The organism is Pseudomonas brassicacearum (assembly GCF_003732175.1).
GTDB classification, from domain to species: Bacteria; Pseudomonadota; Gammaproteobacteria; order Pseudomonadales; family Pseudomonadaceae; genus Aquipseudomonas; species Aquipseudomonas brassicacearum_G.
The window spans coordinates 1-47,763 of sequence record NZ_MOBI01000046.1 but is presented as its reverse complement, the minus strand read 5'-3'; the positions used below and the strand labels follow the sequence as shown (position 1 = coordinate 47,763).

Annotated in this window: 37 protein-coding genes and 1 pseudogene; 25 read left to right on the top strand and 13 right to left on the bottom strand. The window is 59.3% G+C overall.

All coding sequences use genetic code 11. The annotated features are described in order from the left end of the window. From BK658_RS29550 to BK658_RS29540, 3 genes are all read left to right on the top strand, one after another. Positions 1-804 (top strand): polysaccharide biosynthesis protein (locus tag BK658_RS29550; RefSeq protein ID WP_185019927.1); only part of this gene is annotated, 804 nt, incomplete at its 5' end. A gap of 114 nt (positions 805-918) precedes the next feature. After that, positions 919-1,254, top strand: a complete 336-nt coding sequence (locus tag BK658_RS29545) for a ComEA family DNA-binding protein (protein ID WP_123585389.1) — start codon at positions 919-921, stop codon at positions 1,252-1,254. A 217-nt stretch (positions 1,255-1,471) separates the two neighbouring features. Further along, positions 1,472-2,101: a DUF5666 domain-containing protein gene (locus BK658_RS29540; RefSeq protein ID WP_185019926.1), complete on the top strand. Its 630-nt coding sequence runs from the start codon at positions 1,472-1,474 to the stop codon at positions 2,099-2,101. A 63-nt stretch (positions 2,102-2,164) separates the two neighbouring features. On the opposite strand, the gene BK658_RS29535 is transcribed toward BK658_RS29540, so the two are convergent. The 8 genes from BK658_RS29535 to gcl all read right to left on the bottom strand — a co-directional run bounded on the left by BK658_RS29535 (position 2,165) and on the right by gcl (position 11,731). Beyond that, positions 2,165-3,163: a sulfate ABC transporter substrate-binding protein gene (locus BK658_RS29535; protein ID WP_123585388.1), complete on the bottom strand. Its 999-nt coding sequence runs from the start codon at positions 3,161-3,163 to the stop codon at positions 2,165-2,167. 89 nt (positions 3,164-3,252) lie between these two features. Then, positions 3,253-4,077, bottom strand: a complete 825-nt coding sequence (locus BK658_RS29530; protein WP_123585387.1) for an ion transporter — start codon at positions 4,075-4,077, stop codon at positions 3,253-3,255. A gap of 21 nt (positions 4,078-4,098) precedes the next feature. After that, positions 4,099-5,019, bottom strand: a complete 921-nt coding sequence (locus BK658_RS29525; protein ID WP_123585386.1) for an urea transporter — start codon at positions 5,017-5,019, stop codon at positions 4,099-4,101. A 144-nt stretch (positions 5,020-5,163) separates the two neighbouring features. After that, positions 5,164-6,579, bottom strand: a complete 1,416-nt coding sequence (pyk, locus tag BK658_RS29520; RefSeq protein WP_123585385.1) for a pyruvate kinase — start codon at positions 6,577-6,579, stop codon at positions 5,164-5,166. Beyond that, positions 6,569-7,849 carry a glycerate kinase type-2 family protein gene (locus BK658_RS29515; protein WP_123585384.1) on the bottom strand — a complete coding sequence of 427 codons (1,281 nt, stop codon included), beginning with the start codon at positions 7,847-7,849 and terminating at the stop codon, positions 6,569-6,571. Before BK658_RS29515 ends, pyk begins: the two co-directional genes overlap by 11 nt. A gap of 148 nt (positions 7,850-7,997) precedes the next feature. After that, positions 7,998-8,888 (bottom strand): 2-hydroxy-3-oxopropionate reductase, encoded by an 891-nt coding sequence (locus tag BK658_RS29510; protein WP_123585383.1) that lies wholly within the window; start codon positions 8,886-8,888, stop codon positions 7,998-8,000. Between the two features lie 157 nt (positions 8,889-9,045). Continuing rightward, complete coding sequence (hyi, locus tag BK658_RS29505) at positions 9,046-9,828, bottom strand: hydroxypyruvate isomerase (protein WP_123585382.1); 783 nt, start codon at positions 9,826-9,828, stop codon at positions 9,046-9,048. A 127-nt stretch (positions 9,829-9,955) separates the two neighbouring features. Beyond that, positions 9,956-11,731 carry a glyoxylate carboligase gene (gcl, locus tag BK658_RS29500; protein ID WP_123585381.1) on the bottom strand — a complete coding sequence of 592 codons (1,776 nt, stop codon included), beginning with the start codon at positions 11,729-11,731 and terminating at the stop codon, positions 9,956-9,958. Positions 11,732-11,999: 268 nt separating this feature from the next. Between gcl and BK658_RS29495 the strand changes: the two genes are divergently transcribed. Further along, complete coding sequence (locus BK658_RS29495; protein WP_123585380.1) at positions 12,000-12,440, top strand: GlcG/HbpS family heme-binding protein; 441 nt, start codon at positions 12,000-12,002, stop codon at positions 12,438-12,440. Positions 12,441-12,552: 112 nt separating this feature from the next. On the opposite strand, the gene BK658_RS29490 is transcribed toward BK658_RS29495, so the two are convergent. Beyond that, the gene (locus BK658_RS29490) at positions 12,553-13,161 is read right to left on the bottom strand and encodes a TetR/AcrR family transcriptional regulator (protein ID WP_103319032.1); all 609 of its coding nucleotides are present in this window, start codon (positions 13,159-13,161) and stop codon (positions 12,553-12,555) included. A gap of 261 nt (positions 13,162-13,422) precedes the next feature. Here BK658_RS29490 and BK658_RS29485 point away from each other — a divergent pair, with 261 nt between their 5' ends. The 5 genes from BK658_RS29485 (at position 13,423) to BK658_RS29465 (ending at position 23,221) form a co-directional block, all read left to right on the top strand. Beyond that, positions 13,423-14,550, top strand: a complete 1,128-nt coding sequence (locus BK658_RS29485) for an efflux RND transporter periplasmic adaptor subunit (protein ID WP_123585379.1) — start codon at positions 13,423-13,425, stop codon at positions 14,548-14,550. Positions 14,551-14,563: 13 nt separating this feature from the next. Continuing rightward, positions 14,564-17,629 (top strand): efflux RND transporter permease subunit, encoded by a 3,066-nt coding sequence (locus BK658_RS29480; protein WP_123585378.1) that lies wholly within the window; start codon positions 14,564-14,566, stop codon positions 17,627-17,629. Positions 17,630-17,634: 5 nt separating this feature from the next. Next, entirely contained in the window at positions 17,635-20,760 is a 3,126-nt protein-coding gene (locus tag BK658_RS29475) for an efflux RND transporter permease subunit (protein WP_123585377.1), read from the top strand. After that, entirely contained in the window at positions 20,761-22,236 is a 1,476-nt protein-coding gene (locus BK658_RS29470; RefSeq protein ID WP_123585376.1) for an efflux transporter outer membrane subunit, read from the top strand. It abuts the gene before it with no gap. A gap of 70 nt (positions 22,237-22,306) precedes the next feature. Further along, positions 22,307-23,221: a DUF808 domain-containing protein gene (locus BK658_RS29465; protein WP_123585375.1), complete on the top strand. Its 915-nt coding sequence runs from the start codon at positions 22,307-22,309 to the stop codon at positions 23,219-23,221. 152 nt (positions 23,222-23,373) lie between these two features. Here the strand turns inward: BK658_RS29465 and BK658_RS29460 are convergent, their stop codons facing one another. Both BK658_RS29460 and BK658_RS29455 read right to left on the bottom strand, forming a co-directional pair. Next, a complete protein-coding gene (locus BK658_RS29460) occupies positions 23,374-24,165 on the bottom strand; it encodes an MlaA family lipoprotein (RefSeq protein WP_123585374.1) in 792 nt (263 codons plus the stop codon). Further along, a complete protein-coding gene (locus BK658_RS29455) occupies positions 24,158-25,456 on the bottom strand; it encodes a serine/threonine protein kinase (RefSeq protein WP_123585373.1) in 1,299 nt (432 codons plus the stop codon). Before BK658_RS29455 ends, BK658_RS29460 begins: the two co-directional genes overlap by 8 nt. Before the next feature lie 223 nt (positions 25,457-25,679). Between BK658_RS29455 and BK658_RS29450 the strand changes: the two genes are divergently transcribed. Continuing rightward, positions 25,680-26,048 carry a hypothetical protein gene (locus BK658_RS29450; protein ID WP_123585372.1) on the top strand — a complete coding sequence of 123 codons (369 nt, stop codon included), beginning with the start codon at positions 25,680-25,682 and terminating at the stop codon, positions 26,046-26,048. A 110-nt stretch (positions 26,049-26,158) separates the two neighbouring features. Here BK658_RS29450 and BK658_RS29445 read toward each other — a convergent pair whose 3' ends face one another. Continuing rightward, positions 26,159-27,754: a glycoside hydrolase family 17 protein gene (locus BK658_RS29445; protein ID WP_123585371.1), complete on the bottom strand. Its 1,596-nt coding sequence runs from the start codon at positions 27,752-27,754 to the stop codon at positions 26,159-26,161. Positions 27,755-28,042: 288 nt separating this feature from the next. Between BK658_RS29445 and BK658_RS29435 the strand changes: the two genes are divergently transcribed. The 3 genes from BK658_RS29435 (at position 28,043) to BK658_RS29425 (ending at position 31,169) form a co-directional block, all read left to right on the top strand. Further along, positions 28,043-28,894: a glycine betaine ABC transporter substrate-binding protein gene (locus BK658_RS29435; RefSeq protein ID WP_123585370.1), complete on the top strand. Its 852-nt coding sequence runs from the start codon at positions 28,043-28,045 to the stop codon at positions 28,892-28,894. Between the two features lie 308 nt (positions 28,895-29,202). Then, on the top strand, positions 29,203-29,514 hold the full coding sequence (locus BK658_RS29430; protein ID WP_123585369.1) for a DUF485 domain-containing protein: 312 nt from the start codon (positions 29,203-29,205) through the stop codon (positions 29,512-29,514). Next, positions 29,511-31,169: a cation acetate symporter gene (locus tag BK658_RS29425; protein WP_123585368.1), complete on the top strand. Its 1,659-nt coding sequence runs from the start codon at positions 29,511-29,513 to the stop codon at positions 31,167-31,169. The genes BK658_RS29430 and BK658_RS29425 overlap by 4 nt, the downstream gene beginning before the upstream one ends. A 319-nt stretch (positions 31,170-31,488) precedes the next feature. Here BK658_RS29425 and gltA read toward each other — a convergent pair whose 3' ends face one another. After that, the gene (gene gltA / locus BK658_RS29420) at positions 31,489-32,778 is read right to left on the bottom strand and encodes a citrate synthase (RefSeq protein WP_019692325.1); all 1,290 of its coding nucleotides are present in this window, start codon (positions 32,776-32,778) and stop codon (positions 31,489-31,491) included. 363 nt (positions 32,779-33,141) lie between these two features. Here gltA and sdhC point away from each other — a divergent pair, with 363 nt between their 5' ends. The 12 genes and pseudogenes from sdhC (at position 33,142) to BK658_RS29355 (ending at position 47,673) form a co-directional block, all read left to right on the top strand. Then, positions 33,142-33,516 carry a succinate dehydrogenase, cytochrome b556 subunit gene (sdhC, locus tag BK658_RS29415; RefSeq protein ID WP_123585367.1) on the top strand — a complete coding sequence of 125 codons (375 nt, stop codon included), beginning with the start codon at positions 33,142-33,144 and terminating at the stop codon, positions 33,514-33,516. Further along, on the top strand, positions 33,510-33,878 hold the full coding sequence (sdhD, locus tag BK658_RS29410; RefSeq protein ID WP_019692323.1) for a succinate dehydrogenase, hydrophobic membrane anchor protein: 369 nt from the start codon (positions 33,510-33,512) through the stop codon (positions 33,876-33,878). The genes sdhC and sdhD overlap by 7 nt, the downstream gene beginning before the upstream one ends. Positions 33,879-33,881: 3 nt before the next feature. Continuing rightward, positions 33,882-35,657, top strand: a complete 1,776-nt coding sequence (gene sdhA, locus BK658_RS29405; protein ID WP_123585366.1) for a succinate dehydrogenase flavoprotein subunit — start codon at positions 33,882-33,884, stop codon at positions 35,655-35,657. Positions 35,658-35,668: 11 nt separating this feature from the next. Next, positions 35,669-36,373 (top strand): succinate dehydrogenase iron-sulfur subunit, encoded by a 705-nt coding sequence (locus BK658_RS29400; RefSeq protein ID WP_019692321.1) that lies wholly within the window; start codon positions 35,669-35,671, stop codon positions 36,371-36,373. A 262-nt stretch (positions 36,374-36,635) separates the two neighbouring features. Beyond that, the gene (locus BK658_RS29395; RefSeq protein ID WP_123585365.1) at positions 36,636-39,467 is read left to right on the top strand and encodes a 2-oxoglutarate dehydrogenase E1 component; all 2,832 of its coding nucleotides are present in this window, start codon (positions 36,636-36,638) and stop codon (positions 39,465-39,467) included. A 42-nt stretch (positions 39,468-39,509) separates the two neighbouring features. Continuing rightward, a complete protein-coding gene (gene odhB / locus BK658_RS29390; protein WP_123585364.1) occupies positions 39,510-40,727 on the top strand; it encodes a 2-oxoglutarate dehydrogenase complex dihydrolipoyllysine-residue succinyltransferase in 1,218 nt (405 codons plus the stop codon). 111 nt (positions 40,728-40,838) lie between these two features. Beyond that, the gene (gene lpdA / locus BK658_RS29385; RefSeq protein ID WP_054593421.1) at positions 40,839-42,275 is read left to right on the top strand and encodes a dihydrolipoyl dehydrogenase; all 1,437 of its coding nucleotides are present in this window, start codon (positions 40,839-40,841) and stop codon (positions 42,273-42,275) included. 179 nt (positions 42,276-42,454) lie between these two features. After that, complete coding sequence (gene sucC, locus BK658_RS29380; RefSeq protein WP_123585363.1) at positions 42,455-43,621, top strand: ADP-forming succinate--CoA ligase subunit beta; 1,167 nt, start codon at positions 42,455-42,457, stop codon at positions 43,619-43,621. Next, positions 43,621-44,502, top strand: coding sequence for a succinate--CoA ligase subunit alpha (gene sucD / locus BK658_RS29375; RefSeq protein WP_019692317.1), 882 nt, complete (start codon positions 43,621-43,623; stop codon positions 44,500-44,502). Before sucC ends, sucD begins: the two co-directional genes overlap by 1 nt. A 418-nt stretch (positions 44,503-44,920) precedes the next feature. Then, on the top strand, positions 44,921-46,234 hold the full coding sequence (gene brnQ / locus BK658_RS29370) for a branched-chain amino acid transport system II carrier protein (protein WP_123585362.1): 1,314 nt from the start codon (positions 44,921-44,923) through the stop codon (positions 46,232-46,234). A gap of 299 nt (positions 46,235-46,533) precedes the next feature. Beyond that, positions 46,534-47,271, top strand: a complete 738-nt coding sequence (locus tag BK658_RS29360; RefSeq protein WP_103319047.1) for a DUF599 domain-containing protein — start codon at positions 46,534-46,536, stop codon at positions 47,269-47,271. After that, positions 47,271-47,673, top strand: a pseudogene (locus BK658_RS29355) (MAPEG family protein). The gene BK658_RS29360 and the pseudogene BK658_RS29355 overlap by 1 nt, the downstream one beginning before the upstream one ends. Positions 47,674-47,763: the final 90 nt, after the last annotated feature.

The following is a 47,763-nucleotide window of genomic DNA, read 5'->3' as shown; positions in this document are numbered from 1 at the left end:
GAAGGTGTACTGAACAATGTGATCGGTACGCTGAATACCGCGCAGGCCGCCCTTCAGGCCGGTGTAGCAAACTTCGTGTTGATTTCGACTGACAAGGCTGTTCGTCCCACCAATGTCATGGGTAGTACCAAGCGGTTGGCGGAGCTGACGTTGCAGGCCTTGAGCCGCGAGCTGGCGCCGGTGATGTTTGGTGACAAGACCAACGTGTCCCGGGTTAATAAAACCCGGTTTACCATGGTGCGATTCGGCAATGTGCTCGGGTCTTCCGGTTCGGTGATTCCGCTGTTCCATAAGCAGATCAAGTCGGGCGGCCCGCTGACGGTCACACATCCGAAAATCACCCGTTACTTCATGACCATCCCCGAGGCCGCGCAACTGGTCATACAGGCCGGTTCGATGGGGCAGGGCGGTGATGTGTTTGTGCTGGACATGGGCGAGCCGGTGAAGATTGTCGAGCTGGCGGAGAAGATGATTCACTTGTCGGGGTTGAGTGTCCGTTCGGACAAAAATCCTCAGGGCGATATTACCATCGAATTTACCGGGCTACGTCCCGGCGAGAAGCTCTACGAAGAGTTGTTGATCGGTGACAACGTCGCCGCCACTCAGCACCCGATGATCATGACGGCCAATGAAGACTTGCTGCCCTGGGAAGTGCTCAAAGGCAAGCTGACGGAGTTGCTGTCTGCAATTGAGCGGGATGATTATTCGCGGGTCCGCCAACTCCTGCGTGACACCGTCAGCGGTTACGCGCCGGACGGTGAGATCGTCGACTGGATCTACCAGCAACGCCGCCTCGAACCCTGATTGTTACACACCCTGTAACCGATACATTTTTGACAGGCTCACAGCATGACCTAGGTTTGGGAGGCAGCTTCGGAAAAGCTGCTTCTTTCCTATCGATGTCATGGAGCGTCACTTATGCGTACAGGCTATTTCTACTCTCTGGTTTTTGTCCTGCTGACCAGCGCCTCTATTGCTGCTATCGCTGCACCAGCGACAAACACGGAGGCTGTAAGCGCGCCATTGGCAGTGCAGGTCGCACCGTCCGGGGAGGCTGCAAAAGTCGATCTCAATACGGCGGATGCAACGACACTGCAGCGCGAGCTCACCGGAGTAGGTGAGGCCAAGGCCAAGGCGATTGTTGCATATCGTGAGGGTAATGGACCGTTTGCATCGGTGGATGAGTTGTTGGAGGTCAAGGGCATTGGCAAGGCGATTCTGGACAAGAATCGCGACAAGCTTGAGGTGAACTGATTCGTAGCGCTAGCGCCAGAGGCCGGTCATTGACCGGCCTTTTTCGTTGGTGCATCCAATTGTGTCTTGCAGTGGGTGTTAGAGAGCGTTGCGAGACGGTCAAGGGGGCGTTGCCCGCAAAACTTTCATCTTGCACCGTAACGCCTATGATTTGTGTGGGCGGTTAAGCCCTTTGGTATCAGTCATTTTCAACGTCTCATCAGTGGAAACCGGTCCCATGAAAACGATGTTTGGTAGCCTGATACGCAACATTGGCCTGATTTCCCTGGGCAGCGTGCTGATCGCCACTGCTGCTCTGGCCGAGGAGGCACCGGGCATGCGTATCGGCGTGCGCGGTGAAATCACCGGGGTGTCCGAAGAGGTCTTGAAGGTGCATACCAGCACGGGCGAGAACGTGATCATCCAGTTGACCAAGGACACCCAGGTTCGCGCCGTAACCCCGGCCAACATCGAAGACATCAAGCCCGGCAGCTACATTGGCTCAGCGGCAATACCGCAAGCCGATGGCACGCTCAAGGCGCTGGAAGTGCATGTGTTCCCACCTGAAATGGCCGGCACCGGCGACGGCCACCGTCCGTTCGATCTGGTCAAGGGCAGTAGCATGACCAATGGCATCGTCGGCGATCTGGTGGTCAACAATGGCCGAATCCTGACCGTCAATTACAAGGGTGGCCAGCAGACCATCCTGGTGCCGGAAGACGTGCCGATCGTCAACCTGACACCGGCTGACCGCAGCCTGCTCAAAGTCGGGGTCAAGGTCGTGCTTTTCGCCACCCAAAGCGCCGATGGCACCCTGACGGCGCAATCGATTTCGGCCGGCAAGGATGGCGTGGCGCCGCCGATGTGAGTTTTCTGCAGGTATGAAAAAGGCGACCATGAAGGTCGCCTTTTTTCATTGTTGGTTCAGCGCTTACTGCCCGTTGTAAATCTGGTCGAAAACCCCGCCATCGTTGAAGTGGGTTTTCTGCACGGTGCGCCAGTCACCGAAGGTTTTTTCTACCGACAGGAAGTCGACTTTCGGGAAGCGGTCGGTGTACTTGGCAAGTATCGCCGGGTCACGCGGACGCAGGTAGTTGGCGGCGGCGATTTCCTGGCCTTCCGGGGACCACAGGTACTTCAGGTATTCCTCGGCGGCAGCGCGGGTGCCTTTCTTGTCGACGACTTTGTCGACCACGCTGACTGGCGGCTCGGCTTCGGCGGAGACGCTTGGGTAGATGACTTCGAACTGGTCGCGGCCGAACTCGCGGGCGATCATTTCTGCTTCGTTTTCGAAGGTCACCAGCACGTCGCCGATCTGATTGGTCATGAAGGTGGTGGTGGCTGCGCGGCCACCGGTGTCGAGTACCGGGGCTTGTTTGAACAGCTTGCCGACGAAGGCCTTGGCCTTGTTCTCGTCACCACCGTTTTTCAGCACGTAACCCCAGGCCGACAAATAGGTGTAGCGGCCATTACCCGAGGTTTTCGGGTTGGGCACGATGACTTGAACACCATCCTTGAGCAGGTCAGGCCAGTCTTTCAGGGCTTTCGGGTTGCCCTTGCGAACGATGAATACGGTGGCGGAAGTGAACGGCGCACTGTGGTCCGGCAGGCGAGTCACCCAGTTGTCCGGGACCAGTTTGCCGTTGTCGACCAACGCGTTGATGTCGGTGGCCATGTTCATGGTGATGACGTCAGCCGGCAGGCCATCGATCACTGATCGGGCCTGTTTGCTGGAGCCGCCGAAGGACATCTGCAAGGTGATATTTTCGTTGTGCTCGGCTTGCCAGTGTTTCTGGAAGGCAGTGTTGTAGTCCTTGTAGAAATCGCGCATCACGTCGTAGGACACGTTGAGCAGGGTCGGTGCGGCCTGGGCCACGCTCGCGAGGGCCAGGCCAGCGGCCAGAAGTGAGGCGCCAAAGATCTTTTTCACTGCACATTCCTTTTGTTCGAGATGAAGGCAATTTGCCGTCGACTATAGCCGGGGCTACATATCCCTTTAAAGATTAAAAAGTACTTTGCTTATTCTATTTTCTTGAAAAGTGCATTGCCGCAGCGTGAGCAAAATGCCGCGCTGTGTTCATGCTGATTTTTGCTGCACACCGGGCAGTCATGTTGCAGTTGTTCGCCGCGCATGGCGTTGGCCAGTTCGGCGGTAAAAATCCCGGTGGGGACAGCGATGATCGAGTAACCGGTGATCATCACCATGGCCGAGATAACCTGCCCAAGCGCCGTCCTCGGCACGATGTCGCCGTAGCCGACGGTGGTCAGGGTGACGATAGCCCAATAGATCCCTTTAGGAATGCTGGTAAAGCCATGCTCCGGGCCTTCGACCACATACATCAGAGTGCCGAACACCGTTACCAGCGTGCAGACGCTGAGCAGGAATACGATGATTTTCTGTTTGCTGCCGCGCAGGGCGTCGAGCAGGTAATGGGCCTGCTTCAGGTAGGGGAGCAGCTTGAGCACGCGAAAGATCCGCAGCATACGGATGATTCGGATGATCAGCAGGTACTGCGCGTCGCTGTAATACAGCGCAAGGATGCCTGGAACAATCGCCAGCAAATCCACAAGCCCGTAAAAACTGAAGGCGTAACGCAGCGGCTTGGGTGAGCAGTACAAGCGCAACATGTACTCGACCAGAAAGATCAGGGTAAAGCCCCACTCGATGTACGCCAGGGTGTTGGCGAAGTTCTGATGAACGTCATCGATGCTGTCGAGGATCACCACCACCAGGCTGGCAAGGATGATCAGCAGCAGCGTTTTATCGAAGCGCCGCCCGGCCACTGTGTCGGTATGGAAAATCATCACGTACAGGCGCTTACGCCACGTGTCGTTGCTGTCCATTCAAATCGCCTTGGCCATAAATCAGCGCAGCCTAGGTTGATTCTCCGAGGTTTGGCAAGGCGCACTGTCTTTGGTCGCTTGGCGCAGCAGGCGAATACCCGAGCGCAGCAACCAGCAGGCGAGAATGAACGGCGCGGTCAAGGTCGCCAACCCCACGGCAGCGAACGCCGGCGTGAGGAGGATAGCCAGTGCGATGCCCTGCAGCGGCAGCCAGGGTTGACGGGGTTGTTGACTGAGGGCGAGGGCGGCCAGTGCCGGGTTGTAGCCATACAGGCCGAGCAATGCACCTGGCGTCTCGTTCAGCCACAAGGCGCAGAGCAGACCCGTGGCGGAGCCCACCAGTGCCCAGAGCGCGGCGCGGCGGTTGGCAAGCAGCAGCCCGACGGCGATCAACACACCCGCCAGGGGATGGTCGAGGAAGATGGCTTGGCCCAGGCCTTTGAACTCGGCGCCGAGCAGGCTCAGGGCATTGAGTTCTGGTAGTGGTGCAGGTGTCGAGTGAGCCGGGGCAGCAATGCTCAGCAGTATCCAGCCTAGCCCCACGAAAGGTGCGGTGTAGGCGGGCAGAAAATGCTGGTCGCGAGTGCGCCTGAGCCATTGCTGGGTGACGATCGCACTCAGTCCACCGCTGGCGAGGATCAGTGGCGGCAGCATGGCCGACCAACGAAATTGCAGGCTCAACAAGAGGCCGAGCAAGACGCCGTTGTAGCTGAAGAGCCCGGCTTGGCGATCAACCTTGGCGTAGCCGCGACGCTGAGCGGTGAGCAAGCCGGCCACACCGCCCAGGAGGGCACCGCCGAATAACGTCGGAGCGCTAAACAGGATGGCCAACAGGCACAGCAGACCGCACAGCGGATGGCGCTGGAGGAAAATCTGACTGAAGCCGTTGAGCAGGGCAGTAGCCCAGTCTGGGCAGTGGGTGTTGAAGTGGTTTGAGGGCATATCGAGTCTATGTCTGGTAAACCGAGGCGCCCCCATCGCGAGCAGGCTCGCTCCCACAGTTGATTTGTGTCGAGCACACATCTGCCGGCTAATCACAGATCCAGTGTGGGAGCGAGCCTGCTCGCGATGAGGCCGAAACAGGCGCTAAATCAACGTCTCTATACGCAACGAGTTAGTTGATCCCGGCTGACCGAAAGGCACGCCCGCAGTGATCAACAACGTATCACCACGCTTGGCCATACCTTGCGCCTGGGCGATTTCCAGTGCGGTGGAGCACACCTCGTCGACTTGCCGCAATCGATCATTGACCACCGAGTGCACGCCCCACGCCACGCTCAAGCGCCGCGCGGTTGAAAGGTTCGGCGTCAGGTTGAGGATCGGCACCGCTGGCCGCTCCCGCGCCGCACGCAAACTCGAACTGCCGGACTCGCTGTAGTTCACCAGCACCGCCACCGGCAGGATGTTGCTGATCCGGCGGATCGCGCAGCTGATAGCGTCGGAGGTGGTGGCTTCGGCTTTAGGTCGGCTGACGTCCAGTTGCGCCTGATAATCCGGGCCGCTTTCGACCTGGCGGATGATCTTGCTCATCATCTGCACCGCTTCGAGCGGGTAATCGCCAGAAGCAGTTTCCGCCGACAGCATCACCGCATCAGCACCTTCGGCCACGGCGTTGGCGACGTCGGTTACTTCGGCACGGGTCGGCGCCGGGGAGAAACGCATGGACTCGAGCATCTGGGTCGCCACCACCACCGGTTTGCCGAGCTGGCGGCAGGTGCTGATAATGTCTTTCTGGATCTGCGGCACGCTCTCGGCCGGCACTTCCACACCCAGATCGCCACGGGCAACCATGATCGCGTCGCTCAGTTCGGCGATTTCGCGTAGCTGTTCAACGGCCGACGGCTTCTCGATTTTCGCCATCAAAAAGGCTTTGTTGCCGATCAGCGCGCGCGCTTCACGAATGTCTTCAGGACGCTGCACAAATGACAGCGCGACCCAATCGACACCCAGCTCCAGACCGAAACTCAGGTCGCGACGATCCTTGGCGGTCAGCGGGCTGAGGTCGAGCACGGCTTGTGGCACGTTGACGCCTTTGCGGTCCGACAATTCGCCGCCATTGAGCACCGTGGTGTCGATGGCATCGGCGTACTTGGTCACCACCCGCAAACGCAGTTTGCCGTCGTCCAGCAACAGGTCCATGCCGGGTTCCAGCGCGGCGATGATTTCCGGGTGCGGCAGGTTGACCCGGCGCTCGTCACCTGGCGTGGCGTCGAGGTCCAGGCGCAGGGCCTGACCGCGCACCAGTTGCACCTTGCCCTCGGCAAACTTGCCGACCCGCAGTTTCGGGCCTTGCAGGTCCATCAGAATGCCGAGCGGGTAATTGAGTTGGCGCTCGACTTCGCGGATCCACTGGTAGCGCTGGGCGTGGTCGGCGTGATCGCCGTGGCTGAAGTTCAGGCGAAAGATATTCACCCCGGCTTCGACCAGCTCGCGGATGTCATCAATACCATCGGTAGCGGGGCCGAGGGTGGCGAGGATTTTGACCTTTTTATCAGGCGTCATGTTCAGGGCTCTCGAGGATCAGGATGGCGCGGAAGTCGTTGACGTTGGTACGCGTCGGCTCGGTGACGATCAGCCCGTCGAGCGCTGCGAAATAGCCATAGCCATTGTTATTGTCCAGCTCATCACTGGCGCTCATACCCAGGGCGGCAGCGCAGGCGTAGCTGTCCGGGGTCATGATTGCGCCGGCGTTGTCTTCGGAGCCGTCGATGCCATCGGTATCACCGGCCAGCGCGTAGACGCCGGGCAGGCCTTTGAGGCTGTCGGTCAGGCTGAGCAGGAACTCCGCGTTGCGTCCACCACGGCCATTGCCGCAGACGGTGACGGTGGTTTCGCCGCCGGAGAGAATCACGCAGGGCGCTGCCAACGGCTGACCGTGCAGCACCACTTGGCGCGCAATCCCGGCATGGACTTTCGCCACTTCGCGGGATTCGCCTTCCAGATCGCCGAGTATCAACGGGCTGAAACCGGCCTGACGGGCTTTCACCGCTGCCGCTTCCAGGGATTGCTGTGGTCGGGCGATCAGCTGGAAATGGCTGCGAGCAAGGCTCGGGTCGCCAGGTTTTACGGTTTCAGATTCGGGGCTTTGCAACCAGCTGCGTACCGACGCCGGAACCTCGATGGCATAGCGCTTGAGGATCGCCAGGGCTTCGGTCGAGGTGCTCGGATCGGCGACGGTCGGGCCGGAAGCGATCACGGTGGCGAGGTCGCCCGGGACATCGGAAATCGCGTAGGTATAAACCGTCGCTGGCCAGCAGGCTTTACCGAGGCGGCCACCCTTGATCGCCGAGAGGTGCTTGCGCACGCAGTTCATCTCGCCGATGGTCGCGCCGGATTTGAGCAGGGCTTTGTTGATCGCCTGTTTGTCGGCCAGAGTGATGCCGGCTGCGGGCAGGGCAAGCAAAGCCGAACCACCACCCGACAGCAGGAATATCACCCGGTCGTCTTCGCTCAGGTTACTGACCAGTTCCAGCACCCGTTTGGCCACGGCCAGACCGGCCGCGTCAGGCACCGGGTGGGCGGCTTCAACCACTTCGATTTTTTCGCAAGGGGCGCCGTGACCATAGCGGGTGACCACCAGTCCAGACACTTCACCCTGCCAGCAGCGCTCGACCACCTGGGCCATGGCCGCGGCGGCTTTGCCGGCACCGATGACGATCACTCGACCGCTGCGATCTTTCGGTAAATGGGCTTCGAGAACATGTTGCGGATGGGCCGCGTCGATGGCTGTGGCAAACAGCTCGCGCAGGAATTGTTGCGGATCGACCGACATGGCGGGCTCCCGGATTTCTTGTTATTTGGAGGGCTACTCGGTTCCCTGTGGGAGCGAGCCTGCTCGCGATTCAGGCACCACGGTGTTTCAGGTACATCGTGGTGATTCCATCGCGAGCAGGCTCGCTCCCACAGGTTTTGTGCAGGGTTTATTTATCGCGAATCGAGAAGTTCGCCATGTGCTCCAGACCCTTGATCAGCGCCGAGTGGTCCCAGTTGCTGCCACCGATGGCGGCGCAGGTGCTGAACACTTGTTGGGTGCCTGCGGTGTTGGGCAGGTTGATGCCCAATTCGCGAGCACCGGCCAACGCCAGGTTGAGGTCCTTCTGGTGCAGGCTGATGCGGAAGCCTGGATCGAAGGTGCCTTTGATCATGCGCTCGCCGTGTACTTCAAGGATCTTCGAGGAGGCGAAACCGCCCATCAGCGCTTCACGCACCTTGGCGGGATCGGCACCGTTTTTCGAGGCAAACAGCAGGGCTTCGGCCACGGCCTGGATGTTCAGCGCCACGATGATCTGGTTCGCCACTTTCGCGGTTTGACCGTCGCCATTGCCGCCAACCAGGGTGATGTTCTTGCCCATGCTCTGGAACAGCGGCAGCGCGCGTTCGAAAGCATCGCTGTCGCCACCGACCATGATGCTCAGGGTAGCGGCTTTGGCGCCGACTTCACCACCGGACACCGGGGCGTCGAGGTATTGCGCGCCTTTCTCGTTGATCTTCGCAGCGAAGGCTTTGGTCGCGGTCGGCGAGATCGAGCTCATGTCGATGACCACTTTGCCTTTGCCGACACCGGCGGCGACGCCGTCGGCACGGAACAGCACGTCATCGACCTGCGGGGTATCCGGCACCATGATGATGATGAATTCGGCTTCCTGAGCGACTTCTTTCGGGCTCGCCAGCGCGACCGCGCCAGCGGCGACCAGGTCAGCCGGGGCAGGGTCGTGGTGCGCCGACAGGAACAGGCTGTGACCGGCTTTCTGCAGGTTCAACGCCATTGGGTGGCCCATGATGCCGGTGCCGATAAATCCGATTTTAGCCATGAGAAAATCCTCTTGTTTTTATGTTGCTCAAGCAAATTTTGAGGGGGCGCTGCTTTATTGTGGGAGCGAGCCTGCTCGCGATGAGGCCATAACATTCGACATCTCTGTTGCCTGTCCCACCGCTATCGCGAGCAGGCTCGCTCCCACAGGTTTCGCTTCAGATTGCGTTATGGGTTTTCAACCAGCCCAAGCCTGCTTCAGTGGTGGTCAGCGGTTTGTATTCACAACCGACCCAGCCTTGATAGCCGATGCGGTCCAGGTGTTCGAACAGGAAGCGGTAGTTGATTTCACCGGTGCCCGGCTCGTTGCGGCCCGGGTTGTCGGCCAGTTGAATATGGTTGATCTCAGCCAGCTGCGTCGCCATGGTGCGGGCCAGGTCGCCCTCCATGATTTGCATGTGGTAGATGTCGTACTGCAGGAACAGATTGGCGCTGCCCACTTGTTCGCGAATCGACAGTGCCTGAGCAGTGTTGTTCAGGTAGAAGCCCGGGATGTCGCGGGTGTTGATGGCTTCCATCACCAGTTTGATGCCCACCGCTTGCAGCTTGTCGGCGGCATATTTGAGGTTGGCGACAAAGGTCTTTTCCACGGTGGCATCGTCGACGCCTTGTGGGCGGATACCGGCCAGGCAGTTGACTTGGGTGTTGCCCAGAACCTGTGCATAGGCGATCGCCAGATCGACGCCGGCGCGGAACTCTTCCACGCGATCCGGATGGCAGGCGATCCCGCGTTCACCCTTGGCCCAGTCCCCGGCCGGCAGGTTGAACAGCACTTGGGTCAGACCGTTGGCATCCAGTTGAGCCTTGATGTCGGCGGAGCTGAAATCGTAAGGGAACAGGTATTCGACACCACTGAAGCCGGCTTTGGCGGCCGCTTCAAAGCGGGCAAGAAAATCCTGCTCGGTAAACAGCATGGACAGATTGGCTGCGAAACGCGGCATGGTGGTCTCCCGTTAAAGTTCTCGTTCCCACGCTCTGCGTGGGAATGCCTCATTGGACGCTCAGCGTCCGCAGTTGGGACGCGGAGCGTCCCGGGCTGCATTCCCACGCAGAGCGTGGGAACGATCATCAATCCAGCAACGAAATCGCCGTCGGCGCGTCGGTGCCGACCAGCGCCAGGTCTTCGAATTCGTTGACGGCGTTGATCTCGGTGCCCATGGAAATGTTGGTCACGCGTTCCAGGATAATCTCGACGATCACCGGAACCTTGAACTCCTTGATCAGCTCCTCGGCCTTGCGCAGGGCAGGGGCGATACCAGCCGGCTCAAATACGCGCAACGCCTTGCAACCCAAACCTTCGGCAACCGCTACGTGGTCGACCCCGTAACCATTGAGCTCCGGTGCGTTGAGGTTGTCGAAGGACAATTGCACGCAGTAGTCCATGTCGAAACCGCGCTGCGCCTGACGGATCAGACCCAAGTACGAGTTGTTCACCACAACGTGGATGTACGGCAGTTTGAACTGCGCGCCCACCGCCAGTTCTTCGATCATGAACTGGAAGTCATAGTCGCCCGAGAGTGCCACGACCTTGCGGCTCGGGTCAGCCTTGACCACGCCCAGCGCTGCCGGAATGGTCCAGCCCAGAGGGCCGGCCTGACCGCAGTTGATCCAGTGGCGCGGCTTGTAGACGTGCAGGAACTGCGCGCCGGCAATCTGCGACAGACCGATGGTGCTGACGTAGCAGGTGTCTTTGCCAAACACCTGGTTCATCTCTTCGTACACGCGCTGCGGTTTGACCGGCACGTTATCGAAGTGAGTCTTGCGGTGCAGGCTGGCCTTGCGCTGCTGGCAGTCTTGCAACCAGGCGCTGCGATCCTTCAGTTTGCCGGCGGCTTTCCACTCACGGGCTACTTCGATGAACATTTTCAGCGCCAGGCCGGCGTCGGAAACGATGCCCTGATCCGGGGTGAATACGCGGCCGATCTGGGTCGGTTCGATGTCGACGTGAATGAATTTGCGGCCTTCGGTGTACACCTCGACCGAACCGGTGTGACGGTTGGCCCAGCGGTTACCCACGCCCAGCACCACATCGGATTTGAGCATCGTCGCGTTGCCATAGCGGTGCGAAGTCTGCAGGCCAACCATGCCGACCATCAGCGGGTGATCGTCCGGGATCGTGCCCCAGCCCATCAGGGTCGGGATAACCGGAATACCGGTCAGCTCGGCGAATTCCACCAGCAGATCGCTGGCATCGGCGTTGATGATGCCACCGCCGGCTACCAGCAATGGACGTTCAGCCTGATCAAGCATGGCCAGGGCTTTCTCGACCTGCTTGCGGGTTGCCGCTGGCTTGGCCAATGGCAGTGGTTCGTAGGCGTCGATGTCGAATTCGATTTCGGCCATCTGCACGTCGAACGGCAGGTCGATCAACACCGGGCCTGGACGGCCGGAGCGCATTTCATAGAAGGCTTTCTGGAACGCATAAGGCACCTGGCCCGGCTCCAGAACAGTGGTCGCCCATTTGGTCACCGGCTTGACGATGCTGGTGATGTCGACCGCCTGGAAGTCTTCCTTGTGCATACGGGCACGGGGTGCTTGCCCGGTGATGCAAAGAATCGGGATCGAGTCGGCCGAGGCGCTATAGAGCCCGGTGACCATGTCGGTACCGGCAGGGCCGGAAGTGCCGATGCACACGCCGATGTTGCCGGCCTTGGTGCGGGTGTAACCCTCGGCCATGTGCGAGGCGCCTTCAACGTGGCGAGCGAGGACGTGATCGATGCCGCCGACCTTTTGCAGGGCGGAGTACAGCGGGTTGATTGCAGCGCCTGGAATGCCAAAAGCGGTGTCAACCCCTTCACGGCGCATCACCAGAACGGCGGCTTCGATTGCTCTAATTTTGCTCATGGTTTTGTGCCTCTTTACGTTTTGTAATTGTATACAAGTGGCTTTGCGCAGAGTGTATTCACGGCGGACGGCGCAGGTCAATCCATTTTCTCAAGCGGCTGTTTCATTCGTCGGAGGGCCATAAACACTGTGGCGTTTCGTCGCATGAGCAGCATTTCGAGAATTATTGTATACAAATAAATAAATCATTGTGTTCTATTTGTCGCGTCGGGCTTCGGAGCAAACAGAACCCCAAAGGCTTTCCCATAACAAGATAAGGACGGCATCCATGAGCGCTTTAACCTTGAAAGTCGCAGTCAGCCTGACCAATCGGGCCATCGTTGCGGGGCGCAAGATCGCTGCGGCACCGCTAACCATTGCAGTACTCGATGCGGGCGGGCATTTGTTGAGCCTGCAACGCGAAGACGGCGCGAGCCTGCTTCGTCCACAAATCGCCATCGGCAAAGCCTGGGGCGCGATTGCGCTGGGCAAGGGCTCGCGTCTATTGGCGCTGGACGCACAACAGCGCCCGGCGTTTATCGCGGCGTTGAACAGTCTGGGGCAGGGCAGCGTGGTACCCGCGCCGGGCGGGGTGCTGATTCGTGATCAGGACGGGGTTGTGCTGGGGGCTATCGGCATCAGCGGCGATACTTCGGATATTGACGAGCAATGCGCGATCAGCGCCATCGAAGAGCAGGGGTTGCGGGCGGATGCGGGTGTGACTGCTTGATCTTTGGTGAATGAACTACCGCTATCGCGAGCAGGCTCGCTCCCACAAGGGATTTGTGAACACAGGAGATCCCCTGTGGGAGTGAGCCTGCTCGCGATAGAGGCGACTCGGTCTAACGATCTGGCTCGCAGCCCTTGAGCACCAACCGAATGATGGTCTGTGCCGCGGCTTCGTAGTCGCTTTCATCCAGCTTGGCCTTGCCGGTGACGGCGGAGATCTGCCAGTCGAAGTCGGCGTAGGTCTGGGTCGCGGCCCAGATGCTGAACATCAGGTGGTTGGGCTCGATCGGGGCGATCTGGCCGCGATCGATCCAGGTCTGAATGCAGTCGATGTTGTGCTTGGCCTGGGCGTTGAGCTGTTCGACCAGGTCGGCGCTCAGGTGCGGCGCACCGTGCATGATCTCACTGGCAAACACCTTGGACGCGAACGGCAGGTCGCGGGAGATGCGAATCTTCGAGCGAATGTAGCCGCTGAGCACTTCGCTCGGCACGCCGTCCGCGTTGAACGGCGTCGAGGCCTGGAGAATCGGCTCGATGATGCTTTCCAGGACCTCGCGGTAGAGGTTTTCCTTGGATTTGAAGTAGTAATAGACGTTGGGCTTGGGCAGCCCCGCCTTGGCCGCGATGTCACTGGTTTTGGTCGCAGCGAAGCCCTTGTCGGCAAACTCTTCACTGGCGGCACGCAGGATCAGTTCTTTATTGCGCTCGCGGATAGTGCTCATAAACCAGGTGATTCCTTGCCGGTGCTGGCGGTTGCGCATGGTAGCACCGGCCTCGCGCAGCGCTCAAGAATGCCGCCTGCTGCGCCTCATCGTTTGCGCCTGTCTCAGGGCTGAACAAACGGCTGGATGGGCGAGTGAATAGCAGGCGCACTGCTAGAGTTCAAAGGAGCGATCAGGCCTTTTGGCCATTTCTTGTGTAAACGGCCCGGCATTCATTTCGCATCGTTGCATTTGGTGTTCAGCCCGTTTGAGTGAGAAATCGTGGAGAGGAGCAGGCGAGGCAAATTTGCTCTGGTGATCGGGGCAGTGCTGCTGGTGTTGTTGGCCGCCGCGCTGTGGTTTTACCGCGAGAGCGGACAACGCAAAGGCAAGCCGCCAACGCCTGCCGAGCCGGTGGCGGTTGCGGCGGTGACCTTGCAGGATGTGCCGGTGTATATCGACGCCCTGGGGACGGTCACGCCCACCCGCAGTGTGACCGTGATAACGCAGGTCAACGGCATTCTTGCCTCGGTCGAATTCGAGGAAGGCCAGCAGGTGCACAAGGGCCAGGTCATCGCGCGGATCGACGACCGGGCGCTGAAGGCGCAACTGGCGGTGGCCAGAGGCACGCTGGCTCACGATCAAGCGGTGTTGAGTAATGCCCAGCGTGATCTGACGCGTTTTCGCGAACTGATCAAAATCGGTTCCACCAGCCAGCAAACCCTCGACACCCAGGCGTCCCTGGTGCAGCAGCAACAAGGCACGGTCGCCGCCGATCAAGGCAGTGTGCAGAACCTCGAAGTCCAGTTGAGTTACTGCACCATTACCTCGCCGGTCGATGGCGTGGTGGGGTTGCGGCTGGTCGATCCGGGCAACTACGTGACCACTGCCACGACCACGGGCATTGCGCTGATTACCCAGATGCGCCCGGCGACGGTGGTGTTCGCGGTGCCCGAGGATGATTTGGCGGCGATCCATCAGGCGATGGCCAAAGGGCCGGTGACAGTGCTCGCTTACGACCGCAACAAGCACGGTCTGCTGGGTACCGGCAGCCTGATGGCGCTGGATAACCAGGTGGATACCAGCACTGGCACGATCAAGGTCAAGGCGCAGTTCGACGATTCCGGCAATGCGTTGTTTCCCAACCAGTTCGTCAACGCCCGGCTCAAGGCCGACACGCTGAATCAGGTGCCGGTGACACCGACCACGGCGATTCAACACGGCAGCAAAGGTGACTTCGTGTTCGTGGTCAACGGCGACAAGGCCAGCCTGCGCAACATCAAGGCCGGCCCGGCAATGGGCGACGTTACGGCGATTCTCGATAATGGCCTCAAACCCGGCGAACAGGTGATCACCGAGGGCGCGGATAAGCTCGATGATGGCTCTCCCGTGAAGGTCGTTGCCCAATGAACAGCCGCCAGCCATGAACGTCTCGCGGCCCTTTATCGAGCGGCCGGTCGCCACCACGCTGTTGATGGTGGCGGTGCTGCTACTGGGGATGCTGGGTTATCACTTGCTGTCGGTGTCGGCATTGCCCGAGGTCGATTACCCGACCATTCAGGTGTTTACCCAATACACCGGTGCCAGTCCGCAGGTGGTCAGCTCGTCGATCACCGCGCCACTGGAGCGCCAGCTCGGCGAGATGCCGGGGCTCAAATCGATGAGCTCCACCAGCTCCGACGGTGCCTCGGTGATTACCCTGCAATTTGATCTGGCGTTGTCGCTGGATATCGCTGAACAAGAGGTGCAAGCCGCCATCAACGCCGCCGGGACGTTCCTGCCGACGAACCTGCCGTACCCGCCGGTGTACAGCAAGGTCAACCCGGCAGACGCGCCGGTGCTGACCCTGTCACTGACCTCCGACGTGTTGCCCCTGACCAAAATCGAAGACCTTGCCGACACTCGACTGGCACAGAAAATCTCGCAGATCACCGGCGTCGGTCTGGTCACCATCAGCGGCGGTCAACGCCCGGCGGTGCGGGTTCAGGCCAATACCTCGGCGTTGAACAACCTGGGCCTGTCATTGGAGGAACTGCGCACGGCGCTGGGCAATGCCAACGTCAATCAGGCCAAAGGCAATATCGACGGAAAGTTCCAGGCGTATTCGATTGGCGGCAACGATCAGCTGCAGTCGGCCGATGACTATAACGAGCTGGTGATCGCCTATAAAAACGGTGCGCCGATTCGCCTGGCGCAAATCGCCAGTTCCATTCAGGGGCCGGAGAATCCGCGTCAGGCGGCCTGGACCGACAGCACGTCCTCGATTCTGCTGAATATCAAGCGCCAGCCCGGGGCCAACGTGATCGATGTGGTGGACCGGGTCCAGCGACTGTTGCCTACGCTGCGCGCCAGTCTGCCGGGTACGTTGAAGGTCGCAGTGCTGACCGACCGCACCCAGACCATCCGCGCTTCGGTCACCGACGTGCAGTACGAATTGTCGGTCGCGGTGGTGTTGGTGGTGTTGGTGATTTTCCTGTTTCTGCGAAAAATCCCGGCGACGGTAATCCCCGCCGTCACGGTGCCGCTGACCCTGATTGGCACGCTGGCGGTGGCGTACGCATTGGGATTCTCCCTGAACAACCTGACGCTGATGGCGTTGACTATCGCTATCGGTTTTGTGGTCGATGACGCCATCGTGATGATCGAAAACATCACGCGCTATATCGAGGCCGGAGAGCCGCCCTTGCAGGCCGCGCTCAAGGGCTCGGCGCAAATCGGCTTCACCATCATTTCGCTGTCGGTGGCGCTGATTGCGGTGATGATTCCACTGCTGTTCATGGGCGATGTGGTGGGGCGGTTGTTTCGCGAGTTCGCCATGACCGTGGCGGTGACCATCATTATCTCGGCGCTGATCTCGCTGACCCTGATACCGATGATGTGCGCGCGGATGCTCAAGCCCCGGCAACAGGAGCGACGGGTCGACTTTTTCGACCGGGTCAACGGCCACTATTTACGGGGGCTGGATTGGGTGTTGGCGCATCAGTTGCTGACCCTTATCTCGGTGATATGCACCGCGTTGCTGACCTTGCTGCTGATCGTACTCATGCCCAAGGGTTTTTTCCCCGAACAGGATACCGGGCTGATTCAGGGCATTTCCCAGGCGTCTCCGACCATTTCGTTCCAGCAGATGCAGCTCGAGCAGCAGCGACTGGCTTTGAGGATTCTGCGAGATCCGGCGGTCGAGAGTCTGTCGTCCTTTGTCGGCATCGATCAGACCAACCCGACGATCAACCAGGGTAATTTGCTGATCAACCTCAAACCCCATGGAATGCGCGACAGCAGCGCGATGGTGATCCGCAGGCTGTCGGATGCGAACAGCGATGACGCCGGCATTCGTCTGTACCTGCACGCGGTGCAGGATTTGACCCTGGATGCCACGGTGTCGACCACCAGCTATCGCCTCGGCCTGCAAGCCACCGAGCCGGAGGTGCTGGCGCTGTGGACCGGCAAACTGCTGATGGCGCTCAAGCACGACCCGATGTTCACCGACGTGCAAAGCCAGGCGCTGCAGTTCGGCAATCAGATCCAGCTGACCTTCGACCGCGCCACCGCTTCGCGCCTGGGCATTACGCCGCAAGCCATCGACGATGTGCTGTACGACGCCTTCGGCCAGCGTCAGGTGTCGACCCTCTACACCCAGCTCAATCAATATCACGTGGTGCTGGCGACCGATCATCCGCCGCACAATCTGGCCGATCTGCTCACCGGTCTTTACGTGAACATTCCGGCTGGCGGGGTGGCGCCGCTGTCGAGCATGGCCAGCATGCAAGTGGTGCGCACGCCGATCACCATCAACCGACTCGGACAGTTTCCCTACGCTGACGTGTCATTCAATCTCGCGCCCGGGCAGTCGCTCGGCGCAGCGGTGAACCGGCTCAAGGACGTGGAGTCGCAACTTGGTTTGCCGTTGACGGTGCAAGCGTCGCTGGAAGGTGCGGCGGCGACCTTCGAGGCGTCATTGTCCAACCAGGTGTTTCTGGTGATCGCGGCGATTGTCGTGGTGTACCTGATGCTGGGGATTCTCTACGAAAGCTTCGTGCACCCGGTGACGATCCTCTCGACCCTGCTGTCGGCAGCGCTGGGCGCATTGCTGGCGCTGCTGATCACCGGCACGCAGTTCGACATCATTGGCCTGATCGGCATCGTGCTGCTGATCGGCATCGTCATGAAAAACGGCATCATGATGGTCGACTTCGCCCTGGAGCTGGAGCGCAAGGGCGGTTTGAGCCCGCAGGCGGCGATCCGGCAGGCGGCCGAACTGCGTTTCCGTCCAATTCTGATGACCAGCATGGCCTCGCTGTTCGGTGCGGTGCCATTGGCGCTGGGCACCGGGATCGGCTCCGAGCTGCGGCATCCGCTGGGGATTACGATCATCGGCGGGCTGCTGCTCAGCCAATTGCTGACGCTGTTCTCCACACCGGTGATTTTCCTCGCCATGCATAAGCTGGAACGCCGTTTTAGTCGGCGACATCCGGTCGTTGAAGGCTGACGGCGATGAACCTCAGCGCGCCCTTCATCCAGCGTCCGATTGCCACCACCCTGTTGGCGGCAGGGCTGGCGCTGGCCGGTATCCTGGCGTTTCTGTTGCTGCCGGTGGCGCCCTTGCCCGAGGTGGATTTTCCGACCATCAGCGTTCGTGCATCGCTGCCCGGAGCTGACCCAAGCACCGTCGCCAGTTCGGTGGCAACGCCGTTGGAGCGCCAGTTCGGACAGATCGCCGGCGTCACCCAGATGACCTCGTCCAGTACCTTGGGCGCGACCCGGATCAACCTGCAATTCGATTTGAATCGCGACATCAACGGCGCCGCGCGGGACGTGCAGGCGGCGATCAATGCGGCGCGAACCAACCTGCCGAGTGACCTGGCGGGCAACCCGACCTACCGCAAGGTCAACCCCGCCGATTCGCCGATCCTGGTGATCAGCCTGACCTCGGACACTGCCACGCCAGGGCAAATGTACGATGTCGCCTCGACCCTGCTGGAGCAACGCCTGCTGCAAACCAAAGGCGTCGGCGATGTAACCGTCGGCGGCGGCGCCTTGCCGGCGGTGCGCATCGAGCTGAACCCGGACCGGCTCAATCACTACGGCGTCAGCCTGGAGCAGGTGCGGGCGGTGATCGCATCTTCCAACGCCAACCTGCCCAAGGGTTCGGTGGCCGTCGGGGCGCAATCGCAGGGCATTGCGGCGAACGACATGCTTTACAAGAAGGATGATTACGCGCCGCTGGTGGTCAGGCAGCACAATGGTGATGTGGTCCGTATCTCCGACCTTGGCTATGTGCGCGAAGACGTCGAGGACTTGCGCAATTTCGGTCTGTCCAACGGCAAGTCAGCGGTGCTGCTGGTGGTGTTCAAGCAGCCGGGGGCGAACGTCATCAGTGCCGTGGATGCGGTGAAAGCCGAACTGCCGTTCCTGCAAAGTTCGATTCCGGCGAGCATCAAACTCAATATCCTGATGGATCGCACCACCACCATTCGTGCGTCGCTGCATGATGTCGAGTTGTCGCTGATCGCCTCGATTGTGCTGGTGACGCTGGTGACGTTCGGCTTCTTTCGCGATTGGCGCAGCACACTGGTGCCGGCCATTGCGGTGCCGTTGTCGCTGCTGGGCACCTTCGGCGCGATGTATTTTCTCGGTTACAGCCTGAACAACCTGTCATTGATGGCGCTGACTATTTCCACCGGGTTCGTGGTGGACGATGCGATCGTGGTGGTCGAGAACATCATGCGTCACCTGGAAAAAGGCGAAAGCCGTCTGCACGCAGCCCTGGTGGGCGCGCAGGAAGTTGGCTTCACCGTGCTGAGCATCAGCGTATCGCTGGTGGCGGTGTTCATTCCATTACTGTTGATGGGCGGGATTGTCGGGCGGCTGTTTCGCGAGTTTTCGATCACCTTGTCGGTGGCGATCATGATTTCCATGCTGATCTCGCTGACGGTCACGCCGATGCTGTCCAGCCTGTTGCTGCGCACTCAGGAGCAGGCGGCGAAGGACAGCGATCAACCCGACTCGCGATTTCACCGGTTTTACGACCGTACCCTTGGCTGGGTCATCGAGCACTCGATACTGATGGGCCTGCTCACGTTGTTGGTGATCGCGTTCGCCGGGGTGTTGTATGTGCTGGTGCCCAAGGGCTTTTTTCCACAGGAAGACACCGGGCGTTTGTCCGGCAGCATCGTCGCGCCACAAAGCGTTTCCTACGCGTCGATGCAACGCAGTTTCAGGGAAATCAACCAGAAGGTTCTGGGTAACCCGAACGTGCTGATGGTTGGCGGTTTTGTCGGCGGAGGTGGGGGCGGTGGCGGGGCGATCAACACGGCGCAGTTGTTCATAGCCCTCAAGCCGCTGGCCGAGCGCCGAGACAGCGCCGATCAGGTGATTACGCAAGTCCGCCACACCCTCGGCGAGCTACCGGGCACGCGCCTGTATTTGCAGTCGTCCCAGGACATCACCGTCGGTGGTCGCCAGAGTGGTGCGCAGTACCAGTACACGATGACCGCCGATGATCAGAGCGCGCTGGATGAATGGGTGCCCAAGGTGCTGGCGGTATTGCATACATTGCCGCAATTGACCGATATCAATACCGATCAGCAGGACAATAGCCTGCTGGCCAACGTGAAGATCAACCGCGATGTGGCGGCGCGGCTGGGGGTCAGTATTTCGGCGATCGACCAGACACTGTACGACGCCTTTGGCCAGCGCCAGGTCTCGACCATTTATCGCGCGGCCAATCAGTACCACATCGTGATGGAGGTGGCGCCGCCGTACTGGACCGACCCGGCAACGCTCAGCTCGATCTATGTGCCGGTCGGCACGGTTGCAGTGAGCAAGGGTCGCAGTGTCGTACCGAACCTGAGCGCCAGCGCCAACCCGCAGTTGGTGCCGTTGTCGGCGCTGGCCGATTACTCGGTGGATCGCACAGCCATTTCTATCAGTCACCAGGGCACGTTCCCGGCGGTGACGGCTTCGTTCAACCTTGCTCCCGGCGTGTCCATCGGCCAGGCCACCGCATTGGTCGACAATGCCGTGGCACAGTTGCGAATGCCGGCCAGTGTGGCCGGGCAATTCGCCGGGACGGCGCAGGTGTTCCAGTCGTCGGTGGCCAGCGAGCCGTTGCTGATCTGCGCAGCATTGTTGTCGGTATACATCGTGCTGGGCATCCTCTACGAAAACCTGACACACCCGTTGACCATCCTGTCGACCTTGCCGTCGGCCGGCGTGGGCGCGTTGATTGCCTTGTTGTTGACCGGCACCGAGTTGTCGATCATTGCCTTGGTGGGGGTGATTTTGCTGATCGGCATCGTCAAGAAGAACGCGATCATCATGATCGACTTTGCGATCACCGAGCGCCGGGAGCAGGGGCTCAGCGCCAAGGATGCGATTCGCCGGGCGTGCCTGATCCGCTTCCGGCCGATCATGATGACGACGCTGGCCGCGATCCTCGGTGCGTTGCCGCTGGTACTCGGCAGTGGCTATGGCTCGGAGCTGCGTCGGCCGCTGGGCATTTCGATTATTGGCGGGCTGGTGTTCAGCCAGATGCTGACTCTTTACACCACCCCGGTGATCTATCTCTGGCTCGATCGGGCGTCCCGGCGTCTGGGGCGCCGGCGTGAGGAGACGTGAATGGACCGTGAATGCAAATCCCTCGTAGCAGTTGGCGTCATGCTTTGTGTTGCGCTGGGTGGTTGTATGGTCGGGCCTGATTATCAAAAACCGGCCATCGAATTGCCGATGAGCTTCAAGGAGGGCGCGCAATGGCAGCGCGCGGCGGCCAATCCGCAGGGCGCACTGGACAGCCAGTGGTGGCTTTCATACCAGGACCCGATCCTCAATGACCTGATTGCGCGCTCAGCCAAGGCCAACCAATCGATTATCGCCGCCGAAGCGGCCTATCGTCTGGCACAGGCCCAGGTGGCGTCGAGCCGGGCCGGATTGTGGCCGACGGTGGGCGTCGGGTTGTCCGGATCGCGAGGGGTTGGCGCAAGTAGCGGCAGTAGCAGCACTGGCAGCACTGGCACGAGTACTTCATCTGGCAGCAGTTCTGGCGGTGTCGTGCAAACGGTCAGCGCCACGTTGAGCGCCAGCTGGGAGCCGGATCTGTGGGGCCTGGTGCGGCGCGGCATCGAGTCGAGCCAGGCGTCGGCCCAGGCTTCCGACGCGCTGCTGGCAGGCGTGCGCCTGTCCATCAGCGCCAGTGTCGCCAGTAACTACCTGGGCTTGCGCCAGCTGGACCTCGACGTCGGCCTGTTGCAACAGCAGCAGGCGATCAATCAGCAGTTGCTGACGATGATTCAGGTTCAGACCGTGCAAGGCACCGCGACCAACGATCAATTGCTGGTCGCCCAGGATCAGCTGACCAGCGTGGTCGCCGCCTTGCAAACTGCACAGCGCTCGCGTGAGCAGTTCGAGCATGCACTGGCAGTGTTGGTCGGCGTGGCGCCTGCGCAATTCAATCTGCCGCCCACCGCGAACTACCGCTTCGTGCTGCCCCTGCCGCCGCTGAGCCTGCCGTCGAGTCTGTTGCAGCGCCGTCCCGATGTGGTGTCCGCCGAGCGTGCGGCAGCGGCGGCGAATGCGAAGATTGGCGTGGCCAAAGCGGCGTTTTTCCCGACGCTGAATTTGACCGGTCAGGTCGGCTATCGCGGTACGGCGCTGGGTGGCCTGTTCAGCGTGCCGAACCGGGTCTGGACCCTTGGCCCGGCGTTGGCCGAAACCCTTTTCGAGGGCGGTGCCCGGGAAGCCGCGGTGCAGCAGGCGCAGGCCAGTTACGATCAGGATGTCGCGAACTATCGCGGCACGGTGCTCGGTGCGTTGCAAAATGTTGAAGACAACCTCTCGGCGATCAATCACCTGCACACCCAGGCCCAGGCCTTCGAGCAGATCTACCAGCGCAACCGGCAATTGTTTGGCAGCCAGGAGGCGCAAAAGCGCGCGGGCACCGTCAGTCAGCAAGCCGTGCTGACTCAGCAATTGGTCCTGCTGCAAGCCGAGCAGAACCTGCGCGATACCCAAGGTTTGCTGAGTCAGGGGAGCGTCGCGTTGTTCCAGAGCCTGGGCGGAGGCTGGCAAGTGCAATCGGCTGCTCAAACCGGGCATTGAGGTGTCTCGCTTCCCCCGCGTCGAGCGCGTTATGCTCCGCGCACTTTTTTTGTGTAGGGAAGCCTGACCCATGGCAGGAAGCAGTTTGCTGGTGTTGATTGACGATATCGCCGCGGTACTCGACGACGTCGCGTTGATGACCAAGATGGCCGCGAAGAAAACCGCCGGCGTGCTCGGCGATGACTTGGCGCTCAACGCCCAGCAGGTATCCGGTGTCCGTGCCGAACGGGAAATTCCGGTGGTCTGGGCCGTGGCCAAGGGCTCGTTTCGCAACAAGCTGATCCTGGTGCCGTCGGCGCTGGCGATCAGTGCGTTCGTTCCTTGGCTGGTCACACCCTTGTTGATGGTCGGTGGTGCCTACTTGTGTTTCGAAGGCTTCGAAAAGCTTGCTCACTCGTTTTTGCACAGCAAGGCGGAAGATCAGGCGGAGCACGCGCAGTTGGTCGAAGCCGTAGCGGACCCGGCGACAGATCTGGTGGCGTACGAGCAGGACAAGATCAAAGGCGCGGTGCGCACCGACTTCATCCTTTCGGCTGAAATCATCGCCATCACCTTGGGCACCGTCGCCAGTGCAACGCTGATGCAGCAAGTGATTGTGGTTTCAGGCATCGCTATCGTCATGACCATCGGCGTCTATGGCCTGGTAGCGGGCATCGTCAAGCTCGACGACCTTGGCCTGTGGCTGACCCGCAAGCCCGGGAAAATGGCTAAAAGCGTCGGCGACGCGATCCTGCGCGCCGCGCCGTACATGATGAAAAGCCTCTCGATGATCGGCACGGCGGCGATGTTTTTGGTCGGCGGCGGGATCCTTACCCACGGTGTGCCGGTGGTTCATCACTGGATTGAAGGTGTCGGCGCCGGTGCCGGTGGTGCCGGGTTTATCGTGCCGACATTGCTCAACGCAGTGGCGGGTATTGTGGCGGGTGCGGTGGTGTTGGCGGGTGTGATGGCAGTGAGCAAAATCTGGCGCGCAGTCAAAGGCTGAAGCCTGGATTGGTTAATCGTTCCCACGCTCTGCGTGGGAATGCCTCAATTGGACGCTCTGCGTCCGCCTCTGGGTGTGACGCAGAGCGTCACGGGCTGCATTCCCACGCAGAGCGTGGGAACGATCAATGGCCTTTTTTGTTGCCGATGAAGTCACTCGGCGATCTGCAACTTGCGTGCTTCGGTGTACACGTAACGCACTTTCTCGTACTCGAACGGCGAGTTCAGCTGGCCGTAGCGGAAGTTGGTCTGATAGCGCTTGTCGATGCTGCGCAGGACCCAGATTTCCGGGTGGTTTGCGCTGACTTTCGAGACGTTCAGGTAGTTGATGGCCGACTCCGCCGTATAGTCGACCGCAAGGCCTGCGGTATCACGCAGGTTCGAGGGGCCGAGGATTGGCAGTACGAAGTAAGCACCGCCCGGAACCCCGTAGAAGCCCAGCGTCTGGCCGAAGTCTTCGACCTGGCGCGGCAGGCCCATGGCGGTGGCCGGGTCCCACAGGCCGCCGATGCCGAGGGTCGTGTTGAGCAGCAGTCGCCCGGTGATGTCCAGCGAACGCTGGCCCTTGAACTGCAGCAGGCTGTTCACCAGATTGGGCACGTCACCCAGGTTGTTGAAAAAGTTGCTGACGCCAGTGCGCAGGAAGCTTGGGGTGACGTAGCGATAACCGTCGACCACCGGCAGGAACACCCATTGATCGAAGCGGTAGTTGAAGTGGTAGACCCGACGGTTCCACGACTCCAGCGGGTCATAGACACTCAGCGCATTCAGGGTCGAGCGTTCGAACTCACGCTGGTCCAGCCCCGGGTTGAACTTGAGTTTGGTCATGGGCTCGGTGAAGCCGTCCTGATCAACCACAGTCGTGGAGTTGGCCTTGCTGTTGTCGGCATGGGCATAGCCGACTGCGCTAAGCAGTGCAGCGAGCAGAAGGAGGTGTTTAGCCACGGAAGAACTCCAGCATGGCGTCGGCGTTGACGCGGTAGTTGAGGTTGCCGCAATGGCCGCCGTGAGGGTAAACCGTCAAGCGATCGCCGAAGGTTTTACGCAAGAAACCGAGGTCGCCCGGGCCGAGGATCACATCGTCGGCATTGTGCATTACGGCAATTTTCGGGCTGTCGTGCAGGTAGTCCTTGAGTGCGTAGAGGCTGACCTGGTCAATCAGCTGCAAGATGCTGCCGCCGTCGGTTCGGGCGCGCCACATCGGGATCACCTGCTCGGTGAGATAGCAGTCGAAATCACATTGCAGTGCACGCTTGAGGAATGGCGTGAGGCTGGTGCCTTCGGTGATCGGAAACTTGGGCGGGGTGATCAGGCCGCGTCGGTTGATCAGGTCCGAGGTGAAGGTGATGTCGGCGGCGGAAAAGCGGAACGAGGTGCCGATCAGCATGGCCATCTGTTCGTTGGTCAGGTGCTGTTTCGATTGCTGGAAGTCGTAGACCAGCGCGTCGTTGAGGTCGATGTAGCCTTTCTGCTGGAAGTAGCGCGTCAGCTTGTTGAGCATCAGTTCATAGAACGTGGTGCTGTTGTTGATGCCCTTGACCTCGGTTTGTACCAGTTTGTCGAGGTTGGTGACAGAGGTGTAGAGATTGACCGGCGGGTTGAGCAGCAAGACTTTCTTGAAGTTGAAGCTGCGTCGGGTTTCATCCAGCTTGCTGACAAACGCTGCATCCAGCGCGCCGAGGCTGTAGCCGGTGAGGTAGTAATCGGTGATTGGTAGCTTCGGGTTTTGCGCGCGCACCGCTTGCATCACGCGGTACATGTCCTCGGCATCTTCCTTGGACACGCCTGGGGTGGCGAAGCGGGAAGCGGCGCTCATGAAGTCGAAACTGGTCGGCGAGGACAGTTGCACGACGTGATAACCGGCCTTGTAGTAGAGCTTTTTCAGGTATTCGTTAATGCTGCTGTCAAAGCGCGCGCCAGTGCCGGCAATCAGGAAAATCAGTGGTGCGGCGTGATCCTGTGTGGCCATGCGATAGGTGAGTTTTTTCACTGCCCAGAAATTGTCCGGCAGGTCGAACTCGCGTTCCGGGCGCAGCTTCAGGGTGTAATCCGATTGATGGATCGCGTCATCGGACGGCAACTCGGGACGCAACTCCGGCGGCGTCGTGGCGATGGTCGCCTCGAACGGGTTGGTCAAGGGGTAGCCATAGCTGACGGCGTCGATGTCTGCCGCCAGTGCGGACGCACTCAAAATAACGCCGCCTATCAAGGCAGCAAAGCGCAAGGAACGGAGCATGACTAAATCCCTGAGAGGAAGGTGCCTAATGAGGTTCGCAGGCTATGACCACCAGTGTTGCGCCAAAGTGCCATGCGGCGGCACCAAAGAGGCTGAATTCGGATCAATAGCGGCTGAACGATACACTTTGCAGCGATTGGCTGAACAGATTTCTGATGGTCTCGCTTGCTTACGGCTGGCGGGCGATTAAGCTGGGCGCCGTTTTCGTTTATCGGAGTGCTTCATGTCTCGCCGTCTGCCCGTCATTATTTTACTCATCGCCTTGCCGCTGTGGCTGGCCGCCAGTTATGGCCTGCGTTATGTCCTGATGGAGGATGCCCAGTGGGTCGGCCTCTGCGTCGATGAGGCAAGCCGTTGGGAATGCCAGGCGCGCTCGACCCTCGGCTTGATGATTCACTTCAAGGTGATGGGCGGGGCTGCATTGGCGGCAGCGGTGCTGGGCTTTGTGGTGCCGGGCCGGGCGGGCTGGTGGCTGGCGGTACTGGCGCTGGTGTTCGGGTTTCCGGCATTGGCGCTGTACAACACTGGCATTGCGGTATTTGCCGTGGTGATCGCAGGGTTACGGCTGGTGCGGGCACCGCGCGGCGCCTGATAGACCGTCATCGTCGGATCGCCGCCCGGAGCCGGCTCGCTCCCACATGGATTGCACAGAACCTGTGGGAGCGAGCCTGCTCGCGATAGCGCCGATAGGCGCTTGGCAAGTCAGCCTTGGCGAACCCGCAAGCTGCGCCACAGCGCGGCAACCATCAGCAGGCAAACCAGCGCCCAGCCCCAGGCTTGCTGGTTGAACAGGCCTTCGCGGTACAGTTGCGGGGCAATGCTGGCGCCGATGATGAAGGTCAGCAGTGCAATTTCCCGGCGCGGAGCGCTGACCGGGCGAATCAGATAGACCAGCGCTGGCAGCAGCAGGGCGGCGCTGGGGAAGCTGCGATAGCGCGGTTCGAACACCAGCGCCAGCATCATCACTGCGCCAGCGAATCCGGCCGCAGCGAGCAGCCAGCCAGCGCGACGTTCCAGTGCATTGAAGGCGCGTTCACGCCAACCGGTTCTGGCACTGAGGAGCAACGCCGCGTGGGTCAGCACCAAAAAGTTCAGGCCGGTCAGTAACGCGGCCCAGATCCACTCATCGGCAAAGCGGCTGGTGACGCGAGCCAGTTCACCCCAGGTGCCAATGGAGCACGCAGCGACCGCACCGAGCAGTGGCAGCATCAACGCTGCGCGAGTACTGCGTACGCGGCCGCCAAGCATCAGCGTACCGAGGAAGATCAGACCACCGACAGCCAGCCATTGCGGCCAGAACGGCAGGTTGGTGACGGGGCCTGCCAGTACGCCCTTGTCCTGACGGTTTGCATCGAACAGCCCCCAGTAACCGCCGACCGCACCTTCACTGGCGCGTTTCCATGGCTGGTCAAAGGCTTCGATCAGGTTGTAGTGCCAGCCTTGTTGCTCGGCCATCGCCACAAAACCACGAATAAACTTGGCTTCGTTGACGCGGCTCGGTACGGCTGTTTCCCGCTGGCGACCTTCACTTGGCCAGCCGGTTTCGCCAATCATCACGTCCTTGGGCGCGAAGCGACTGCCGAAGATCTGCCGAACCTCGGCGACGTGCTGGAGGGCGGCGTCGATGTTGGACGGATCATCTTCCCAGTACGGCAGCAAATGGATGGTCAGGAAGTCCACTGCCGGGGCGACTTCAGGATGCTTGAGCCAGAACTCCCAGACGTCGGCGTAGGTCACCGGCTGTTTGACATGGCTCTTGACGTGGTTGATCAGCTTGGCCAATTGTGCGCCGGTCACTTCCTTGCGCAGCAGGGTTTCGTTGCCGACGATCACCGCGCTGACCACGTCCGGGTTGGCGTTGGCCTCGGCGATCAGTAGTTCGACTTCCTTGGCCGTGTCCACCGGATTGCCGTTGACCCAGGCGCCGATCATCAACTTCAGGCCATGCTTGCGCGCCAGATCCGGCAGCGCTTCGAGACCGGTCATCGAATAGGTGCGAATGCACTCAAAGCGGGTTGCCAGCAACGCGAGGTCGGCGTCCATGCGTTCAGGGCGCAGTTTGAACGGCTGATCGAATGGCGATTGGTCCTTGTCGAACGGTGTGTACGAGGCGCACTGCAATTTGTGCGTGGCGCTGGCCACGTCTGGTAGCACCACCGGTTGACCGAGCCCGTACCAGTAACCACCAAGGGCAAACAGGCCAAGCAGGCAGGCAAATAGATAAGCGAAGAAGGGGAAGCGCGAGGTGGCGGGCATGGTCAGGCCGTCTGGGAACAAAGCCGCGCATCTTACCTGCATTTGCCCCTTGCTTGGTGACCTGCATGGTTTTGACATGCAAAGTTCGGGCGGGAAGTGCAGGGGCATTATTGCAGGACGCGATTACTGGCGTTCTGATGTCGTTTCTCGATGTCTTGAGGTCGCAGCCAGAGCAGGTCGTCTTGGGCGCGAGGTTGATTATCGAGGCATCAGTACTCCGCTGATGTTCGAACGAGTTTGCGGTGAGGCGTGATGGGGGCGCTGTGCACCATAACAATACGTTGACGTTGCTCGGCATCCGTCGAGCGCAGCACTTTCGGGGAAGTAACGATGAAGATGCGACGACTCTTGGGCGCAGGTGCGGCTTTGGTGCTGGCGATCAGTTCTACTGTGGCCAGCGCCGAAGGCAAGGCAGTGACTATCGGTTATGTTGACGGCTGGTCGGACAGCGTCGCCACGACCAACGTGGCTGCTGAAGTGATCAAGCAGAAACTCGGTTATGACGTGAAGCTGCAAGCCGTGGCCACCGGGATCATGTGGCAGGGTGTGGCCACCGGCAAACTCGATGCAATGCTGTCAGCCTGGCTGCCAGTAACCCATGGCGAATACTGGGCGAAGAACAAGGATCAGGTCGTCGATTACGGCCCGAACTTCAAGGATGCGAAAATCGGTCTGATCGTACCGGAGTACGTCAAGGCCAAGAGCATTGAGGATCTTAAAACCGACGATAGCTTCAAAGGTCGTATCGTCGGCATTGACGCCGGTTCAGGCGTGATGCTCAAGACCGATCAGGCGATCAAGGACTACGGCCTGAGCAACTACACCCTCAAGGCCAGTTCCGGTGCCGGCATGATTGCCGAGCTGACCCGTGCCGAGAAGAAAAATGAATCCATCGCGGTCACCGGCTGGGTGCCGCACTGGATGTTCGCCAAGTGGAAGCTGCGCTTCCTGGAAGACCCGAAAGGCGTTTATGGCGCGGCTGAAACCGTAAACAGCATCGGTAGCAAAGAACTGGCAACCAAAGCGCCGGAAGTTGCGAAGTTCCTGAAGAACTTCCAGTGGGCGTCGAAAGACGAAATCGGCGAAGTCATGCTGGCCATCCAGGATGGTGCCAAACCTGAAGTGGCAGCCAAGGACTGGGTGGCCAAACACCCGGCGCGCGTCGCCGAGTGGACTAAATAAACCCGGATAACGCTTCATCCCTGTGGGAGCGAGCCTGCTCGCGATGGTGGTGTAACAGTTGACAGATAGGTTGACTGATACGGCGCCATCGCGAGCAGGCTCGCTCCCACATTTGTTTCAGGTTGATCCCCCGCTCCACAGGGTTTGTGGCTGATTCAAAGGCCATTTCCAATTCTTTCGTCTGTTTAGGGTCCGAAAATTGGCGAAATGGTCATGTCGTTCTAATACTAAGGTCGTCTGGAACCTGTTCTGCAGCCGCATAGAGTGGATACGTTCCAACTAAAATCTGTGCTGCGAGGATAAAAACAATGAACGACAGCATTTACCTCTCGATTCAAAACAGCCCGCGCTTCAAGGAGCTGGTACGCAAACGAGAGCGGTTCGCCTGGATTCTCTCGGCGATCATGCTCGGGCTTTACTCGGGCTTCATCTTATTGATTGCTTATGGGCCGCATGTACTGGGGGCGAAGATCAGCCCAGAGTCATCGATTACCTGGGGCATACCGATTGGGGTAGGGCTGATTGTGTCGGCCTTTGTCCTGACAGCCATCTACGTACGACGCGCCAATGGCGAGTTCGACGACCTGAACAATGCGATTCTCAAGGAGGCTCAGCAATGATCTGGCGTCTATTGGCAGCTTTAGGCATTGCAGCCTTCGCACCGGCAGTTTGGGCTGCCGAGGCGCTCACCGGCGAAGTGCACAAACAACCGCTCAACGTTTCGGCGATCCTGATGTTCGTGGTGTTCGTCGGCGCAACGCTGTGCATCACTTATTGGGCTTCCAAGCGCAACAAGTCGGCCGCTGACTACTACGCGGCGGGTGGCAGGATCACCGGCTTGCAGAACGGCCTGGCGATTGCCGGTGACTACATGTCGGCGGCGTCCTTCCTGGGGATTTCCGCACTGGTGTTTGCGTCCGGCTACGATGGCCTGATCTACTCGATCGGCTTCCTGGTGGGCTGGCCGATTATTCTGTTTTTGATCGCCGAGCGTCTGCGTAACCTGGGTAAGTACACGTTTGCCGACGTGGCGTCCTACCGCCTTGGGCAAACCCAGATTCGCACCTTGTCCGCCTGCGGTTCGCTGGTGGTGGTGGCGTTCTACCTGATCGCGCAAATGGTGGGTGCCGGCAAGCTGATCCAGCTGCTGTTTGGCCTGGATTACCATGTTGCGGTGATTCTGGTGGGGATCCTGATGTGCCTCTATGTGTTGTTCGGCGGCATGCTGGCGACCACCTGGGTGCAGATCATCAAGGCTGTGCTGTTGTTGTCCGGTGCGTCGTTCATGGCGCTGATGGTGATGAAGCACGTCCACTTCGACTTCAATACGCTGTTCTCCGAGGCGATCAAGGTTCACCCCAAAGGTGAAGCAATCATGAGCCCGGGCGGTCTGGTGAAAGACCCGATCTCGGCGTTTTCCCTTGGTCTGGCGTTGATGTTCGGTACTGCTGGCCTGCCGCATATCCTGATGCGTTTCTTCACTGTGAGTGATGCTAAAGAAGCGCGTAAAAGCGTGCTGTATGCCACCGGCTTCATTGGTTACTTCTACATCCTGACGTTCATCATCGGCTTCGGCGCAATCCTGCTGGTCAGCACTAACCCGGCCTTCAAGGACGCTACGGGCGCGCTGTTGGGCGGCAATAACATGGCGGCGGTGCACCTGGCCAATGCGGTGGGCGGCAGTATCTTCCTTGGCTTCATCTCGGCGGTGGCCTTTGCCACCATTCTGGCGGTGGTTGCCGGCCTGACCCTGGCCGGGGCCACGGCGGTGTCTCACGACCTCTATGCCAGTGTGATCAAGAAGGGCAAGGCCAACGAGAAGGATGAAATCCGGGTTTCGAAGATCACCACCATCGCCTTGGGCGTGTTGGCGATTGTTCTGGGCATTCTGTTCGAAAGCCAGAACATCGCGTTCATGGTGGGCCTGGCATTCTCGATTGCTGCCAGCTGCAACTTCCCGGTACTGCTGCTTTCCATGTACTGGAAGAAGCTGACCACGCGCGGTGCGATGGTCGGCGGCTGGATGGGGCTGGTCAGTGCGGTGGGCTTGATGGTGCTGGGCCCGACCATTTGGGTGCAGATCATGGGGCACGAGAAGGCGATCTTCCCGTATGAGTACCCGGCGCTGTTCTCGATGACCATTGCCTTTGTCGGCATCTGGTTTTTCTCGATCACCGACAAGTCCGCGGCGGCTGACAATGAGCGAGCGCTGTTCTTCCCGCAGTTCGTCCGTTCGCAGACCGGGTTGGGGGCGAGCGGGGCGGTGTCGCACTAACGTATAGGGTTGTATGAGCGTCTATATATAAGCAGCGTTAAACAAAAATGCCCCGGTCGAGAGATCGGGGCATTTTTGTTTGTTCAGGTTTTGAGGGGGGCTGGGCGAATGCCATCGCGAGCAGACTCGCTCCCACGGGGATTGCGTGAGCACCGGAGATCCACTGTGGGAGCGAGCCTGCTCGAGATGGCGGCAGGCCTGTCGCCGCAAAACCTGAAGGAGGGCAGGGTGATCCGGGGTAAACAAAAACGGCCTCTGCTCTTGTATCAGAGGCAGAGGCCGTTTCCGGTGCAGCTAAGACGTTATCGCAAGACAGGTCTTACTTGCGGTCTTCAAGCCGGGTGATGTCACGCGACTCGTAGCCGGTGTACAGCTGGCGCGGGCGGCCAATCTTGTACGGGCTGGAGAGCATTTCTTTCCAGTGGGAGATCCAGCCAACGGTCCGGGCCAGAGCGAAGATCACGGTGAACATGCTGGTTGGAATGCCGATCGCCTTGAGGATGATCCCCGAGTAGAAGTCGACGTTCGGGTACAGCGAGCGTTCGATGAAGTACGGGTCGGTCAGGGCGATCTCTTCCAGGCGCATGGCCAGTTCGAGTTGCGGATCGTTCTGGATACCCAGTTCCTTGAGCACTTCGTCGCAGGTCTTTTTCATGACGGTAGCGCGTGGGTCGCGGTTTTTGTAAACCCGGTGACCGAAGCCCATCAGTTTGAACGGATCGTTCTTGTCCTTGGCCTTGGCGATGAACTTGTCGATGTTCGAGACATCGCCAATTTCGTCGAGCATGGTCAGCACGGCTTCGTTGGCGCCGCCGTGAGCCGGGCCCCAGAGCGCAGCGATACCGGCAGCGATACAGGCGAACGGGTTGGCACCCGACGAGCCGGCCAGACGTACGGTGGAGGTCGATGCGTTCTGCTCGTGGTCGGCGTGGAGGATGAAGATCCGGTCCATGGCCTTGGCGAGTACCGGGCTGATCGGTTTGATCTCGCACGGGGTGTTGAACATCATGTGCAGGAAGTTTTCCGCATACGACAGGTCGTTGCGCGGGTACATCATGGGTTGACCCATGGAGTACTTGTAAACCATCGCTGCCAGGGTTGGCATCTTGGCAACCAGGCGGATCGCGGAGATTTCGCGATGCTGCGGGTTATTGATGTCCAGGGAGTCGTGGTAGAAGGCCGAAAGGGCGCCGACTACACCGCACATGACGGCCATCGGGTGGGCGTCGCGACGGAAGCCGTTGAAGAAGGTCTTCAGTTGCTCATGAACCATGGTGTGGTTCTTGACGGTGCTGACGAACTGGGCCTTCTGTTCTGCGGTCGGCAATTCGCCGTTGAGCAGCAGGTAGCAGGTTTCCAGATAGTCCGACTTCTCGGCGAGTTGCTCGATCGGGTAGCCGCGGTGCAACAAAATGCCGTTGTCGCCGTCGATATAGGTAATCTTCGACTCGCAAGAGGCGGTCGACATGAAACCCGGGTCAAAAGTGAAACGGCCCGTGGCCGTCAGGCCCCGAACGTCGATTACATCGGGACCAACGGTGCCGGTTAAAATGGGCAGCTCGACGGGGGCTGCGCCCTCGATGATCAACTGCGCTTTTTTGTCAGCCATGTGGCCTCCTATTTATGCTTGAAATCATCAGACAGACCCCCCACGCAGGGCCCGCACCACTATAGTGAGATAAATTCGAATGTCAATTTGCCTAAAGTCTTGCTCCAGAAGGCTTTAACCGGACTTTTTCCTCGAAATTACCTGCCGTTTACGCCTTTTATCCCGCTTGCGCAATGAGCTATTAGGGGAAGGTGAACGCGTTGTCATTAGTAGCCTAACTGTCTATACTCGGCCACCGACCGCCAGGGGCTTTTGGGCCTGCTTTATTGGGGGTCGCATCCCTGGGTGGTGGTTACCTGACCAGTGCACTCCCCAACAACTTTGCCCTGATTGTTAGGGGCTCTTCAGTGTGAAAAAAAAGCCGTGAAAAGCCAACGACCTGTAAACCTAGACCTAAGGACCATCAAACTCCCCATCACCGGCGTTACGTCGTTTCTTCACCGTGTTTCCGGCATCATCCTCTTCCTGGGCCTTGGCATCATGCTGTATGCATTGAGCAAATCCCTGGGTTCCGAGGAAGGTTTTGCCGAGGTGAAGGCATGCTTGACCAGTCCGCTGGCCAAGTTCGTAGCATGGGGCCTGCTGTCCGCCTTGCTGTATCACATGGTGGCCGGTGTACGCCATCTGATCATGGACATGGGCATCGGTGAGACGCTGGAAGGCGGCACGCTGGGCTCGAAAATTATCATCGCCGTTTCCGTGGTGTTGATCGTTCTGGCGGGAGTTTGGATATGGTAACCAGCGTTACGAACCTATCGCGTTCGGGCCTCTATGACTGGATGGCACAGCGTGTGTCTGCGGTCGTTCTCGCGGCTTATTTCATTTTCCTGATCGGATACCTTGTTGCGCACCCTGGCCTTGGCTACGCCCAATGGCATTTGCTGTTCGCAAACAACTGGATGCGCATCTTCAGTCTACTGGCCCTGGTTGCCCTTGGCGCTCACGCCTGGGTCGGCATGTGGACCATCGCGACCGACTACCTGACGCCAATGGCGCTGGGCAAGTCCGCGACTGCAGTACGTTTCCTTTTCCAGGCAGTATGCGGCGTTGCGATGTTCGCTTACTTCGTCTGGGGTGTGCAGATTCTCTGGGGTATCTGATTCATGTCTAACTCAGTAAATACGCTTTCGTTCGACGCCATTATCATTGGCGGCGGCGGTGCTGGCATGCGCGCTGCGCTGCAGCTGGCACAAGGTGGTCACAAGACTGCCGTAGTTACCAAGGTTTTCCCGACTCGTTCGCACACTGTATCCGCCCAGGGTGGCATCACCTGCGCCATCGCGTCCGCTGATCCGAACGATGACTGGCGCTGGCACATGTACGATACCGTCAAGGGTTCCGACTACATCGGTGACCAGGACGCTATCGAATACATGTGTTCCGTAGGTCCGGAAGCGGTCTTCGAGCTCGAGCACATGGGCTTGCCGTTCTCCCGTACCGAACAGGGTCGCATCTATCAGCGTCCGTTCGGCGGTCAGTCGAAAGACTTCGGTAAAGGTGGCCAGGCTGCCCGTACCTGCGCTGCTGCCGACCGTACCGGTCACGCTCTGCTGCACACTCTGTACCAGGCCAACCTGAAGGCCGGCACCGTATTCCTCAACGAATACTACGGCGTCGACCTGGTGAAGAACGAAGACGGTGCCTTTGTCGGCATGATCGTCATCTGCATCGAAACCGGCGAAACCTCCTACGTCCGCGCTAACGCCACCGTTCTGGCGACTGGCGGTGCAGGTCGTATCTACTCGTCCACCACCAACGCCCTGATCAACACCGGTGACGGCGTCGGCATGGCCCTGCGTGCTGGCGTGCCGGTACAAGACATCGAAATGTGGCAGTTCCACCCGACTGGCATCGCCGGCGCCGGTGTACTGGTTACCGAAGGTTGCCGCGGTGAAGGCGGTTACCTGATCAACAAGCACGGTGAGCGTTTCATGGAGCGTTATGCTCCGAACGCCAAAGACCTTGCCGGTCGTGACGTGGTTGCTCGCTCGATGGTTAAAGAAATCATCGCCGGCAACGGTTGCGGTCCGGATGGCGACCACGTAATGCTGAAACTCGATCACCTCGGTGAAGAAGTTCTGCACAGCCGTCTGCCAGGCATCATGGAACTGTCCAAGACCTTCGCTCACGTTGATCCAGCCGTAGCGCCGATCCCGGTTGTTCCAACCTGCCACTATATGATGGGCGGCGTTGCCACCAACATTCATGGCCAGGCAATCACTCAGGACGCCGACGGTGTCGACCAGATCATTCCTGGTCTGTTCGCAGTAGGTGAAGTAGCGTGCGTATCGGTTCACGGTGCCAACCGTCTGGGCGGCAACTCGCTGCTCGACCTGGTGGTATTCGGCCGTGCCGCCGGTCTGTTCCTGGAGCAGACCCTGAAAGAAGGCGTCGACTACGCTCGCCCTCGCCAGTCCGACATCGACGCAGCCTTGGCGCGTCTCGATGGCCTGAACTCGCGTACCGAAGGCGAAGACGTCGCTACCCTGCGTAAAGAGCTGCAAAGCTGCATGCAGAACTACTTCGGTGTATTCCGTACCGGCGAATACATGCAGAAGGGTATTGCTCAATTGGCTGATCTGCGTGGCCGTATCGCCAACGTCAAGATCAACGATAAGAGCCAGGCGTTCAACACTGCTCGTATCGAAGCGCTGGAACTGCAAAACCTGCTGGAAGTGGCCGAAGCTACTGCCATCGCTGCAGAAATCCGCAAAGAGTCCCGCGGCGCTCACGCCCGTGAAGACTACGAAGATCGCGACGACGAAAACTGGCTGTGCCACACCCTGTACTTCCCGGGTGACAAGCGCGTTACCAAGCGTGCCGTGAACTTCTCGCCGAAGACTGTTCCGACTTTTGAACCTAAGATTCGGACTTATTAAGGGTGGCCGCCATGTTGCAAGTCAGTGTTTATCGCTACAACCCTGATCAGGACGCCGCGCCGTTCATGCAGGAATTCCAGGTCGACACCGGTGGTAAAGACCTGATGGTGCTGGACGTGCTGGCCCTGATCAAAGAGCAGGACGAGGGTTTCTCCTATCGTCGCTCTTGCCGTGAAGGCGTTTGTGGTTCCGACGGCATGAACATCAACGGCAAAAACGGCCTGGCCTGCGTCACGCCGCTGTCTGCTGTCGTCAAAGGTAACAAGTTGATCGTTCGTCCTCTGCCAGGTTTGCCGGTTATCCGTGACCTGGTCGTCGATATGAGCATCTTCTACAAGCAATACGAGAAGGTTAAGCCTTTCCTGCAGAACGACACGCCGGCTCCGGCCATCGAGCGTCTGCAGACTCCTGAAGAGCGTGAAAAACTCGACGGTCTGTACGAGTGCATCCTGTGCGCTTGCTGCTCGACCTCTTGCCCGTCCTTCTGGTGGAACCCGGACAAGTTCCTGGGTCCAGCTGCTCTGCTGCAAGCTTACCGCTTCCTGGCAGACAGCCGTGACACCAAGACTTCCGAGCGTCTGGCTTCGCTGGATGACCCGTTCAGCGTATTCCGCTGCCGCGGGATCATGAACTGCGTCAACGTATGTCCGAAAGGCCTGAACCCGACTAAGGCCATCGGTCACATACGTAACATGCTGCTGCAAAGCGGCGTGTGATTCAGCTGTTGTACCCGTAGAACTGCTGTACCCGTAGAGGCTAAGGCGCGGGCTTCAACCCGCGTCTTGGCTATAACCAGAGTGGCAGCCCACAAGGCTGCGGCTCTTATTTTGAAGAAATGAGACAAGCAGGGGCATCCGGGCTGGTACCCGGACTATCAGCGTGATCCTAAGTGGCTTGTTTTGGTCGCTGCATTCGGACTTCTGCAAGCTTGCTCGGTGTCTTCGCCGATGGTGTTCCCCTAACCGAGGGTGACCAAGCATGCAAGAAAGCGTGATGCAGCGCATGTGGAACAGCGGCTATCTTTCAGGTGGTAACGCTGCCTATGTGGAAGAGCTTTATGAGCTCTACCTGCACGACCCTAACGCTGTGCCAGAAGAGTGGCGCACCAAATTTCAGACGTTGCCCGCTGACGGCAACGCTGCCACCGATGTATCGCACTCGACGATTCGCGATCATTTCGTGCTGCTGGCAAAGAACCAGCGCCGCGCCCAACCGGTTTCCGCCGGCAGCGTGAGCAGTGAGCACGAGAAGAAGCAAGTTGAAGTACTGCGACTGATCCAGGCCTACCGTATGCGTGGCCACCAAGCAGCCCAGCTTGACCCGCTGGGGCTGTGGCAGCGTCCTGCACCTGCAGACCTGTCGATCAATCATTACGGCTTGACCAATGCCGATCTTGATACGACCTTCCGTGCCGGCGACCTGTTCATCGGCAAAGAGGAAGCGAGCCTACGCGAAATTCACGAAGCGTTGCAGCAGACATATTGCCGCACCATCGGCGCTGAATTTACTCACATCGTCGATTCCGAGCAGCGCCAGTGGTTCCAGCAGCGTCTGGAAGGCGTGCGCGGTCGTCCGGTGTATTCGGCCGACATCAAGAGCCATCTGCTTGAGCGCGTCACCGCAGGCGAAGGTCTGGAAAAATACCTGGGTACCAAATACCCGGGCACCAAGCGTTTCGGCCTGGAAGGCGGCGAAAGCCTGATTCCGATGCTTGACGAGCTGATCCAGCGCTCCGGTTCCTACGGCACCAAGGAAATCGTTATCGGCATGGCCCACCGTGGCCGTCTGAACGTGCTGGTCAACACCTTCGGCAAGAACCCGCGCGAGCTGTTCGACGAGTTCGAAGGCAAGAAGAAGGTCGAGCTGGGTTCCGGTGACGTTAAATATCACCAGGGCTTCTCCTCCAACGTGATGACCACAGGCGGCGAAGTCCACCTGGCCATGGCCTTCAACCCGTCCCACCTGGAAATTGTTTCGCCAGTGGTCGAGGGTTCGGTCCGTGCCCGTCAGGATCGTCGTAACGATCCGACCGGTGAAAAGGTTCTGCCGATTTCCATCCACGGTGACGCGGCATTCGCAGGTCAAGGCGTGGTCATGGAAACCTTCCAGATGTCGCAGACTCGCGGCTTCCGGACTGGCGGTACGGTTCACATCGTGATCAACAACCAGGTTGGCTTCACCATCAGCAACCCGGAAGACTCGCGTTCCACCGAGTACGCCACCGACGTTGCGAAAATGATCCAGGCGCCGATCCTCCATGTGAATGGTGATGATCCGGAAGCCGTATTGTTCGTGACCCAGCTGGCCATCGACTACCGCATGCAGTTCAAGCGTGACGTGGTGATCGACCTGGTCTGCTACCGTCGTCGCGGTCACAACGAAGCGGACGAGCCAAGCGGCACCCAGCCTCTGATGTATCAGCAGATCACCAAGCAGCGCACCACGCGTGAGCTGTATGCCGATCGTCTGACTCAGAGCGGTGTGCTTGACGTTGCACGTGTTCAGGCGAAAGTCGACGAATACCGCAACGCGCTGGACAACGGTCTGCACGTAGTGAAAAGCCTGGTCAAGGAACCGAACAAAGAGCTGTTCGTCGACTGGCGTCCGTACCTGGGCCACGCCTGGACTGCGCGTCACGACACCACGTTCGATCTGAAGACCCTGCAAGAGCTGTCCGCCAAGCTGCTGGAAATCCCGGAAGGTTTTGTGGTTCAGCGCCAGGTTGCGAAGATCTACGAAGACCGTCAGAAAATGCAAGCCGGCGGCCTGCCGATCAACTGGGGTTACGCCGAAACCATGGCGTACGCGACCCTGGCGTTCGAAGGTCACCCGATTCGCATGACCGGCCAGGACATCGGCCGCGGTACGTTCTCGCACCGTCATGCGGTATTGCACAACCAGAAAGACGCGGGCACCTACATCCCGTTGCAACACCTGTACGAAGGCCAGCCACGTTTCGACCTGTACGATTCGTTCCTGTCCGAAGAAGCCGTACTGGCGTTCGAATACGGCTACTCCACCACCACGCCTGACGCGCTGGTGATCTGGGAAGCCCAATTCGGCGACTTCGCCAACGGTGCCCAGGTGGTTATCGACCAGTTCATCACCAGCGGTGAGCACAAGTGGGGCCGTCTGTGCGGTCTGACCATGTTGCTGCCACACGGTTATGAAGGTCAGGGTCCGGAGCACTCTTCGGCTCGTCTGGAGCGTTACCTGCAGCTGTGCGCCGAGCACAACATTCAGGTGTGCATGCCGACTACGCCGGCCCAGATCTACCACTTGTTGCGTCGCCAGGTGATTCGTCCTCTGCGCAAACCACTGGTAGTCCTGACTCCGAAGTCGCTGCTGCGTCACAAGCTGGCCATCTCGACCCTGGAAGATCTGGCCGAAGGTTCGTTCCAGACCGTTATTCCGGAAATCGATGCGCATGATCCGAAAAAGGTCACTCGCCTCGTGCTGTGTAGCGGCAAGGTCTACTACGACCTGCTGGAAAAACGCCGTGCCGAAGGTCGTGACGACATCGCCATCGTGCGTCTTGAGCAGCTGTACCCATTCCCTGAGGACGACTTGATTGAAGTCCTGGCTCCTTATTCCAACCTCAAACACATCGTTTGGTGTCAGGAAGAGCCGATGAACCAGGGTGCCTGGTACTGCAGCCAGCATCACATGCGTCGCATCGTTGGCGGTCACAACAAGTCTCTCGTACTCGAGTACGCGGGCCGTGACGCTTCTGCTGCACCTGCTTGTGGTTATGCATCGATGCACGCCGAACAGCAGGAAAAACTGCTGCAAGACGCCTTTACTGTTTAACGCCTTCGCGCACCTGAAACCGAATTTAAGGAACCACAGACAATGGCTATCGAGATCAAAGCCCCCACTTTCCCGGAATCGGTTGCCGATGGCACCGTTGCCACCTGGCACAAAAAACCGGGCGACGCGGTCAAGCGCGACGAACTGATCGTCGACATCGAAACCGATAAAGTCGTACTGGAAGTGTTGGCTACCGCTGATGGCGTACTGGGCGCTATCGTCAAGAACGAAGGCGACACCGTTCTGTCCGACGAAGTCCTGGGCTCCATCGGGGAGGGCGGTGCTGTTGCCGCCGCTCCGGCTGCCGCTGCTGCGCCTGCACAGGCTGCTGCTTCGGCCGCTGTTGGCGAAGATGATCCTGTTGCTGCACCGGCTGCTCGCAAGCTGGCTGAAGAAAACGGCATCAACATCGCTTCCGTTGCCGGTACTGGCAAAGGCGGCCGTGTGACCAAGGAAGACGTGGTTGCAGCAGTTGCTGCCAAGAAAGCCGCTCCGGCTGCCGCGCCTGCCAAGGCCGCTGCCCCGGCTGCCGCTGCTCCTGTGTTCGCTGCTGGCGACCGCACCGAGAAGCGCGTACCGATGACCCGCGTGCGTGCAACCGTGGCCAAGCGCCTGGTTGAAGCCCAGTCGAACATGGCGATGCTGACTACTTTCAACGAAGTCGACATGACTGAAGTCATGGCCCTGCGTTCGAAGTACAAGGACCTGTTCGAGAAGTCCCACAATGGCGTGCGCCTGGGCTTCATGTCGTTCTTCGTGAAAGCGGCCACCGAAGCGCTGAAACGCTTCCCGGCTGTCAACGCTTCCATCGACGGCGGCGACATCGTGTACCACGGCTATGCTGACGTCGGCGTTGCCGTGTCCAGCGACCGTGGCCTGGTGGTGCCGGTTCTGCGTAACGCCGAACTGATGAGCCTGGCTGAAATCGAAGGCGGCATTGCCAACTTCGGCAAGAAGGCTCGCGACGGCAAGCTGACCATCGACGAAATGACCGGTGGCACGTTCACCATCACTAACGGTGGTACATTCGGCTCGATGATGTCGACCCCGATCGTCAACCCGCCACAAGCGGCTATCCTGGGCATGCACAACATTCTGCAGCGTCCGATGGCGATCAACGGTCAGGTTGTTATCCGTCCGATGATGTACCTGGCTCTGTCCTACGATCACCGTTTGATCGACGGCAAAGAAGCTGTGACCTTCCTGGTTACCATCAAGAACCTGCTGGAAGACCCGGCTCGTCTGCTGCTGGATATCTGATTTCGTTGCACGGGCCGCCCAGCGATGAGCGGCCCATCTGTAATGACCAGCTTCGTCCCACGACGGTCCCCTGAACGGGATCGTCCGGTTTGATTCGAGAAGGAATGACACATGACTCAGAAATTCGACGTGGTAGTGATTGGTGCGGGCCCTGGCGGCTACGTAGCTGCCATTAAAGCGGCGCAACTTGGCCTTTCGACTGCCTGCATCGAGAAATACACCGACAAAGAGGGCAAACTGGCCCTCGGCGGTACTTGCCTGAACGTCGGCTGCATTCCGTCCAAGGCGCTGCTGGACAGCTCCTGGAAGTTTCACGAAGCTCAAGACGGCTTCGCGATCCACGGTATCAACCACGCTGGCGTGACCATGGACGTGCCAGCAATGGTCGGCCGCAAGGCCAACATCGTCAAAGGCCTGACCTCTGGCGTTGCGACCCTGTTCAAAGCTAATGGCGTGACCTCCCTGCAAGGCCACGGCAAACTGCTGGCCGGCAAGAAAGTCGAACTGACCAAGCCTGACGGCAGCGTCGAAATCATCGAAGCCGAGAACGTGATCCTGGCTCCAGGTTCGCGTCCGATCGACATTCCACCGGCTCCGGTTGACCAGAACGTGATCGTCGATTCGACCGGCGCTCTGGAATTCCAGTCCGTACCTAAGCGTCTGGGCGTAATCGGCGCTGGCGTGATTGGTCTGGAGTTGGGTTCGGTCTGGTCCCGTCTGGGCGCAGAAGTTACCGTTCTTGAAGCGCTGGACACCTTCCTGATGGCGGCTGACGCTGCTGTTTCCAAGGAAGCGCTGAAAACCCTGACCAAACAGGGTCTGGACATCAAACTGGGCGCTCGCGTTACCGGTTCCAAAGTGAACGGCAACGAAGTCGTTGTGAACTACACCGATGCCAACGGCGAACAGAACATCACGTTCGACAAGCTGATCGTAGCCGTTGGTCGCCGTCCAGTGACCACTGATCTGCTGTCCGCCGATTGCGGCGTGACCCTCGACGAGCGCGGTTTCGTGCACGTTGACGATCACTGCGCCACCACCGTACCGGGCGTTTACGCCATTGGTGACGTGGTTCGCGGCATGATGCTGGCACACAAGGCCTCGGAAGAGGGCATCATGGTTGTCGAGCGCATCAAGGGCCACAAAGCCCAGATGAACTATGACCTGATCCCTTCGGTTATTTATACTCACCCGGAAATTGCATGGGTTGGTAAAACCGAGCAGGCCTTGAAAGCTGAAGGCGTTGAAGTTAACGTCGGCACTTTCCCGTTCGCAGCCTCTGGCCGTGCCATGGCAGCCAACGATACCGGTGGTTTCGTCAAAGTGATCGCCGATGCCAAGACTGACCGCGTATTGGGCGTCCACGTGATTGGCCCGAGCGCAGCAGAACTGGTACAGCAGGGCGCAATCGGCATGGAATTCGGCACTAGCGCCGAAGACCTGGGCATGATGGTTTTCTCCCATCCGACCCTGTCCGAAGCCTTGCACGAAGCAGCTCTGGCAGTGAATGGCGGCGCCATTCACATCGCCAACCGCAAGAAGCGTTAAGACAATAAGAAACCACGGCGGTTTGGCCCGTCGTGAGCCTTGCATGCAAGACTCACCGCGGAATATCCGCTGGACGCAGTCTTGCGTAGCCCAGCTACGCAAGCAGCAGTCACAGGTGGTGCGGCACTTGAATGAGTGCAGCACCGAATGCGCAGTACCTAACGAAGACGGTAATAAGCATGAATCTTCACGAGTATCAGGGTAAGCAGCTGTTCGCTGAGTACGGCCTGCCAGTATCGACCGGTTACGCGGTAGACACCCCGGAAGCAGCAGCAGAAGCTTGCGACAAAATCGGCGGCAGCGAGTGGGTTGTCAAAGCCCAGGTTCACGCCGGTGGTCGCGGTAAAGCGGGCGGCGTCAAGCTGGTTCGCAGCAAAGAAGACGCTAAAGCATTCGCTCAACAGTGGTTGGGCAAGCGTCTGGTGACTTACCAGACTGATGCCAATGGTCAGCCAGTCACCAAGATCCTGGTTGAATCGTGCACTGATATCGCTAAAGAGCTGTACCTGGGCGCTGTCGTTGACCGTTCGAGCCGTCGCATCGTGTTCATGGCTTCCACCGAAGGTGGCGTGGACATCGAGAAAATCGCTCACGACACCCCTGAGAAAATCCTCAAGGCCACTATCGATCCACTGGTTGGCGCTCAGCCATTCCAGGGTCGCGAGCTGGCATTCCAGCTGGGTCTGGAAGGCAAGCAAGTTGCTCAGTTCGCCAAGATCTTCGTAGGTCTGGCCAAACTGTTCAAGGATCACGACCTGGCTCTGCTGGAAGTGAACCCGCTGGTGATCAAGACTGACGGCGATCTGCACTGCCTGGACGCGAAGATCAACATCGACGCCAACGCCATGTACCGTCAGCCTAAGCTGAAGACTTTCCACGATCCGTCGCAAGACGATCCGCGCGAAGCGCACGCTGCCAAGTTCGAACTGAACTACGTAGCCCTGGAAGGCAACATCGGTTGCATGGTCAACGGTGCTGGCTTGGCCATGGGTACCATGGACATCGTCAACCTGCATGGCGGCAAACCAGCCAACTTCCTCGACGTGGGCGGCGGTGCTACCAAAGAACGCGTTACCGAAGCGTTCAAGATCATCCTGTCCGACACTAACGTCGCTGCAGTATTGGTCAACATCTTCGGCGGCATCGTTCGCTGCGACATGATTGCCGAAGGCATCATCGGCGCTGTGAAAGAAGTCGGCGTGAAAATCCCGGTTGTTGTTCGCCTTGAAGGCAACAACGCTGAGCTGGGCGCTAAAGTACTGGCAGAAAGCGGTTTGAACATCATCGCTGCTACCAGCCTGACCGACGCTGCTCAACAAGTCGTTAAAGCTGCGGAGGGCAAATAATGAGCGTCCTGATCAATAAAGACACCAAAGTTATCTGCCAGGGTATTACCGGTTCGCAAGGTAGTTTCCACACCCAGCAAGCCATCGAATACGGCACCAAGATGGTTGGTGGCGTAACTCCAGGCAAAGGCGGCACCGAGCACCTGGGTCTGCCAGTGTTCAACACCGTGAAAGACGCTGTAGCAGCCACTGGCGCCACCGCCAGCGTGATCTACGTTCCAGCTCCTTTCTGCAAGGACTCGATCCTGGAAGCAGCATTCGGCGGCATCAAGCTGATCGTTTGCATCACTGAAGGCATTCCTACCCTGGACATGCTGGATGCCAAGGTCAAGTGCGACGAACTGGGCGTGATCCTGATCGGCCCTAACTGCCCAGGCGTGATCACTCCAGGCGAATGCAAGATCGGCATCATGCCAGGTCACATTCACTTGCCAGGCAAGGTCGGTATCGTTTCGCGTTCCGGCACCCTGACCTACGAAGCTGTCAAGCAAACTACTGACGCCGGTTTCGGTCAGTCGACTTGCGTCGGCATCGGTGGTGACCCGATCCCGGGTTCGAACTTCATCGACATCCTGAAACTGTTCCAGGAAGACCCGAAGACCGAAGCGATCGTCATGATCGGCGAGATCGGCGGTTCGGCTGAAGAAGAAGCGGCGGCCTACATCAAGGCACACGTGACCAAGCCGGTTGTTTCCTACATCGCTGGTGTGACTGCCCCTGCGGGCAAGCGCATGGGCCATGCTGGCGCAATCATCTCTGGCGGCAAAGGCACTGCAGACGAGAAATTCGCTGCTCTGCAAGACGCAGGCGTTAAAACCGTGCGTTCGCTGGCAGACATCGGCAAGGCCCTGGCCGAGCTGACTGGCTGGGCTGTCAAGTAAGCCTCGCGCTTAGCTGACGCTCCACCAAACAAAGGCCACCTTCGGGTGGCCTTTGTCGTTTCCGGGGGTGATCGTTCCCACGCTCTGCGTGGGAATGCATCCCGTGACGCTCCGCGTCACACCAAGAGCAGACGCAGAGCGTCCATGGCGGCATTCCCACGCAGAGCATGGGAACGATCTGTTCGGGCGGGAAATTTAGATATGAAAACACGACATGGATATGTCGTGCATCGGATAGTTCGCCCTGTAATAGTGCGTTTGTCAGACAAATTAGTTACGCTAGCCGCCATTTTGCGTTTGCTGCCCACAAGGACGCTGCGCGCTAAACGGGTCAGTCCTATACGGACCGACAGCATTTCCCTCACCCATAAGGGAAATCCCTCTCTAAATTCCGATTCAGTAGTGTGGTATTTCCTTAATGAAAGTGTTGAAAGGCCAGGACATCCTGGCACTCGGCTTTATGACGTTTGCCCTGTTCGTCGGGGCTGGCAACATCATCTTCCCGCCTATCGTCGGTTTGCAGTCCGGACCTAATGTCTGGATGGCGGCGCTCGGCTTTCTGATCACCGCCGTCGGTCTGCCGGTGATCACCGTTGTCGCGCTGGCCAAGGTCGGTGGCGCCATGGACACCTTGAGCAGCCCGATCGGCAAAATCGCCGGTGGTGTGCTGGCCGCCGCGTGCTACCTCGCCGTGGGCCCGCTGTTCGCCACCCCGCGGACCGCGACCGTGTCCTTCGAAGTGGGACTGGCGCCGCTGACCGGCGAAAGCCCGCTGGCGCTGCTGCTCTACAGCTCGGTTTACTTCCTGTTGGTGTTCTTCATCTCGCTGTATCCGGGCCGTCTGCTGGACACCGTTGGCCGTTTCCTCGCGCCACTGAAGATCATCGCCCTGGCCGTGCTCGGCATTGCCGCGTTTGCCTTGCCGGCGGGCGACATCGGCACTGCAACGCCTGAGTACGTCGCGGCGCCGTTCTCCCAGGGTTTCATCAATGGCTACCTGACCATGGATACCCTTGGCGCACTGGTGTTCGGCATCGTGATCGTCAACGCCATTCGTTCTCGCGGCGTCGAGTCTCCAGCCTTGATCACTCGTTACGCGATCATCGCCGGGCTGATTGCCGGTGTCGGTCTGGCGCTGGTGTACGTGAGTCTGTTCCGCCTGGGTTCGGGCAGCCATGAAGTCGCCGTCGGCGCTACCAACGGCGCAGCGGTATTGCACGCGTATGTGCAACACACCTTCGGTTCCCTGGGCAGCGGTTTCCTCGCGGTACTGATCTCCCTGGCTTGCCTGGTCACGGCAGTCGGCCTGACTTGCGCTTGCGCCGAGTACTTCAGCCGTGTGTTGCCACTGTCCTACAAGACACTGGTGATCATCCTGGCAGCGTTCTCGCTGCTGGTGTCCAACCTGGGCCTGACCAAGCTGATCGCGTTCTCGATCCCGGTACTGACCGCGATTTACCCGCCTTGCATCGTCTTGGTGGCGCTGAGCTTCTGTAAGGATTTCTGGCTGGAGCAAGGTCGCATCGTTGGCCCGGTGATGCTGGTGTCGTTCCTGTTCGGCATGATTGACGCGCTCAAGGGCGCAGGACTGGCGGACTGGATGCCGACTCAATTGGCACACTTGCCGCTGGCCGAACAAGGTCTGGCGTGGCTGGTACCATGCGTCTTTACCCTGGTGGTTGCATTTGCCTGCGACCGTTTGCTGGGCAAGCGCAGCGAAGCCTTGGCTTAAGCTTCACGGCCCACCACAAGTGGGCCGTAGGCAAAACAGAAATGCCCCGTATCAATCGATACGGGGCATTTTTTATGGGCGCGGTGCAGTGTCTTTTTCCTTGCGCTAACGTCGAACCACTGCCAAAACCACATATTGGGGCGAACCTTTGTGGCGAGGGGGCTTGCCCCCGTTGGGGCGCGAAGCGGCCCTGCGCGTTTCGGGGACTGCTGCGCAGTCCAACGGGGGCAAGCCCCCTCGCCACAAAAGCCCGTTTTCACAGGTATTTGGTATCCCGCACCCACATCACAAGGATACGCATGTCGTTCATCCACACCAATCTGATCCACATACTTGCCGCGCTCTGGTTTGTTATCTGCTGGGGCGGTTACACCCGTTACGCTATCTGGAAGGGTCGCGATACTGCGTGCCTGGCCAGTGTGCTGCACCTTTACCGCGAAGACTGGATGCGCCGCATGCTGCTGCGTGACAACCGCATCGCTGACGCCAGTGTGGTGGGCAATCTGGAGCGTAACGCCTCGTTCTTCGCCTCGAGCACCTTGATCATCCTCGCCGGTATTCTCACGGTGCTGGGCTCCTCCGAGCGGGCGCTGTCGTTGCTGGCAGACATTCCAATGGTTCAACAGGCTTCCCAGGGCATGTCGGAGATCAAGCTGCTGTGCCTGGCGCTGGTGTTCGTCTACGCCTTCTTCACCTTCAGTTGGTGTATGCGTCAATACAACTTCGCGGCGATCCTGATTGGCTCGGCGCCCATGATCGGTGAGCGCCACGTTTCCGAGCAGGAACGCAAGGCCTTCGCTTCGCGCGCCGCGCGGGTGATCTCGATGGCGGCCAACCAGTTCAACTTCGGTCTGCGTTCTTATTACTTCGGCATGACCATGCTCGCCTGGTTCGTCAGTCCGTGGCTGTTCATGCTGATGAGCGCGGGTGTGGTGCTGGTGTTATATCGCCGGGAGTTTCATTCCGACGTGCTTGACGTAATGGTCTATACCCCTACAGAGGCGCCATTGCCTGAGGCGATCAAAGAGGTAGCCTGATGAGTATCCCGTTCTGGTGTGTGTTTATCAGTGCCTTGCTGATTTTCATCGCCCGCATACCCGTGGCCAAGGCCATGAAAGAGCAGGGTGGTTACAACAATCACCTGCCCGCGCGCGCAACAGGTACAGCTCACAGGCTTCGGCGCTCGCGCACTGGCCGCGCATCAGAACAGTTTCGAGGCCTTCCTGTTGTTTGCGGTCGGGGTGTTAATGGCGCACACCACGCAAACGGCGGGGTGGCTGGTTGACGGGTTGGCAATCATCTTTGTGATTGTCCGGGTGATCTACTTGCTTAGCTACTGGGCTGACCTGGCCTGGCAACGAAGTCTGGTGTGGTTTGTCGGCTTTGTCTGTTCGTTGCTGCTGATGATTAGTCCGACCTTTCGCAGCGTGTTGCTCTAACATTTTAGTGACGAACACAATAAAGCCCGCACTTGGCGTAATGCCGATCAGTTAAGCCCTATTGCTTGACCTTTGGCCGCAAGAAATCAA

Coding starts and splice junctions, on each gene's coding strand:
- hyi (WP_123585382.1), bottom strand. CDS start 9,828: ATGCCGCGTTTCGCAGCCAATCTGTCCATGCTGTTTACCGAGCAGGAT.
- BK658_RS29395 (WP_123585365.1), top strand. CDS start 36,636: ATGCAAGAAAGCGTGATGCAGCGCATGTGGAACAGCGGCTATCTTTCA.
- BK658_RS29495 (WP_123585380.1), top strand. CDS start 12,000: ATGAGCGCTTTAACCTTGAAAGTCGCAGTCAGCCTGACCAATCGGGCC.
- BK658_RS29455 (WP_123585373.1), bottom strand. CDS start 25,456: ATGCTCCGTTCCTTGCGCTTTGCTGCCTTGATAGGCGGCGTTATTTTG.
- sucD (WP_019692317.1), top strand. CDS start 43,621: ATGAGCGTCCTGATCAATAAAGACACCAAAGTTATCTGCCAGGGTATT.
- BK658_RS29525 (WP_123585386.1), bottom strand. CDS start 5,019: ATGCCCTCAAACCACTTCAACACCCACTGCCCAGACTGGGCTACTGCC.
- brnQ (WP_123585362.1), top strand. CDS start 44,921: ATGAAAGTGTTGAAAGGCCAGGACATCCTGGCACTCGGCTTTATGACG.
- gltA (WP_019692325.1), bottom strand. CDS start 32,778: ATGGCTGACAAAAAAGCGCAGTTGATCATCGAGGGCGCAGCCCCCGTC.
- sdhD (WP_019692323.1), top strand. CDS start 33,510: ATGGTAACCAGCGTTACGAACCTATCGCGTTCGGGCCTCTATGACTGG.
- lpdA (WP_054593421.1), top strand. CDS start 40,839: ATGACTCAGAAATTCGACGTGGTAGTGATTGGTGCGGGCCCTGGCGGC.
- BK658_RS29540 (WP_185019926.1), top strand. CDS start 1,472: ATGAAAACGATGTTTGGTAGCCTGATACGCAACATTGGCCTGATTTCC.
- BK658_RS29465 (WP_123585375.1), top strand. CDS start 22,307: ATGGCAGGAAGCAGTTTGCTGGTGTTGATTGACGATATCGCCGCGGTA.
- BK658_RS29480 (WP_123585378.1), top strand. CDS start 14,564: ATGAACGTCTCGCGGCCCTTTATCGAGCGGCCGGTCGCCACCACGCTG.
- BK658_RS29360 (WP_103319047.1), top strand. CDS start 46,534: ATGTCGTTCATCCACACCAATCTGATCCACATACTTGCCGCGCTCTGG.
- pyk (WP_123585385.1), bottom strand. CDS start 6,579: ATGACGCCTGATAAAAAGGTCAAAATCCTCGCCACCCTCGGCCCCGCT.
- sdhA (WP_123585366.1), top strand. CDS start 33,882: ATGTCTAACTCAGTAAATACGCTTTCGTTCGACGCCATTATCATTGGC.
- gcl (WP_123585381.1), bottom strand. CDS start 11,731: ATGAGCAAAATTAGAGCAATCGAAGCCGCCGTTCTGGTGATGCGCCGT.
- BK658_RS29425 (WP_123585368.1), top strand. CDS start 29,511: ATGATCTGGCGTCTATTGGCAGCTTTAGGCATTGCAGCCTTCGCACCG.
- BK658_RS29445 (WP_123585371.1), bottom strand. CDS start 27,754: ATGCAGGTAAGATGCGCGGCTTTGTTCCCAGACGGCCTGACCATGCCC.
- BK658_RS29530 (WP_123585387.1), bottom strand. CDS start 4,077: ATGGACAGCAACGACACGTGGCGTAAGCGCCTGTACGTGATGATTTTC.
- BK658_RS29490 (WP_103319032.1), bottom strand. CDS start 13,161: ATGAGCACTATCCGCGAGCGCAATAAAGAACTGATCCTGCGTGCCGCC.
- odhB (WP_123585364.1), top strand. CDS start 39,510: ATGGCTATCGAGATCAAAGCCCCCACTTTCCCGGAATCGGTTGCCGAT.
- BK658_RS29450 (WP_123585372.1), top strand. CDS start 25,680: ATGTCTCGCCGTCTGCCCGTCATTATTTTACTCATCGCCTTGCCGCTG.
- BK658_RS29400 (WP_019692321.1), top strand. CDS start 35,669: ATGTTGCAAGTCAGTGTTTATCGCTACAACCCTGATCAGGACGCCGCG.
- BK658_RS29470 (WP_123585376.1), top strand. CDS start 20,761: ATGGACCGTGAATGCAAATCCCTCGTAGCAGTTGGCGTCATGCTTTGT.
- BK658_RS29510 (WP_123585383.1), bottom strand. CDS start 8,888: ATGGCTAAAATCGGATTTATCGGCACCGGCATCATGGGCCACCCAATG.
- BK658_RS29430 (WP_123585369.1), top strand. CDS start 29,203: ATGAACGACAGCATTTACCTCTCGATTCAAAACAGCCCGCGCTTCAAG.
- BK658_RS29435 (WP_123585370.1), top strand. CDS start 28,043: ATGAAGATGCGACGACTCTTGGGCGCAGGTGCGGCTTTGGTGCTGGCG.
- BK658_RS29475 (WP_123585377.1), top strand. CDS start 17,635: ATGAACCTCAGCGCGCCCTTCATCCAGCGTCCGATTGCCACCACCCTG.
- BK658_RS29515 (WP_123585384.1), bottom strand. CDS start 7,849: ATGTCGGTCGATCCGCAACAATTCCTGCGCGAGCTGTTTGCCACAGCC.
- sucC (WP_123585363.1), top strand. CDS start 42,455: ATGAATCTTCACGAGTATCAGGGTAAGCAGCTGTTCGCTGAGTACGGC.
- BK658_RS29545 (WP_123585389.1), top strand. CDS start 919: ATGCGTACAGGCTATTTCTACTCTCTGGTTTTTGTCCTGCTGACCAGC.